The 56,832-nt window shown below is 66.2% G+C and carries 51 protein-coding genes (1 of these 51 only partly in view); 29 read left to right on the top strand and 22 right to left on the bottom strand.

Annotated features, from left to right (window positions below):
- Positions 1-224 carry the end of a response regulator gene (locus V9L21_RS17840; RefSeq protein ID WP_126747108.1) on the top strand. It extends 517 nt beyond the left edge of the window, so only the last 224 of its 741 coding nucleotides appear in the window; its start codon lies off the left edge, out of view; the stop codon is at positions 222-224.
- 87 nt (positions 225-311) lie between these two features.
- Here V9L21_RS17840 and V9L21_RS17835 read toward each other — a convergent pair whose 3' ends face one another.
- The 6 genes from V9L21_RS17835 to V9L21_RS17810 all read right to left on the bottom strand — a co-directional run bounded on the left by V9L21_RS17835 (position 312) and on the right by V9L21_RS17810 (position 5,713).
- A complete protein-coding gene (locus V9L21_RS17835) occupies positions 312-908 on the bottom strand; it encodes a thioredoxin family protein (RefSeq protein ID WP_337314108.1) in 597 nt (198 codons plus the stop codon).
- A gap of 159 nt (positions 909-1,067) precedes the next feature.
- The gene (locus V9L21_RS17830) at positions 1,068-2,075 is read right to left on the bottom strand and encodes a Bug family tripartite tricarboxylate transporter substrate binding protein (protein ID WP_337314106.1); all 1,008 of its coding nucleotides are present in this window, start codon (positions 2,073-2,075) and stop codon (positions 1,068-1,070) included.
- 69 nt (positions 2,076-2,144) lie between these two features.
- A complete protein-coding gene (locus V9L21_RS17825) occupies positions 2,145-3,122 on the bottom strand; it encodes a Bug family tripartite tricarboxylate transporter substrate binding protein (protein ID WP_337314104.1) in 978 nt (325 codons plus the stop codon).
- The gene (pcaF, locus tag V9L21_RS17820; protein ID WP_337314102.1) at positions 3,122-4,327 is read right to left on the bottom strand and encodes a 3-oxoadipyl-CoA thiolase; all 1,206 of its coding nucleotides are present in this window, start codon (positions 4,325-4,327) and stop codon (positions 3,122-3,124) included. The genes V9L21_RS17825 and pcaF overlap by 1 nt, the downstream gene beginning before the upstream one ends.
- A 31-nt stretch (positions 4,328-4,358) precedes the next feature.
- On the bottom strand, positions 4,359-5,015 hold the full coding sequence (locus tag V9L21_RS17815; protein WP_337314100.1) for a 3-oxoacid CoA-transferase subunit B: 657 nt from the start codon (positions 5,013-5,015) through the stop codon (positions 4,359-4,361).
- Positions 5,012-5,713 (bottom strand): 3-oxoacid CoA-transferase subunit A, encoded by a 702-nt coding sequence (locus tag V9L21_RS17810; protein WP_126747114.1) that lies wholly within the window; start codon positions 5,711-5,713, stop codon positions 5,012-5,014. The genes V9L21_RS17815 and V9L21_RS17810 overlap by 4 nt, the downstream gene beginning before the upstream one ends.
- 140 nt (positions 5,714-5,853) lie before the next feature.
- Here V9L21_RS17810 and V9L21_RS17805 point away from each other — a divergent pair, with 140 nt between their 5' ends.
- Positions 5,854-6,657: an IclR family transcriptional regulator domain-containing protein gene (locus V9L21_RS17805; RefSeq protein ID WP_337314096.1), complete on the top strand. Its 804-nt coding sequence runs from the start codon at positions 5,854-5,856 to the stop codon at positions 6,655-6,657.
- A gap of 17 nt (positions 6,658-6,674) precedes the next feature.
- On the opposite strand, the gene V9L21_RS17800 is transcribed toward V9L21_RS17805, so the two are convergent.
- Complete coding sequence (locus tag V9L21_RS17800) at positions 6,675-7,691, bottom strand: Bug family tripartite tricarboxylate transporter substrate binding protein (protein ID WP_337314094.1); 1,017 nt, start codon at positions 7,689-7,691, stop codon at positions 6,675-6,677.
- A 239-nt stretch (positions 7,692-7,930) separates the two neighbouring features.
- On the opposite strand from V9L21_RS17800, the gene V9L21_RS17795 reads away from it, so the two are divergent.
- The 16 genes from V9L21_RS17795 to V9L21_RS17720 all read left to right on the top strand — a co-directional run bounded on the left by V9L21_RS17795 (position 7,931) and on the right by V9L21_RS17720 (position 24,700).
- A complete protein-coding gene (locus V9L21_RS17795) occupies positions 7,931-9,070 on the top strand; it encodes a nuclear transport factor 2 family protein (RefSeq protein WP_337314093.1) in 1,140 nt (379 codons plus the stop codon).
- Positions 9,070-10,503, top strand: coding sequence for a L,D-transpeptidase family protein (locus V9L21_RS17790; RefSeq protein ID WP_337314092.1), 1,434 nt, complete (start codon positions 9,070-9,072; stop codon positions 10,501-10,503). Before V9L21_RS17795 ends, V9L21_RS17790 begins: the two co-directional genes overlap by 1 nt.
- Before the next feature lie 423 nt (positions 10,504-10,926).
- Positions 10,927-11,106, top strand: a complete 180-nt coding sequence (locus V9L21_RS17785) for a Flp family type IVb pilin (RefSeq protein ID WP_337314090.1) — start codon at positions 10,927-10,929, stop codon at positions 11,104-11,106.
- Positions 11,107-11,121: 15 nt separating this feature from the next.
- The gene (locus tag V9L21_RS17780; RefSeq protein ID WP_337314088.1) at positions 11,122-11,622 is read left to right on the top strand and encodes an A24 family peptidase; all 501 of its coding nucleotides are present in this window, start codon (positions 11,122-11,124) and stop codon (positions 11,620-11,622) included.
- A 66-nt stretch (positions 11,623-11,688) separates the two neighbouring features.
- Positions 11,689-12,687: a Flp pilus assembly protein CpaB gene (gene cpaB, locus V9L21_RS17775; protein ID WP_337314086.1), complete on the top strand. Its 999-nt coding sequence runs from the start codon at positions 11,689-11,691 to the stop codon at positions 12,685-12,687.
- 93 nt (positions 12,688-12,780) lie between these two features.
- Positions 12,781-14,103 carry a type II and III secretion system protein family protein gene (locus V9L21_RS17770; protein WP_443305138.1) on the top strand — a complete coding sequence of 441 codons (1,323 nt, stop codon included), beginning with the start codon at positions 12,781-12,783 and terminating at the stop codon, positions 14,101-14,103.
- Between the two features lie 35 nt (positions 14,104-14,138).
- Positions 14,139-15,425 (top strand): AAA family ATPase, encoded by a 1,287-nt coding sequence (locus V9L21_RS17765; RefSeq protein WP_337314083.1) that lies wholly within the window; start codon positions 14,139-14,141, stop codon positions 15,423-15,425.
- Between the two features lie 9 nt (positions 15,426-15,434).
- A complete protein-coding gene (locus V9L21_RS17760) occupies positions 15,435-16,754 on the top strand; it encodes a CpaF family protein (RefSeq protein ID WP_337314081.1) in 1,320 nt (439 codons plus the stop codon).
- Position 16,755: 1 nt separating this feature from the next.
- On the top strand, positions 16,756-17,745 hold the full coding sequence (locus tag V9L21_RS17755; RefSeq protein ID WP_337314243.1) for a type II secretion system F family protein: 990 nt from the start codon (positions 16,756-16,758) through the stop codon (positions 17,743-17,745).
- On the top strand, positions 17,742-18,707 hold the full coding sequence (locus V9L21_RS17750) for a type II secretion system F family protein (protein WP_337314080.1): 966 nt from the start codon (positions 17,742-17,744) through the stop codon (positions 18,705-18,707). Before V9L21_RS17755 ends, V9L21_RS17750 begins: the two co-directional genes overlap by 4 nt.
- Entirely contained in the window at positions 18,704-19,639 is a 936-nt protein-coding gene (locus V9L21_RS17745; protein ID WP_337314078.1) for a hypothetical protein, read from the top strand. The genes V9L21_RS17750 and V9L21_RS17745 overlap by 4 nt, the downstream gene beginning before the upstream one ends.
- Positions 19,636-20,025: a DUF3613 domain-containing protein gene (locus tag V9L21_RS17740; protein WP_337314076.1), complete on the top strand. Its 390-nt coding sequence runs from the start codon at positions 19,636-19,638 to the stop codon at positions 20,023-20,025. Before V9L21_RS17745 ends, V9L21_RS17740 begins: the two co-directional genes overlap by 4 nt.
- 37 nt (positions 20,026-20,062) lie before the next feature.
- On the top strand, positions 20,063-20,548 hold the full coding sequence (locus tag V9L21_RS17735) for a TadE/TadG family type IV pilus assembly protein (protein WP_337314073.1): 486 nt from the start codon (positions 20,063-20,065) through the stop codon (positions 20,546-20,548).
- Positions 20,545-21,036, top strand: coding sequence for a TadE/TadG family type IV pilus assembly protein (locus V9L21_RS17730; protein ID WP_337314071.1), 492 nt, complete (start codon positions 20,545-20,547; stop codon positions 21,034-21,036). Before V9L21_RS17735 ends, V9L21_RS17730 begins: the two co-directional genes overlap by 4 nt.
- A gap of 54 nt (positions 21,037-21,090) precedes the next feature.
- Positions 21,091-23,151, top strand: coding sequence for a TadG family pilus assembly protein (locus V9L21_RS17725; protein WP_337314069.1), 2,061 nt, complete (start codon positions 21,091-21,093; stop codon positions 23,149-23,151).
- 118 nt (positions 23,152-23,269) lie between these two features.
- Entirely contained in the window at positions 23,270-24,700 is a 1,431-nt protein-coding gene (locus V9L21_RS17720; protein WP_337314067.1) for a sigma 54-interacting transcriptional regulator, read from the top strand.
- A 29-nt stretch (positions 24,701-24,729) separates the two neighbouring features.
- On the opposite strand, the gene V9L21_RS17715 is transcribed toward V9L21_RS17720, so the two are convergent.
- The 7 genes from V9L21_RS17715 to V9L21_RS17685 form a co-directional block, all read right to left on the bottom strand.
- Positions 24,730-26,286 (bottom strand): TolC family protein, encoded by a 1,557-nt coding sequence (locus V9L21_RS17715; protein WP_337314065.1) that lies wholly within the window; start codon positions 26,284-26,286, stop codon positions 24,730-24,732.
- Complete coding sequence (locus tag V9L21_RS17710) at positions 26,283-27,599, bottom strand: HlyD family type I secretion periplasmic adaptor subunit (protein WP_337314063.1); 1,317 nt, start codon at positions 27,597-27,599, stop codon at positions 26,283-26,285. The genes V9L21_RS17715 and V9L21_RS17710 overlap by 4 nt, the downstream gene beginning before the upstream one ends.
- 33 nt (positions 27,600-27,632) lie before the next feature.
- Complete coding sequence (locus tag V9L21_RS17705; RefSeq protein ID WP_337314060.1) at positions 27,633-29,477, bottom strand: peptidase domain-containing ABC transporter; 1,845 nt, start codon at positions 29,475-29,477, stop codon at positions 27,633-27,635.
- Between the two features lie 79 nt (positions 29,478-29,556).
- Positions 29,557-29,856, bottom strand: coding sequence for a hypothetical protein (locus tag V9L21_RS17700; RefSeq protein WP_337314058.1), 300 nt, complete (start codon positions 29,854-29,856; stop codon positions 29,557-29,559).
- Positions 29,853-32,930, bottom strand: coding sequence for a glutamate ligase domain-containing protein (locus tag V9L21_RS17695; protein ID WP_443305107.1), 3,078 nt, complete (start codon positions 32,928-32,930; stop codon positions 29,853-29,855). The genes V9L21_RS17700 and V9L21_RS17695 overlap by 4 nt, the downstream gene beginning before the upstream one ends.
- 107 nt (positions 32,931-33,037) lie before the next feature.
- Positions 33,038-33,541 (bottom strand): peptidoglycan-associated lipoprotein Pal, encoded by a 504-nt coding sequence (pal, locus tag V9L21_RS17690; protein ID WP_337314054.1) that lies wholly within the window; start codon positions 33,539-33,541, stop codon positions 33,038-33,040.
- Between the two features lie 81 nt (positions 33,542-33,622).
- Positions 33,623-36,475, bottom strand: coding sequence for a hypothetical protein (locus V9L21_RS17685; RefSeq protein WP_337314052.1), 2,853 nt, complete (start codon positions 36,473-36,475; stop codon positions 33,623-33,625).
- Positions 36,476-36,764: 289 nt separating this feature from the next.
- On the opposite strand from V9L21_RS17685, the gene V9L21_RS17680 reads away from it, so the two are divergent.
- Entirely contained in the window at positions 36,765-37,199 is a 435-nt protein-coding gene (locus V9L21_RS17680) for a DUF1841 family protein (protein ID WP_337314050.1), read from the top strand.
- Here the strand turns inward: V9L21_RS17680 and V9L21_RS17675 are convergent.
- The gene (locus tag V9L21_RS17675) at positions 37,196-38,182 is read right to left on the bottom strand and encodes a LysR substrate-binding domain-containing protein (protein WP_337314048.1); all 987 of its coding nucleotides are present in this window, start codon (positions 38,180-38,182) and stop codon (positions 37,196-37,198) included. The two genes, V9L21_RS17680 and V9L21_RS17675, sit on opposite strands and share 4 nt — an antisense overlap.
- A gap of 108 nt (positions 38,183-38,290) precedes the next feature.
- Between V9L21_RS17675 and pcaH the strand changes: the two genes are divergently transcribed.
- The gene (gene pcaH / locus V9L21_RS17670; RefSeq protein ID WP_126747138.1) at positions 38,291-39,022 is read left to right on the top strand and encodes a protocatechuate 3,4-dioxygenase subunit beta; all 732 of its coding nucleotides are present in this window, start codon (positions 38,291-38,293) and stop codon (positions 39,020-39,022) included.
- Between the two features lie 11 nt (positions 39,023-39,033).
- Positions 39,034-39,645 (top strand): protocatechuate 3,4-dioxygenase subunit alpha, encoded by a 612-nt coding sequence (pcaG, locus tag V9L21_RS17665; RefSeq protein WP_337314046.1) that lies wholly within the window; start codon positions 39,034-39,036, stop codon positions 39,643-39,645.
- Between the two features lie 98 nt (positions 39,646-39,743).
- On the opposite strand, the gene V9L21_RS17660 is transcribed toward pcaG, so the two are convergent.
- Positions 39,744-40,439: a c-type cytochrome gene (locus V9L21_RS17660; RefSeq protein WP_258502355.1), complete on the bottom strand. Its 696-nt coding sequence runs from the start codon at positions 40,437-40,439 to the stop codon at positions 39,744-39,746.
- Between the two features lie 162 nt (positions 40,440-40,601).
- Here V9L21_RS17660 and V9L21_RS17655 point away from each other — a divergent pair, with 162 nt between their 5' ends.
- The 7 genes from V9L21_RS17655 (at position 40,602) to V9L21_RS17625 (ending at position 50,151) form a co-directional block, all read left to right on the top strand.
- A complete protein-coding gene (locus V9L21_RS17655; protein WP_157615886.1) occupies positions 40,602-41,456 on the top strand; it encodes an AAA family ATPase in 855 nt (284 codons plus the stop codon).
- Complete coding sequence (locus V9L21_RS17650) at positions 41,453-41,704, top strand: hypothetical protein (RefSeq protein WP_337314044.1); 252 nt, start codon at positions 41,453-41,455, stop codon at positions 41,702-41,704. Before V9L21_RS17655 ends, V9L21_RS17650 begins: the two co-directional genes overlap by 4 nt.
- Positions 41,705-41,722: 18 nt before the next feature.
- Entirely contained in the window at positions 41,723-42,319 is a 597-nt protein-coding gene (locus tag V9L21_RS17645) for a GNAT family N-acetyltransferase (RefSeq protein WP_337314042.1), read from the top strand.
- A 28-nt stretch (positions 42,320-42,347) separates the two neighbouring features.
- Positions 42,348-43,535, top strand: a complete 1,188-nt coding sequence (locus tag V9L21_RS17640) for a vWA domain-containing protein (protein ID WP_337314040.1) — start codon at positions 42,348-42,350, stop codon at positions 43,533-43,535.
- A gap of 72 nt (positions 43,536-43,607) precedes the next feature.
- The gene (locus V9L21_RS17635) at positions 43,608-45,545 is read left to right on the top strand and encodes an autotransporter assembly complex protein TamA (protein WP_337314038.1); all 1,938 of its coding nucleotides are present in this window, start codon (positions 43,608-43,610) and stop codon (positions 45,543-45,545) included.
- A 14-nt stretch (positions 45,546-45,559) separates the two neighbouring features.
- Positions 45,560-49,768 carry a translocation/assembly module TamB domain-containing protein gene (locus V9L21_RS17630; protein WP_337314036.1) on the top strand — a complete coding sequence of 1,403 codons (4,209 nt, stop codon included), beginning with the start codon at positions 45,560-45,562 and terminating at the stop codon, positions 49,766-49,768.
- A gap of 77 nt (positions 49,769-49,845) precedes the next feature.
- Positions 49,846-50,151 carry a hypothetical protein gene (locus V9L21_RS17625; RefSeq protein ID WP_157615898.1) on the top strand — a complete coding sequence of 102 codons (306 nt, stop codon included), beginning with the start codon at positions 49,846-49,848 and terminating at the stop codon, positions 50,149-50,151.
- On the opposite strand, the gene V9L21_RS17620 is transcribed toward V9L21_RS17625, so the two are convergent.
- Positions 50,148-51,008: a LysR family transcriptional regulator gene (locus tag V9L21_RS17620; protein ID WP_337314034.1), complete on the bottom strand. Its 861-nt coding sequence runs from the start codon at positions 51,006-51,008 to the stop codon at positions 50,148-50,150. The two genes, V9L21_RS17625 and V9L21_RS17620, sit on opposite strands and share 4 nt — an antisense overlap.
- Before the next feature lie 120 nt (positions 51,009-51,128).
- On the opposite strand from V9L21_RS17620, the gene V9L21_RS17615 reads away from it, so the two are divergent.
- Positions 51,129-51,365 (top strand): hypothetical protein, encoded by a 237-nt coding sequence (locus V9L21_RS17615; RefSeq protein WP_337314032.1) that lies wholly within the window; start codon positions 51,129-51,131, stop codon positions 51,363-51,365.
- 21 nt (positions 51,366-51,386) lie between these two features.
- Here V9L21_RS17615 and V9L21_RS17610 read toward each other — a convergent pair whose 3' ends face one another.
- The 5 genes from V9L21_RS17610 to sucD form a co-directional block, all read right to left on the bottom strand.
- Positions 51,387-52,334 (bottom strand): LysR family transcriptional regulator, encoded by a 948-nt coding sequence (locus tag V9L21_RS17610; RefSeq protein WP_337314030.1) that lies wholly within the window; start codon positions 52,332-52,334, stop codon positions 51,387-51,389.
- A 26-nt stretch (positions 52,335-52,360) separates the two neighbouring features.
- The gene (gene pyk, locus V9L21_RS17605; protein ID WP_337314029.1) at positions 52,361-53,776 is read right to left on the bottom strand and encodes a pyruvate kinase; all 1,416 of its coding nucleotides are present in this window, start codon (positions 53,774-53,776) and stop codon (positions 52,361-52,363) included.
- Positions 53,777-53,841: 65 nt separating this feature from the next.
- Complete coding sequence (locus tag V9L21_RS17600; RefSeq protein WP_337314027.1) at positions 53,842-54,855, bottom strand: 2-dehydropantoate 2-reductase; 1,014 nt, start codon at positions 54,853-54,855, stop codon at positions 53,842-53,844.
- A 41-nt stretch (positions 54,856-54,896) separates the two neighbouring features.
- Complete coding sequence (locus tag V9L21_RS17595; protein WP_337314025.1) at positions 54,897-55,685, bottom strand: fumarylacetoacetate hydrolase family protein; 789 nt, start codon at positions 55,683-55,685, stop codon at positions 54,897-54,899.
- Between the two features lie 43 nt (positions 55,686-55,728).
- Entirely contained in the window at positions 55,729-56,628 is a 900-nt protein-coding gene (gene sucD, locus V9L21_RS17590) for a succinate--CoA ligase subunit alpha (RefSeq protein WP_337314023.1), read from the bottom strand.
- Positions 56,629-56,832: the final 204 nt, after the last annotated feature.

The following is a 56,832-nucleotide window of genomic DNA, read 5'->3' as shown; positions in this document are numbered from 1 at the left end:
GGCTGCTGCGCGTTTTTCTGGACCACCCGCAGAAGGTGCTGAGCCGCGACCAGCTGCTGAGCCTGACCCAGGGCCGCGAAGCCGAGCTCTTCGAGCGCTCCATCGACCTGCTGGTGAGCCGGCTGCGGCAGCGGCTGCGCGACGATGCGCGCGAGCCGCGCTACATCAAGACCGTGCGCAGCGAAGGCTACGTCCTCGCTTCGTCTGTCGAGGCGAAAGACTGACCGAGGCAATGCACTGGCAGTTGGTCGGGTTGCGCACCTCGTGCGCCACGCCGCCGGCAAAAAAAAGCAGCGCAAACCAGAGCTTCTTCATTTGACGCTCCCGCCCGGCACCGGGGCAGTGGCCGCAACGCCCGAAGGTTCCGCAAGCAGCGCCTGTATTTTCTTCTCGGTGGCGCCGTAGCTGCCTTCGCCGAAGTGCGAATAGGCGATGCGGCCCTGCTTGTCGATCAGGTACACGGCAGGCCAGTACTGGTTGTTGAAGGCCCGCCAAGTGCCGTAGCTGTTGTCCTGCGCCACCGCGTGCCTGATCTGCAGGCGCTGGATGGCGTCTTTCACGTTCTTGGTCGACTTTTCGAACGCGAACTCGGGCGTGTGCACGCCCACCACGGTCAGGCCCTTGTCCTTGTACTTCTCGTGCCACTCTTTCACGTGCGGCAGGTGGTTGAGGCAGTTGATGCAGGTGTAGGTCCAGAAGTCGACCAGCACCACCTGGCCGCGCAGCGCTTCCAGCTTGAGCGGCGGCGAGTTGAGCCACGTGTCGATGTTCTGGAACTCGGGCGCTGGGCGCGCAAGGCCGGCGGATGCATTGGCGCCGAGCTGCGGCGCGGCAAACGCCAGGGCAGCCACCGATGCGGCGATGGCCGCGGCAATGCCCGAAGCAACGGCAACGCGGGGGAGCTTCATGGTGATTTCCTTGGAGCAATGCGCATGGGCGCGGGTTGTTGACGAGCGGATTGTTTTCCGCCCGCCAGGCCCTCGATGCGTATTGCGTATGCCTATGTATCAAGGCAGAAAATCAACACACTACGTTTCACAAGGCGGAGCCGCCCGCCCTGCGAACGCTCAATCCAGCGAAACGTTCGCCTTGCGGATCACATCGCCGAACCGCTTCGTTTCGCTTGCGACGAACTCGTCGAACTGCGGCCGCGTGGTCGGAAACGGCTCATAGCCGAAGCTCTTGAACTTTTCCTGCACATCGGGTTCGGCCAGGCCCTTTTCGATGTCGCGCTTGATCTTCTCGGTGACTGCAACAGGCAGGCCCTTGGGCACCGCAATGGCGTTCCAGCCGATCACCTCGAAGCCCTTCGGACCGCCCGATTCGGCGACGGTCGGCACGTCGGGGAAGGCGGCTACGCGCGCAGGCGCTGCCGCGGCCAGGAAGCGGAGCTTGTTGGCGCGCTGCAGCGGTCCGGCGGTGGCACTGCTGCCAAGCGCAAAGGCCAGTTCGCCGGTGGCCACCGAGGTGTAGAGCTGCGTGGTTTCCTTGTAGATCACGTGCTCCATCTGCGTGCCGGTGGCCGACTCGAAGAGTTCCGAACCCAGGTGCACGGGGTTGCCAACCGACCATGAGCCGTAGTCGAGCTTGCCCGGGTTGGCCTTGGCGTCTGCAATCAGGTCGCCAATGGTCTTGTACTTGCTGTTGGTGGCAACGGTAAAGAAGAAGTAGGTCTTGAAGAGAGGCAGCAGCGCGTCGAAGTCCTTGCCGGCGTCATAGGGCAGCTTCTTGAACAGCGCGGGGTACGCGGCCAGGTGCACGTTGTCCAGCACGATGATGTCGTGCCCGTCCTTGGCGCCGCGCTTGAATGCGTCGATGGCGATGAAGCCGTTGCCGCCCGGGCGGTTCTCGACCACCACCGGCTGGCCCCATGCGCGCGAGAGCTTGTCGGCCACAAGGCGGGCCACGCCGTCGGGGCCGCCACCGACCGGGAACGGCGTAATGATGCGCACCGGCTTGGTGGGAAATGCGGCTTGCTGCGCGCCGGCGGTCATCGGCAGCAGGCTACCGGCGGTGAGTGCGAGCACGGCGGCTGCGACGGCGCGGCGCGAAACCGGCGAACGGAAAAAGGTCATGCGAGAAGTCTCCGACTAGTTATTGAAGAAAAGAGAAGCGGTCGCGCGTGCGGCGGCGGCCGCGCAGAATCAATCGACCGAAGCGCCCGACGCCTTGACGATGCCGGCCCACAGCGCACTCTCCCTTGCGATGAGTGCGGCGTATTCGGCCGGACCGCCGAGCAACGGCACGGCGCCCTCCACATCGAGGCGCGACTGGAATTCGGCGCCGCCCGCCACCTGGAGCATCTGCGCCGACAGCTCTTTCACGAACGCGTCAGGCGTGCCGCGCGGCGCAAGCACGCCGTAGGTGAGCGTGCTTTCGAAGCCCGCAAGCTCGCGCAGGCCCGACTCGGCCACGGTGGGCACATCGGGCAGCGTGGGCAAGCGCTTGGTGCCGGTCACTGCAATGGCACGCAGCCGGCCGCCTTTCACCAGCGCGAGCGCGGGCGGAATGACGCTGAACATCATCTGAACCTGCCCGCCCGCGAGGTCGGTGAGCGCGGGGTTGGTGCCCTTGTAGGGAATGTGATTGAGCTTGCTGCCCGTGCGCTGCGCGAAGAACTCGCCGGTCAGGTGGCCGCCTGTGCCGCTGCCGCTCGATGCGTAGTCGAGCAGGCCCGGCCGCGCCTTGGCTTCGGCGACGAGGTCAGCCACGCGGCGCACCTTCGACGCAGCAGGCACCACGAGCACCAGCGCGGACGAGGCGAACATCGCGACCGGCAGCAGGTCCTTGCGCGCATCGAACTTCAGGCCCTTGTAGAGGGCGGGATTGATCGACACGGTGCCCGTATGCCCGAGCAGCAGTGTGCTGCCGTCAGGTGCGCTGCGCACCACCTGCTCGGTGCCGAGGTTGCCACCCGCGCCCGGCTTGTTGTCGACGATGACGCCCGACTTGCGCACTTCGCCGAGGCCCTTGGCCATCTGGCGCGCGAACACGTCGTTGCCGCCGCCGGCCGCAAAGGGCACGACGATGCGGATGGGCTTGCTGGCGGCCTGCTGCGCATGCGCGGGCACGCCCGCCGCTGCCAGAAGGCCCAGCAGCAGATCGCGTCGGGCGATGCCCATCAGACGCGTTCCAGGATCACGGCAATGCCTTGCCCCACGCCGATGCACATGGTGCACAGCGCATAGCGCCCGCCGCCCTTGTGCAGCTGGTTGACGGCGGTGGTGGCCAGGCGCGCCCCGCTGGCGCCCAGCGGGTGGCCGAGCGCAATGGCGCCGCCGTTGATGTTGACGCGTGCGTCGTCGTCCTTCAGGCCGAGCAGGCGCAGCACGGCAAGGCCCTGGGCCGCGAAGGCTTCGTTGAGCTCGATCACGTCGATCTGGTCGATCGTGAGGCCGGTGAGCGCCAGCACCTTTTGCGTGGCGGGCGCGGGGCCGATGCCCATGATGCGCGGCGCAACGCCGGCGGTGGCCATGCCGACCACGCGGGCGCGCGGCGTGAGGCCATGCTTCGCGGCGCTGGCTTCGTCAGCCAGCAGCAGCGCGCAGGCGCCGTCATTCACGCCGCTGGCATTGCCGGCGGTTACGGTGCCGTCGGGGCGCACCACGCCCTTGAGCTTGGCGAGCGATTCCATGCTGGTTTCACGCGGATGCTCGTCCTTGTTGACGATGAGCGCATCGCCCTTTTTCTGGGGCACGGTCACGGGCACGATCTCGGCATCGAAGAAGCCGGACTTCTGCGACGCCACGGCGCGCAGTTGCGAGTTGAGCGCCATCAGGTCTTGCGCCTCGCGCTCGATCTTGTAGTCGGTGGCTACGTTCTCAGCCGTTTCGGGCATGGAGTCGACGCCGTACTGCGCCTTCATGAGCTTGTTGACGAAGCGCCAGCCGATGGTGGTGTCGTACACCGCGTTGTTGCGGCTGAAGGCGCTTTCGGCCTTGGGCATGACGAAGGGTGCGCGGCTCATGCTTTCCACGCCGCCTGCAATCATGAGGCCCGCCTCGCCCGCGCGGATGGCGCGCGCCGCGGTGCCCACGGCATCGAGGCCCGAGCCGCACAGGCGGTTGATGGTGGCGCCGCCGAGTTCGATCGGCAGGCCCGCCAGCAGCGCCGACATGCGCGCCACGTTGCGGTTGTCTTCGCCGGCCTGGTTGGCGCAGCCGTAGAGCACGTCGCTCACGGCTTGCCAGTCGACGTTCTTGTTGCGTTCCATCAGCGCCTTGAGCGGCACGGCGCCGAGGTCGTCGGTGCGCACGCTGCTGAGTGAGCCGCCGTAGCGGCCGAACGGGGTGCGAACGGCGTCGCAGATGAAGGCTTGGTTGGTCATGTCTTTTGTCTCAAAGGTGAATGAATCCGCTTCATGCGGCAATGGGAAGGCCCACGAGCTTCTCGAGCTCTTCGCGGCTGAGGCCTTCGACCAGGTCGACGAGCTTCAGGCCCTGGGGGGTGCATTCGAGCGTAGCAAGGTCGGAGTACACGCGCTTCACGCAGCCGATGCCGGTGAGCGGATAGGTGCATTCCTGCACCAGCTTGCTCGTGCCCTGCTTGGTGAGCAGGTCCATCATCACCCAGGTCTGCTTCGCGCCGATGGCCAGGTCCATGGCGCCGCCCACGGCAGGAATGGCGTCTTTCTCACCCGTGTGCCAGTTGGCAAGGTCGCCCGTGGCCGACACCTGGAAGGCGCCGAGCACGCAAATGTCGAGGTGGCCGCCGCGCATCATCGCGAAGCTGTCGGCATGGTGAAAGAACGAGCCGCCCGGCAGCAGCGTGACGGGCTGCTTGCCGGCGTTGATGAGGTCGTAATCTTCTTCGCCGGCCGCAGGCGCGGGGCCCATGCCGAGAATTCCGTTCTCGCTTTGCAGGATGACCTCGCGGCCCTTCGGCAGATGGTTGGCCACCAGCGTGGGCTGGCCGATGCCGAGGTTGACGACGGCGCCGTCGAAGATGTCCTGCGCCACGCGGGCGGCGAGCTGGTCCTTGGTGCGACGTGTGTATGTGGTGTTGCTCATGGTCATGCCGCCTTCTTGAAGCCGCCGGCTTGCGTCGCCACGCGTTCGATGCGCACCACCTGGTGCACGAAGATGCCCGGGGTCACGATGGTCTCGGGGTCGAGCGTGCCGAGTTCGGCAATGTCGTGCACGGTGGCAATGGTCTTCTTGGAAGCCATGGCCATCACGGGGCCGAAGTTGCGCGCGGCCTTGCGGTAGACCAGGTTGCCCCAGCGGTCGCCGCGCTCGGCCTTGATGAGCGCCACGTCGCCGTGAATGGGGTACTCGAGCACATATTGCTTGCCGTCGATCTCGCGCGTTTCGCGGTTGCCCGCGAGTTGCGTGCCGTAGCCCGTGGGGCAGAAGAAAGCGCCAATGCCGGCGCCGGCCGCGCGAATGCGCTCGGCCAGGTTGCCTTGGGGCACCAGTTCGAGCTCGAGCTTGCCGCTGCGGTAGAGCCCGTCGAACACCTGGCTGTCGGCCTGGCGCGGAAAGCTGCAGATGATCTTGCGCACGCGGCCCGCCTTGAGCAGCGCCGCCAGGCCGGTCTCGCCGTTGCCGGCGTTGTTGTTGACGACGGTGAGGTCCTTGGCGCCCTGCTCGACGAGGCCGTCGATGAGTTCGCCGGGAATGCCGGCGGTGCCGAAGCCGCCGATGAGAACCGTGGCGCCGTCCTGGATGCCTTCAAGGGCATCGGCGACCGAGCGCGCGATCTTGTTGATCATGAAGCCTGTCTCCGGGAGTGAAGAAAGAAACCGAACTGCCTGCGATCCGCTCGGGCGACCCGATCGATTCTGCGAACCGCTGATTTGTTCGTCTAAAGAACATTTGTTCGTATAATGAATTCTAAAGAGGATCACCCCGCATGGCAACCCACGCTCTGAAAACCGGTACGCCCAAGACCCCCGAGGCACCCGCCCCCGGCGACAGCTACGTGCAGTCGTTTGCGCGCGGCCTGCAGGTGATTCGCTCGTTCAGCGAAAGCGCCCCCCGGCAGACGCTGAGCGAGGTAGCGGCCGCGAGCGGGCTCACGCGGGCCGGCGCGCGGCGCATTCTGCTCACGCTGCAGACGCTGGGCTATGTGGTGACCGACGGCAAGCTCTTCACGCTCACGCCGCGCATCCTCGACCTGGGTTTTGCATACCTCTCGTCGATGCCGATATGGAACCGCGCCGAACCGGTGATGGAAGCGCTGGTGCAAGAGGTGCAGGAGTCTTGCTCGGCCGCCGTGCTGGATGCGACCGACATCGTCTACGTGATGCGCGTGCCGACCAAGAAGATCATGCACATCAGCCTGGGCGTGGGCTCAAGGTTGCCTGCGTACTGCACTTCACTGGGCAGGCTGCTCCTGGCCGACCTCCAAGACGACGAGGTGCGCGCGCGGCTCGAAGCCTCGAACATCGAGGCCCTCACCAAGCACACGGTGACCGACATCGATGCGCTCATGGCCAAGGTGGCACAGGCGCGCAGGCAGCAGTGGTGCCTTGTGAACCAGGAGCTCGAAGAAGGCCTGATCTCGGTGGCCGCCCCCATCGTCAACCGCCAGGGCCGCATGGTTGCGGCACTGAACATCAGCGGCCAGGCCAACCGCACCAGCGCCAAGGTGATGCAGGAGACCATGCTCCCGGCGCTGGTCGACGCCGCGAAGAAGGTCTCCCAACTGCTTTAGGCGCATCGGAGGGCGTGCTAGCCCTCTGATTGAATGCCCTTCATGATGATCACGCCGCCGAGGCGGGCCGTGTCGGAGCGCATGCGCTTGGCGAGCGCATCGGGCGTGCCCGGCTGCGCTTGCCAGCCGGTCTTCAGCAGCGCCTGGCTCACCTCGGGCGAGCTGGTCACCTCGACCAGCGCCGCATTGAGCTTGGCAACGGCAGCCGGCTTCATGCCTGCGGGCGCAGCCAGCGCGGTCCAGATCTCGAGGTCGGCGCCGCGCACGTCGGCATCGCGAATGGTGGGAAGCTCGTTGGCCAAGGGGCTGCGCTCGGGCGAGGTCACGCCAATGGCTTTGATCTTTCCCGACTTCACATGCGGCAGTGCCAGGCCGGGCGGCAGCAGCGCGAGCTGGATCTCACCTGCCAGCAGGCCGGCAATGACTTGCGGGTTACCGGTGTAGGGCTTGTGCTGCGCGGTAATGGCGGCGCGGCTCTTGATGAGTTCCATGCCCAGATGGCCCACCGTGCCCACGCCCGGCGTGCCGTACTTGCCGCTGCTGCTCAGATTGCGCGTCCACAGCAGCAGCTCGGCCGCGGTCTTGCCGGGCGCGTTGCCCGAAACCACGAGCACCAGCGGCGCGGTGCCGATCATGCCGACCGGCAGGAAGTCTTTCTCGGGATCGAAGCTGAGCTTGGGGTTGAGCAGCTTCGCAATGGTGAGATTGCCGTTGATCAAAGCGCCGATAGTGTGGTCGTCAGTCGCCTTGGCCACCTGGTCGGCCACGAGGTTGCCGCTGGCACCCGGCTTGTTCTCGACCGTGACCGGCTGGCGCAGGATCTTCGACAGCGGCTCGGCGATGGCGCGCGCCGCAAGGTCGGGCGATGCACCGGCGGGAAAGCCCACGAGGATGCGAACAGGCTTGGTGGGCCACGCGTCGCCGCCGGCCGCGCCGGCTGCGGTGCGCTGCTGCGCCAAGGAACCCGGCGCAAAAAGCGACGCGGCAAATGCTGCTGCGCCGCTTTCCAGCAAGCGGCGTTTGGTGATCTTCAAGGTGGCTCCAGAGAGTGAAGGAACTGGGAGATTGCTGACAATCTGCTTACACAACGTTACATGATCGTGCTGTGTTGCGCAAGTCGATGCGTATTCATGGATGTGGGCATGCAATGGCATGTTGACGGATGCGTATTTCGGTGCATTGGCCCTTGGAATTGCCGATGTATCCGTAAGTTAACCGCCCACATACAATCCCTGCCGCATCTCCCTTTCCCTCCTACGAGGCCTCGTCCGCAATGCCCAAGAGCCCCCTCCCGCGCGCCCGTTTCAGCCTTACTCCTGCCGTGCGCGCCCTGCTCCTGGCAACGGCCTGCGGCATGGCACTGCCTGTGATCGCCGCGGCCGAGCACGACGAAGTCGACCGGCTCATGCAGGCCGGCAAGCTCGACGAGGCCATGGGCCGCGCCGACGCCTTCCTGAAGGACAAGCCGAAGGATCCGCAGATGCGTTTTCTCAAGGGCGTGATCCAGCTCGACACCGGCAAGCGCGCCGAAGCCATTGCGGCTTTTACGCAACTCACGCAAGACGCACCCGAGCTGCCCGAGCCCTACAACAACCTGGCGGTGATCTACGCGAGCCAGAACCAGTTCGACAAGGCGCGCAGCGCGCTCGAAAGCGCGATTCGCACCAACCCCAGCTACGCCACGGCGCAAGAAAACCTGGGCGATGTGTACGCGCGGCTGGCCAGCCAGGCCTACAGCAAGGCATTGCAGCTCGACCAGAACAACACGGCGGTGCAACCCAAGCTCGCGGTGATCCGTACCTTGTTCACTCCCGCACCGGCTGGCGGCAAGCCCGCGGCAACCGTAGCGGCCACAGCCGCGCCCGCGCCCGCTCCCGTGGTAAAGGCACCCGTCGCAGCGGCACCGGTGCCCGCGCCCGCACCCGCTCCGGTCGCCAAGGCAGTGCCCCCCGCACCGGCGCCCGCGGTGGTCGCCAAGGCGCCGGAAGCTTCGGCACCGCCAGCTTCGACATCTACGGCTGCATCCGCGGCGGCACCGGCACCCACACCCGCGCCGGCCGCAGCCTCTCCCGCTGCGGCAGCTGAAGTCGAATCGGCCGTGCGCGGATGGGCTTCTGCGTGGGCGGGCCAGGACATGGACCGTTATCTCGCCGCTTACGGGCCCGACTTCAACCCCGGCGGCGGACAAAGCCGCAAGAGCTGGGAAGAAGAGCGCCGCGCGCGCATCGTCGGCAAGTCGAGCATCAGCGTGAACATCGAGAACCTGGTGATCAACGTCAACGGGCAAGTGGCCACCGCCAAGTTCCGGCAGATCTACCGCGCCGACAGCCTCAACATCTCGAGCCGCAAGACGCTGGAGCTGCAGCGCTCCGGCAACCAATGGCAAATTCGCAAGGAAAGCGTCGGCGGATAGTGGCGGACATCGTCCGGCACGCCCGGCCACAGACCTCTCCGCTGCAACGCGGCCGGACAAGGCTTGCCGCACTCCTGGCGGCATCGGCCCTGCTGCTGGCGGCGCCCGGCGCGGCCAGCGCGTCGACGCAGGCCCAATCGGGCAGCAACAAGGCCGGCAGTGCGAAGGCCAAGGCGGCTGGCGCCGGGCGCACGGCAGCACACGGGGCCGGCAAGGCAGCAAAAGCCGGCACCAGGAAGGCCTCCGCGGCGGCAACCAGAACGGCAGCGGCCAAGCCCGCCCCGCGTAAAGCGGCCGCATCTTCATCGGCCGCCATCCAGGAAGCCACCGGCGCCGAAGCCCGCCTGATTGCGGTCTACGAGCTGTTCGGCCGCGGCAAGACCCGGCCCGCGCTCGCAAAAGCACGCGACCTGGTGCGCGACTATCCCAACTTCCAACTCGCCCAGCTCGTCTATGCCGACCTGCTGGCAACGCAAGTGCCCCCAGGGCACGCCTTCTCCGACGCCGGCATTGCGCGGCTGCGCGGCGATCCGGCCATGGCCGACCTGCGCGAAGAATCCCGCCGGCGCCTGCAGGCGCTGCGCGAAAGGCCGCCGGCCGGCACGGTGCCCTCGCAGTTCCTGGCGCTCTCCACGCGCAGCCGCTATGCCATTGCGGTCGACGCCTCGCGCTCGCGGCTTTACCTGCTCGAGAACTCCGACAAGGGACTGCAGCTCGTGGCCGATTACTACGTGTCGGTCGGCAAGTCGGGCATCGACAAGGCCACCGAAGGCGACGCACGCACGCCGCTGGGGGTGTACTACATCACCAGCAGCCTCGACCCCAAGTCGCTGCGCGACTTCTACGGCGCCGGGGCGCTGCCCATCAACTACCCCAACCCATATGACGTGCGGCGCGGCAAGACCGGCGGCGGCATATGGCTGCACGGCACCCCGTCGCAGCAGTTTGCCCGCGCACCGCAGGCCAGCGACGGCTGCGTGGTCATGGCCAACCCCGACCTGAAGCAATTGCTGCGCAAAGTGCAGATCGGCGCCACGCCGGTGATCACGGCGCGCAGCCTGCAATGGATCTCGCCGCCGCAGGCCGAAAAGGAAGCACAGGCGTTCACAAGCACCATCGCGGCCTGGAAAGAGGCGCGGGCCAACGGCAATGAAGCGCAACTGAAGAAATTCTATTTGCCGGATTTCCAGCGCAGCAACAATAAAAAATCCACGGAAGGATTTGCAGCCCTGCACGACGAGGTGGAATACGCCCAAGGCAAGCGCGTCCAGTTCAAGGATGTGTCTTATCTGCATTGGCGCGACGGCGACGACACCATGGTCGCCACCTTCGGCGAGGTGTTCGAAGGCGAAAAGAGCGGGCGTACACGCCGCCAATACTGGCTGCGCCAAGGCAGCGATTGGAAGCTTTTTTACGAAGAAGTACTGGGCTAGGTACCCACTTAGGCCCTCCTGCCGACGGGGTTGTGCCCGAAAAATGTGATTTTTTCCTCAGACGGAACACCAAACTTGGGTGTTACATCTGGCTTCACACCGTCTGCGTTACGTAACACGTAACCCATTTGTTCCCGTAACAAGAATCTTTCGCACGTTCCGCGAGGCCGTAACGCGCGTCCCACATTCATGGGATACGGGCGCTCTTCCACAGAGGGAAGAATGCGACCTCAAGACGCCTGCTCCCCTCTGAAGCAACAACGTCCATGAATGCGGCAGGAGGCTGGCCGCCATCCTGCTTACGCCTTCTTACTAGCACAGGAAAGGCAGTGCCTCACGGGTTCACCTCCTTGATACACCGAGTTACGCTGTATAACATTCACCGTGCCAGTCGCTGTTAACAACTTTTAAAAGGGGTAAATCATGCTCAATTCAATTAATCGTTTTTTGCGTGACGAAGAAGGCGCCACCGCAATTGAATACGGAATCATTGCGGGACTGATTTCGGTTGTGATGATCACGGCCATTACCGGAACCGACGGAATCGGCGCAAATCTGTCGACCATTTGGACAAACATTAAAACAGCCATCGCAGCCGCTTGAGTTACTGCACAAGCAATGAAATCAGCCTTGTTCATCTGGTTGCTACTCATTGCCATCTATGACTTCCGGCAGCGCCGCGTTCCCAACTGGCTTGTGGTTGCAAGCGCCTTCCTCGCTCTTGCGGCACTGGCAACGGGAATGGCTCCCATCGAGCAAGACTGGACTGCCGCCCTGCTCGGCGCAGCCACCGGCTTCGGCTTTCTGCTGCTTTTCTACGCACTCCGAGTCATGGGAGCCGGCGACGTGAAGTTCGCCGGAGCTCTCGGACTCTGGGTGGGCCTTTCGGCTTTGCCGGCCATATGGCTCATCGGCAGCCTGCTCGCCGGTCTTCACGCCGCGCTTTGGCTCGCTCTTCAGCGCTGGCCCGTTTTGCCCCGGCTTTCGCTGGCGCTCTTCGGGCCATCGTCTTCGCCGGAGGGCCAGCCTGCGCCCACCCGGGTTCGATTTATTCCTTATGCGGCCTACCTCGCGCTGGCCGCCGCGGTGTGGATGGTTTGGGGTCGACAGGGTAGCTAGCCGCCCCGTCACCACGAGTTGTTCATCGATGACTCTCGAATGGCCCCCTTCCTTGCCCTGCCGCCCATGATCAATCTCACCAAAATCGTTGCCGCCGTCCTCGTGCTCCTGGCCCTCGCGCTCGGCGGCTATGCATGGCTGCTCAGCCGGCAGCCGCCACCGCCGGTTGCAGTCGCCCCTTCGACGGCCGCCCCGGCCAAGACGGCCCAGGCGCAAACGTTCAGGGTGGTCGTGGCGTCCAAGCCGCTCCCCGCTGGCCGCGCGATACCGGCCGATGCGCTACGCGTCGAACGCCTCACGATCAATCCCGCGGGCGCTTTTCAGGAGACGGCTCAACTCGCGGGCCGGGTGCCCGTGATCGACCTGGGCGAGGGCACGCCGCTGGTCGAAGGCCAACTGGTTTCCGGCCTGGCCCTGCGCGTCGGCGAAGGCGAACGAGCGGTCGCCATCAAGGCCGACGAGGTCATGGGCGTGGGCAACAAGGTACGGCCCGGCGACTTCGTCGATGTCTTCCTCATGCTCAAGTCCGACGGCAAGGACATCGACCGCAGCCAGGCGCGCCTGCTCCTGTCGCGCAAGCGCGTGCTGGCCTACGGCGGCGCCTCCATCGACGGCATGCCCTCCGGAATGGACAAGAACGGCGCAGCCCAGCAGCAGGCCCAGCGCGCCGAGGCAGCCCGCACCGCCGTGCTCGCCGTGCCCGTGGACGACATCAACCGGCTGACGCTCGCCGAGAGCAGCGGCCGCTTGCTTCTGGCGCTGCGCAACCCGACCGACATGTCGGAACCCGACCCGAAGCTTTTTGCCGAACTGCCCACGGCCCTGCAGCCGGTGGCGCAAAAAGCCGGCGACGCCCGCAGGGCCCCGCTCGAAGGCCTGGACCGGGCCCAGGCCGGCATGACCGCCGCCGACTTCGTCACGGGCGGCAAGCCGGGCAACTCGCGAGTGCCAACCGTTGCCGCCGCGGCCGCCACTGCAAATACCCCGGCCCGCACGGGCGCCCCCCGCGGCGGACTGCAGGTCGAGGTCATTCGCGGCGACCGCAGCGAAACCATCAACTACTGATCAGCAACCAGTGGCACGCACATGCAAGCCACCCAGGAAACGAACACCATGACGATCGCCCCCTGTGCGAAAACAACCGGCACGGCGCGCTCCATGCGCCCGACCCTTGCGGTGCTGTGCCTGCTGGCCTCGGGCGTCTGGGCGGTGGCGCCCGCAACCGCGGCCGACGCAGCGGCGGCGCCTGCGCGCGCTGCGCTTCAACTGCGCATCGATGCGGGCACGCAAAAGGAACTGCTGATCGGCAAGGGCATCGAGCGCATGGCCATTGCGGACGAAACCGTGGCGGGCGTTGCACTCACCCGCCAAACGCCCAACTCGCCGGCGGCGCGCCTCATCGTCACCGGCAAGGCGGCCGGCCGCACCACGCTCATGGTCTGGGAAAAGGGCCAGGCCAACGCCATCGTCTATGCGCTCGAAGTACGGCGCCGCACCTCCACGCTCAATGGCTCGCTCAACAGCATGGAAGCGCACCAGGAGGCGCGCGATGCGGCCATGTCGGCCGGTGGAGAAAAGTCGGCGCTGGTCGATCGCTCCGTGGTCAATGTGCGCAGCAACACGGTGCAGGTCGAAGTCAAGATCGTCGAGTTCAACCGCAGCGTGCTCAAGCAGGCCGGCCTCAACATCTTCAGCACGCGCGCCAATTCCAACGGCTTCAGCTTTGGCGTGTTCACGCCGTCGTCGCTGCGTTCGGCCTCGTTCGCCCCCGACGGTTCGCTCAGCGGCGAACACAACAACCCCCTCGCGCAGGCATTCAGCCTGCTGTTCAATTTCGGCAAGGCCGGCATCGGCCTGAACGTGGGTTTTCTCGAGGGCAACGGTATGGCCCGCGTGCTCGCCGAACCCACGCTGGTGGCGCTGTCGGGCCAGAGCGCAAGCTTTCTGGCGGGCGGCGAACTGCCCGTGCCGGCGCCCCAAGGCCTGGGCACCACGAGCATCGAATACAAGCCCTTCGGCATCGGCCTCACCCTCACGCCCACGGTGCTGTCGAACGACCGCATCGTGCTCAAGGTGGCGCCGGAGGCCAGCGACCTGGACTACACCAACTCGCTCAGCATCGGCGGCGTGGCCGTGCCCGCCATCAGCACGCGGCGTGCCGACACCACGGTGGAACTCGGCGACGGCGAGAGCTTCATCATCGGCGGCCTCGTGAGCCGCACCACCACGTCGAACGCCGACAAGGTTCCGCTGCTCGGCGACATCCCGGTGCTCGGAACCTTCTTCAAGCAGAACAAGTACCAGATGAGCGAGAAGGAGCTGGTGATCCTCGTCACGCCGCACCTGGTGAAGCCGATTGCGCGCGGCACCGATCTCGCCCCGTATCTGCCTGGCGGCGCCGAGCAGCGCGACGGCCCCGTGTGGCGCGCCCACCTTCTGGGGCCCGCTTCGGGCACCACTGTTCCGGGCTTCTCACGTTGACTGAAACAAACCCCACAGATCCGGTGGCAGACGCCATGAACGCTCCCCGCGACAGCCTTCCAGAGACCGGTGCGGAGACCTATCTCTTCGCATCGCCCAACAGCGGCCACATCAACTGGCTGACCGACGCACTCGCCCGGCTGGGCACGGTGGTGAACCTTCCCGCCGAGGCCAAGTCGCTGGACGAGCGCATGGCCATGCTCGGCCCCGCCGCGGTGTTTCTCGATTTTTCGGGCGACCACGCCGCGGCGGCAAGCGAGCTTCACCAGCGCCTCAAGCGCGAATGGCCGACGCTGCCGGTGCTGGCCACGGGCGTTTCGGCAGAGCCCGCTTCCATGCTGGCTGCGCTGCGCGCCGGCGTGGACGACTTCGTGGACATGGCCGCGCCGCCGACGGATGCGGTCAACACGCTGCGCAAGCTGCTCGATCGCCAGAGCAGCCTGCCGGGCCGCACGCGCGGACGCACGCTGGCGCTGCTGGGCGCCCGTGCCGGCATTGGCGTGACCACGCTCGCGGCCAGCCTGTCGCTCGTGCTCAAGGACCAGCTGTGCCAGGCCGGCGCCCTGCCCCAGGCCGGCCGCAACACGCGCGGCGGTGTCGCATTGCTCGACCTCGGGCTTCCGGCGCGCGACGGACTGCTTTATCTCGACACGCAAAGCGGTTTCAGCTTTGTCGACGGCGTGCGCAACCTGCGCCGCCTCGACCAGACGCTGCTGCAAACCGCACTGGCCCACCACGCGAGCGGCGTGGCCGTGCTGCCTCTGCCTGCGAGCCTTGCGCAGGTGCGCGAGATCTCGCATGCGGATTCGGTGGCGCTGATCAAGCGGCTCGGCGACTTCTTCGATTTCCAGATCGCCGATCTCGGGGGCTTTTCGACCCTCGACTTCGTCGCGCAGACGGTGAAGGCGGCGCCGCGCAGCTGGGTCGTGTGCGACCAGAGCATAGGCGCCATCGTTTCCACGGCGACCATGCTCAAGGAACTGCGCACGCGCGGCGTGGAGACCGAGCGGCTGTCGCTGGTGGTCAACAAGTTCGACGGCCATGTGGGCCTGTCTGCCAAGGACGTTGCCGAGCGGCTCGAACTGCCGCTGCACCATGTGGTGCCGGCGCGCAGCACGCAACTGCTGGCGGCGGCAAGCCGCGGCGAAATGCTGGTGCGCACCGCGCGCAGCGACGCCTACTCGCAAGCGGTGGCCGAGCTCGCGCGCGGCCTGCACCAGGAACTCGTGTCCGGCACAGGCCAGCCGCCGGCCAGGGAATCCAGATGGGCCGCGCGAATACCGCGACTTGCCGGTTTCTGGAAAAGCTCTAGTGAAGGTTGAACCGCCCTTATGTCCAACGATCTCGAATTCGCCGACGATGACCAGGCGTTCATCAACTCCCAGCAGTTCCAGGACATCAAGAGCTGGACGCACGACCATCTGCTGAGCCGCATCGAAGAGCTCGGCGCGGAGTTCGGCCGCTGGTCGCGCGCATCCATCCAGCAGTTCGTCGAACTCGAGGTCGACAGCTTCGTGCGGCTGCGCCGTGTGCCGATCAACGACCGCGAGATGCAGCTCATCTCCGACGCGCTGACCAAGGAGCTTGCGGGCTTTGGGCCGCTGGAAGACCTGCTCAACGATTCGGCGGTGGAAGACATCCTGATCAACGGCTACCAGAACGTGTACGTGTCGCGCCACGGCATGCTCGAGCGCGAGACGGTGCGCTTTGCCGATGCGGAGCACGTGATGCGCATCGTGCGCCGCATTCTCGCGCCGCTCGGCCGGCGGCTGGACGAATCCAACCCGATGGTCGACGCACGCCTGCCGGACGGCGGACGCATCAACGTGATCATCGAGCCGCTCGCGATCGACGGACTCTCGGTTTCGATCCGCAAGTTCCGCAAGGAACCGCTCACGCCGGCCGACATGGTGAAGCTCGGCACCTTCGACGCGGGCATGGCGCAGCTGCTGGAGATTGCCGTTCGCGCACGCTGCAACATTCTTGTGAGCGGCGGCACCAGTTCGGGCAAGACCTCGCTGCTCAATGCGCTGGCCACCTTCATTCCGCCGCGCGAGCGCGTCATCACCATCGAAGACACGGCGGAGCTTTCGCTTGGCACCAGCCATGTGGTGCGCCTTGAAAGCCGCCCGGGCGGATTCGACGGCACCGGCGTGGTGTCCATTCGCGACCTGCTGCGCAACAGCCTGCGCATGCGGCCAGACCGCATCATCGTGGGCGAGGTGCGCGGCGCCGAAGTGATCGAGATGATGCAGGCAATGAACACGGGGCACGAAGGCTCGATGGGCACCATTCACGCCAGCTCGCCGCGCGAATGCCTGTACCGCCTTGAAATGCTCGCGGGCTTTGCGGGCTACCAGGGCAGCGAAGTGAGCCTGCGCCGGCAGATTGCCAACGCCATCGATTTCATCGTGCAGATCGGCCGCCTTTCGAACGGGCAGCGCCGCATCCTCTCGCTGAGCGAAGTCACGGGTGTCAACGACAACGTGGTGGCCATGCAGGAGCTCTACCGCTACGAGCCCATCACGTCGCCCGACGGCGAGGAGCGCGACCGCTGGATATCGCTGGGCATTGCGCCGCATTCGCCCAAGATCACGCGCTTCAGGCAATCACTGACGCGCGGGCAGCAGGGAGACAACAACCGTGCGTGAAATGCTGCTCGCGGTGGCCTGCCTCGCGCTGCTGTTCGCAGCCGCGGGGCTGCTGCTGTGGCAATGGGCCAAGGGCCGCCAGGCACGCCAGGCCGCCGCGCGGCACCTGAACCAGCAGATCCAGGCCAGCACGGCCGCCGGCTCACCGGCGCCGATGCCCATCCCTCTGCGGGACCCGGCCAACGACAACCTCATGGCGGGCGTGACCTCGGACCCATGGCTCAACGCCGACGCAGGCACCCCGGCCGCCGCACCCGCCGGGTTGCTCGAAAAGGCCCTTCCCGAGTGGCTGATAGGCGTGGTCGCCCCCCGCATGGCCGCATTGGGGCTGGCCGTCATCGTGGCGGCGGCCGCACTCGCCGGCCTGCTTGCCGGCTGGGTGTCGGGCTTGAGCACGCTCGCGCTCCTGGTTCTTCTTGCAGCCTTCGCGGTCTGGCTGCGGCTGCAGAAATTCCGCCGCAAGCTCGTGAGCCAGCTGCCCGGGTACATCGACGCGATGGTGCGGCTGATCACCATCGGCAACTCCACGCAGGCGGCCTTCCAGCTTGCGATTGCCACCACCGAGGCGCCGCTGCGCGGCCAGCTGGAGCGCTCGGCATCGCTGGTGCGCGCGGGCATGGACCTGGACCGCGCCCTGCACCAGACGGCCAGCAATGTGCGCATCGAGGAAATGTTCCTGCTGGCGTCCATCCTCGGCCTGGGTGTGCGCTACGGCGGGCGCTCCGACCTGCTGCTGGAGCGCGTGGGCAACTTCATGCGCGATCGCGAGCAAGCCGAGCATGAGCTGCTCGCCCTGTCGTCCGAAACCCGGCTTTCCGCCTGGATTCTCGGGTTGCTGCCTGTGAGCGTGGGCGCCTTCTTCATCCTCACCAATCCCGCCTACTTCATGGGGATGTGGAACGACGGAACCGGCCGCATCATGGTTCTCTCGGCCGCGGGCTTTCAGCTGTTCGGTGCGGCACTTCTCTACCGGCTGGCGAAACTCACATGACCTTCACCACCAACCAGCTGGCGATTCTCAGCCTGGCGCTGCTGGCCCTGGGCCTGATGGCCGGTGCCGGCGCGCTGATCGCGGCAGAGTTGCGGCGCTCGCGCAGCGGCAAGGTCATCGGCCGCGCCATCCAACAGGTCACCACGGCGCCGGGCGGATCCGGGGGGTCCGCCGGTGCGGCCGACGTGTTCAACGCCTCGGCAAAGACGGACATCGAGTTGCCGTTTCATTGGCTCGATTCGCGCATCGGCCGCGCACTCGTGGCAAACGAGGACCGCAACCTCATCGATCAATGCGGCTTTTCCTCTAAGCGGGCGCAATTGGTTTTTCTGGTGACCCGCATCTTCTTCACGTTCCTTCTTCCCTTTGCCGTCTACGTGCTGTGGAGCGCCGGCCGTCCGCAGCGCACCGTCACCATCGTGCTGGCGGCCGCGTTCGTCATCGGCTTCATGGCTCCCAAGTGGGTGCTCGGCCGCATCGCCGCCAAGCGCCGCGAGCGGGTGAACCAGGAGCTGCCGCTGTTCATCGACCTGCTTCGCCTGCTGCAAGGCGTCGGACTGAGCCTGGACCAGAGCCTGCAGATCATGGCCAGCGACTTCTCGCACGTGCTGCGCGTGCTCGGCTACGAACTGACCTTTGCCAACAACCAGTACAGCCGCGGCCGCAGCCGCGAACATTCGCTGCAGCGCCTTGCAACCTTGCACAAGAACGAGAACCTTCGCGGGCTCGTGTCCTTGCTGGTGCAGGTCGACAAGCACGGCGGCGCCGTGCAGGAGCCGCTGCGCGTCTTCAGCGACCGGCTGCGCGAACACCGGCGTTCCGAAATGAAGGAACGCATCGGAAAGATCACCGTGAAGATGACCGCCGTGATGGTGACCACGTTGCTTCCGGCGCTCGTCATCGTCACCGCGGGCCCGGCCTTTCTTGCCATCTTCCGTTCACTGGGAGTCGCCGCCAAATGAAGCCACTCGACCTTTGCGCAAGCCCGCGTCCTGCTTGCCGCTTGCTGGCCTTTGCCTGCGCAGCAGCCGCGGCCCTTGCAGTTACCGGCTGCGCCGGCCTCAAGGACCAGTACGCCGCCAGCACCGACGCGCATCAGCGCATGGCCGCCGAAGCCGCGGCGGACACCAAGGCCGGCGCCGCCGTGGACACGCAGGCCACCTACCTCAAGCTCGTCGAGCAGATGCAGAAGGAAGACCTGTGGTTTGCATCGCTCGCGCACATCGACGCCTTGGAGCAGCGTTGGGGCGTATCGCCTGAATCCACACGCGCGCGCGCCGAAGCACTGCGCCAAACCGGGCAGGCCGCAGCCGCCGAAGCCGCCTACAAGCGCCTGCTGTCCACGCCGCTGGCGAGCGCGGGCTACCGCGGGCTGGGCCTCCTGGCGGGCATGCGCGGCAACTATGCCGAGGCGGTCCAGCTGCTTGCGCAAGCGCAGCGCCGCACCCCGACCGATGCACTGCTGCTGAGCGATCTCGGCTACGCGCACCTGGGCGCCGGCCAGATCGAGGAAGCGCGGCTACCGCTGATGCAAGCCCTGCAGTTGCGCCCCGACAGCACCCAGGCGCAAGCCAATCTCGCGCTCTACTTGGAAGTGACCAACCAGCCCGACCGGGCGGCAGCGCTGATGGATGCCCACCGCATGCCCCAACCGACACGCTTGGCCGTGCGCGAAGCGGCACTGCAGATGCGCACATCGGGCAAGTTGCCCGCACCCGTTGCTGCTGCCGCAGCGGCGGGAACTCGCGCCGAACCTGTTGTGGCCCCCCTTGCGCTCAAAGCGTCCCGATGGACAGGTGCGGGCGGCATGAGAACCGCGAGCCAGACCAACCCTTCGGCCTCTGCACCTGAAGCGCCGCTTTCACTGAACTCGACCTCGCGAGGTACACCATGAACCACCAGCTTGCCGAGCGGATCGCGTTGACGGCCGCATTCTTCTTCATGGCAACCGCCGCTGCAGCGCAAGCCGTGCCGCCGGCGCCGCAGCCCGCGGAGGCGCAGAGAGCGCAGGAGGCGCGGGAGGTCGAAGCTGAAGCCGAGGCTGAAGAGTTCGAATCGCCGCCACCGCTGCTCATGGGCGATGCAACCCAGAGCCTGCTCGCCTGGCAACGCAGCGGAGAAATCGCCTCGCGCACACCCCGGCCCATTGCCGGCAGCGTGGCCAGCCGCAGCTATGAGCGCTACATCAAGAGCTTCGAGCATCCGATCCCCGAGCACCTTGGCTCTACGGTGACCAAGTCGAAGGGCGGCGGTGGCGCCTCCTCTTCCGGAGGCCGGTAGGCAAAACGCCGACCTTCGCCGCGCACTGGGAACCACCATGGAAACACGCAACCACGCAAAGCCCGGACACGCCCAACACGGCGTGTATGCGATCGAATTTGCGTTCGTGTTCCTGATCATCTTTGCGCTGCTGTACGCGGTGATCTGCTATGGCTTCTTGTTGACGATGCGCATGAGCCTGCAGAACGCGGCGGAAGACGGTGCCCGTGCGGGGCTGCGTTATCAGAGCAGCCTGGACGCCAGAAAAACCAAAGCCAACGACATTGCCGTAGAGCGCAGCGACTGGCTGCCTGCCGGCCTGAAAGCGAACCGGAATGTCGAGGCAAGAATCTGCCTGGCTGGAACGGACGACTGCTCGCAGGCGGCGCCCCCTTGCGGCCCGGAATGGAACAACCGGTGCCAGGTGGTTGTAACCGTTGCTGTCAGCGGCATAGACACGCTGTTTCCCGCGTTCCCGAGCTTTGCGGTCCCCGCCCGGATTGCAGGCCAGGCCAGCATGCTGCTCGACGGGAGGTCGTTGTGAAGTCCGGCCGGCTCAAGCTCGAACGGGCCGTGGCTCGCCGTCAGCGAGGCGTTGCCGCCATCGAGTTTGCGCTCGTCTTCGGTGTTCTGTTCCTCGGCATCTATGGGCTCGTGACTTTCTGCGGCGTTTTGTATGTGCAGCAGGTCATCTCTCGCGCGGCCGAAGACGGCGCGAGAGCCGCTCAGTCTTTCCGCAGCGACACGCCGGCCGCAGAACTGCAGACGAATGTTCGAACAGCGGTGTACCGGTCGCTGGCACTCTCGACGATTACCCCCGCTTCCGCAGGTAGCGCGCCTTCTTCAAAAGAGACTTGGCTTCGCGCGAAGATGGACATCCCTCCTGAAGTGGATCTGTCAGCTGGAGAAGTAGCAGTAAGGGTGAGCTATCCGTACCGCGCCAACCCGCTTTTGCCCCCCATTCCTCTCACCGGGAATTGGATGCCTGACCGCCTGGTTGGTAAGGCTACGGCTACCCGATCCTCTTCGTAGCGGCACACGATGTATCCATTCACTCGAAGGATCCGGCGCCGGCAAAATGGATCAGTGGCGATCAATGCGACGATCGCGATGAGTCTCCTTCTTATCACGCTGATTGGCACTGAGCTCGGTTATCTGTTTTTCATGAAGCGTGAATTTCAGAAATCGGCAGATCTTGCTGCCCTGGCGGGAGCACAAGCGATAGTTCCTGCAAGCTGCACAGAAGCAAAGAGCGCCGCGATTGCCAATGGATCGCAGAACCTTCCAAATGGATTTCAGCTGACCGCGGCAGACATCACGTGTGGACACTGGGATCCGGATCCGTCTAAGCCCCCCGTACACCGGCATTTCTCTGCTGACGTTCAGCCGTTCAATGCCGTCCTCGTATCCATACAAAGAACACCGAGTCTTTTGTTACCAAGGATTCCCGGAAACGAACCCCGGCAGCTTGCAGTCGAAGCTGTAGCAGCAAAAGCCGATGCTTCAGCAGCATTCTCCGTTGGATCAAGACTACTGCGAGTTGACGGCGACTCGACCTTAGGCGCGCTATTGAAGGCAATCGGTCTCAACGTCGACAACACAATCGTTTTGGGTTACGAAGGTTTAGCAAGTGTCAAAGTGACGCCCGGTGGATTGCTATGCGAACTCGGCGCTTGCGCATCCGCAGACGTCACGGTAGCAGGCCTCAACTCGCTTCTGGATACCAACCTGACACTAGGCCAACTCCTCGACGCCATCGTAAGAGCCGGCAACCGCGACGACTTGGTAGATACAAATCTCCTGTTGATATCGGCCATCAAGGCCAAGCTCGGCGTCACCGGTCTCAACGACGTCAGGCTGGGATCACTCACGAATGCGCCGAGCCTTTTCGCGAGCATCACCACGCCGGATGCAAGCTCGGCGCTCGCGACTGAGATCAATGCACTAGATCTGATTCAGTCTGCCGTCGGCGTTGCGACAGGCGGTCGCGCTGTCGATGTTCCTGGTTCGAATATTTCTCTTCTGGGGCTGGTCAAAGTGACAGCCAAAGCTGGATTGGTAGAGCCTCCGTCTTTTGCTATCGGAGTCAAAGGAATCAGTGCTTACACCGCTCAGGTTCGTACGTTCATTCATGTACGGAGTGACGGAGTACTCAGTTCTCTACTGAGCATCAACTTGCCCATTGCACTTGATCTCGTCGCAGCCAAGGGAACGCTGATAGATCTGTGTACGCCCGAACTGTTGTCCGTTTCTGGTAAGCAGCGTGCGGAGATAGCTGTGGATGGCGCTATTCTCAAAGGATGCATTGGGAAGATATCGAACAGCACCGGTTCGCAAGATTGCTCCCTTCCGTCAAGCGACCCGAGATACCAAGCGTGCTTCGATAATTTGCTCTTCTCCAAGAAGGACGCATGCGAGCAGAATCTTTCCAATCTCGAATTGGTCAATATTCTGGGTCTTCTAAAAACCACGAACAGCGCGCAAATCAACACTTTGCCAATTCAGCAGCCGACCACAGTAAAACTGGAAGAGGGGCAAACAGAAACTGTCGGGAACAGCCTAGATGTGGGTACGTCGGTGTCGAATCTGGTTTCCCAGCTGACAAATCTACTATTTGGTGGCTCGCCTCCGGCCACGCCACCTAGTTCGTCAGATATAACAAACTTGGCGACTCAAATATGGAACGATAGCGGCAAGCCAGTTGCCGACGGAGGTGCTGGTTGCACGGCTAACACCACGGCTTGCAGAGCTGCGCGGTTAGACAACGCCCGAGAGCGGATTGCCGAGGCTGCAGAACAAAGTGGCCTCCTCAGCGGCTTGCTGAACGGTATCGGAGACCTGCTCGGTGCTATCGGTGGACTTGTGGGCGGGGACGGCTGCAGCTTCACCGGACTTCTGGGATCTACGTCCAACCAGGGCTGCATAGACCTCCTAAAGAGCACTCTCAGCAAGAACAGCAGTTCTAGCGTTGGTGGTACGGTTTCGAACGCGTTGGCAGTGGCAACCGGCCTGCTCGAGCCAGTACTCGATGCCTTGGGCAGTACCGTTCTGACTCCTTTGTTGCGGGACTTTCTCGGTATCCACCTGGGTGAGGTCGACGTGAAACTGCACTCGCTCCAGTGCAACAACGCCAAGTTAGTGTATTGATCAACCGATGACGACCTTGGACTCCACTTTGCATTCATGTCCGTCTGGCAGCACCGGATCGACTCGGCCGAATCCGGGCTTTTCGCAGCGCCTTCATTAGAAGATCTTTGGTTTCCACATGAGTTCTCCCCCCAACTTCGACGAACTCGACCTCTTTGTCTGGGAAGGCAAGGCCGACATCCTCGACCGTATCGCGCGGTGCATGGCGAGCTTCGACGTGGAGGTGATCCGTGCCGACGGCATGCCGGTGCCGCAGCAGGAGCGCGGCACTGCCCTTCGGCCGTCGGTTGCCATCATCAGCGTCACGGTCATCGACAGCGGGGCGCTGGCGCATGCGACCGAGTTGCTGCAGGGCATGCCGGTGATCTGGGTGGCGGCGGCGTCGCGCGAGCGTGATTCGCGCACTTACCCGCCGGAGTACCTGCATGTTCTGCCGTACGACTTCACCTGTGCCGAGTTGCGCACCATGGTGGCAAAGCTGGTGCGGCAGCTGCGCGCGCGCGACGTAGCGCCGCAGGCGCCCGACGTGCTGGTGGCGCATTCAGACGCGATGAAATCGCTGCTTGCCGAAGTAGGTGTCTTTGCCGACTGCAACCACAGCGTGCTGGTGCGCGGCGAAACGGGTGTGGGCAAGGAGCGCATTGCGCAGCAGTTGCACCTGGGGCACCAGCACTACAGCAAGGGCGCGTTCGTGGCGGTGAACTGCGGCGCCATTCCCGACGGCCTGTTCGAATCGCTTTTCTTCGGCCACACCAAGGGCTCGTTCACCGGCGCGGTGCATGCGCATCGCGGCTATTTCGAACAGGCGACAGGCGGCACGCTGTTTCTCGACGAGATCGGCGACCTGCCCAAGTACCAGCAGGTCAAGCTGCTGCGCGTGCTCGAAGACAACGCGGTCACGCGGCTGGGTGCCACGGCGCCGGTCCGGGTCGACTTTCGGCTGGTGGCCGCCACCAACCGCAACCTGCGCGAGATGGTGGCCAATGGCGAGTTCCGCGCCGACCTGTTCTACCGGCTCGCGGTGATCGAGCTGCATGTGCCCAGCCTCGAAGAGCGCGGCGAGATCGACAAGATCGCGATCTTCAAGGCGCTGCTTGCCAATGTGCTGGGCGACGAGCTCGAGGCCTTGGGCGAAACGCCGCACTGGCTGAGCGATGCGGTGGCGGAAACGTACTTTCCCGGCAATGTGCGGCAGCTGCGCAACCTCGCCGAGCGGGTGGGCGTGATTGCGCGGCAGCTGCATGCATGGGACCAGAACCTGATCCAGCGCGCCATTGCGCTCACGCGCGGCACGCCGACACCCACGCCAGGCTCAGCCGAAAGAAACGGCCACAACGGCAGCGCCAGCGGCGTGGCGCTCGACGCCAACGGCGACCGCAAGGGATGGAACGGCAGCGAGCGCAACCGCATCATCGCGGCGCTGGAGATCAACGACTGGAAGCGCCAGGACACCGCGCAGCATCTGGGCATCAGCCGCAAGGTGCTGTGGGAAAAGATGCGCAAGTATCAAATTTTGGACGGAGAGCCGGGCATCCCCGAGGACGCCTGAGCCCCTCGCCCCTCGCCCCTCGCCCCTCATCAGCGCTCCGCCAGGCGGGCGGTCCGTCGCAGCGGCGGGTTCGCCGCAGCCGCTGTGGCGCCGCGGTCGACAACAGGTTCGCTGGCACAGCTTGAGTTGCTCGAGATGCACAGCGCGGTGAGCAGGCCATCGTCGCTCAGGGCCGGCCGGCTCGGCGGGCCGAAGATGCGGTCGATCCACGCGTTGCCGGCTTCGGGCTCGATGCGCAGTTCGCCGGTGGTGCGCGCCAGGCGCAGCTCCGAAATGCGCAGGTCGAACACGGCATCGACATAGTCGAACAGCAGGTTGTAGTAGTCGAGCTGCGCGTCGAGCACGGCGGGCAAGGTCTCGCGGCCGAACTCCATCAGTCGGCGCCGGCCGCGAAAGGCCTGGCCCGATGTGCTCACCGCTTCCATCAACTGGCGCTCGCGCTCGCGGCCAGACACTGTGCGAGCCCATGAGGCCGACGTGAGCTCCAGCAGATTGAGCTTCACTCCTTCGAGCTTGGCTTCCTGGTTGGCAACCTCGGCCAGCGCGGACTTCAGGCGCAACTGGCGGTCGAAGCCGTTGCCGAAGTTCCAGTTGAGCTCGAAGGCCGCGCGTGTCGGGTCTTGCGGCGACACGCCGCGCGGGTCCTTGCTCTTGACCAGCACCGCGTCCACCGTCGGGTAGATGCTGGCCTCCTGCTGGTCGACAAGCGCCTGGGCCCGTGCGACGCGGCCCTTGGCCTCGGCAATTTCGGTGCTGCGCTCCTCGGCGCGGCGCAGGGCTTCTTCATGCGAGGCGATGCGCCACAACGCGGGCGCCGCGAGCACGGGCAGCGAATCGGTATTGGGCGTGAACTTGAAGTAGGTGTTGAACTTGGCCACCGCCTCGTCGCGCTGCGCCTGAAAATCGGATTCGCGCGCGGCCACGCTGGCGCGGCGCGCGGCCGCCATGTTCAGGTCGTTCTCGCCCGCGGCACCGAGTGCAACGCGCCGGGCCTCGGCCTTCGACAACTCGGCCACCACTTCGGTGGACTTGCGCGCGATCTGCTTCTTCAGGTCGAAGCGCTGCACCTGCAGATAAGCAGTCAGCGCATCGAGCACCACCTTCTGCGACGTGGTCACCACCGCCTCGTCGTCGGCCTGGTTGCCGGCTTCGGCCGCGCGTACCGCGGCGCTCATGGCACCGCCGTCGATCAGGCTCACGCGCGCCTCGGCGGTCAGCACGGTGTAGTTCTCGGTCTTGGCGTTGGCCGCGCCGCTGTTGTAGTTGCCCGAGGCGGTGCCCATCTTGAAGCGCGGAAAGCGCGCCTTCTTGGCAGCGTCCACGCTGAAGCTGCTGGTGTTGGCGGCCGCCTGCGCGGTCTGCACTTCAGGGTATTCCTGCGACAGCGCGACCAGCGCCTGCTTCACGCGCTGGGCATAGCTTGCGGCGCCGATCGACGGAGTAGAAAGGCGGCGCGCCGGCACCAGCTGCGCAGGCGCATCTTGCGCGATGGCGGCGCCCGGCGGCAGCGCGAAGCTTGCGCAAAGCGCTGCACAGAGAGCGCCGCGGCCCATGCGGCGCGGGCTTGACGATTTGCTGCTCCTCATGGTTCGCGAAACGCTTCGCGCCGCAGCTTGAGCACGGGACGAAGGATGTACCAGATGAACGGATCGGTTCCCACTTTCAGGTCGACCTCGGACTCCATGCCGGCGGTAACGCGGTTGTCCTGGTGCCCCACATAGGCCTGCCCGGTGCTCACCAGGATGCGGTAGTAAGGCGCCGCGTTGGCCACGGCCGGATCGCGGTCGGCATCGGCAGCGACCAGCGTGACCTTGCCGTCGATGGCGCCGTAGCGCAGGTAGTCGTAGGCAGTGATCTTCACGCGCGCGGCCTGCCCCACTTCGACAAAGCCGCGGTCGTTCGGATTCAGGCGCGCCTCGATCATGACCTCGTCCTTGTCGGGCACCACTTCCATGATGGCCTCGCCGGGCTTGATGACCCAGCCCGGACTGGCGCTGCGCAGGCCCTTGACGATGCCGTCGGCGGGCGCCTTGACGATGGTGCGGGAGCGCTGGGTGCGCGCGCGCGCAAGGTCTTCGCTCAGGCTTGCGAACTGGCGCTCCACGGTGGCCAGCTCGTCGGAGGCGCGGCGGCGAAAGCGCCCTTCGGCCTCGGCCATCTTGGCCTGTGCCTCGGCAATGGCCGCACTGGCGGAAATGGCGCCCTGGCGTGCCACCGCGAGTTCGCTTCGCACGCCTTCTACCAGCCTGCGCTTTTCGAGCACCTCGACCTGCCCGACCAGTTTTTCGGCCAGCAGCTGCTCCGAAATTTCGAGCTCCTTCTGCATCAGCGCCAAGCGGTCGTTCAGGCCCTTGACCTTGGCCTGCTGTTCGAGCTCCTTGCTGCGCGCCTGTTCGAGCCCCGACACCGCGCCGGCCATTACGCCGCGCTGCTCGAGCGCGCGTGCTTCATACGCGCCGGTTTCGCCGTCGAGCACGCTCTCGTCGATGTCGGCCGCAAAACTCTCGCGCTTGAGCGGCTTGCCGCGGCTCTCGGCGATGAGGCGGATGCGGGTGGCTTGGGTGGCCGCATAACGCGCGGTGAGCTCCTCGAAATTGAGGCCGCTGCCGCCCAGGTCGATCTCGACAAGCGACTGGCCCTGCTTCACGCGGTCGCCTTCCTTCACCAGCACGTTGCTGACAATGCCGCCTTCCAGATGCTGGATCGACTTGACGCGGTCCGAGGGGATCACGCGGCCGGGCGCCACCACCACCGTCTCCATCGGAAAGCCCAGGCCGACGACGGCCAGCACGGCCACCACGCCGCCGATCACCCACTGTCGGCGCCGGCCCTCGGGCGATGCATGCGCCGCGCGCTTTTGCTCTTCGTCCTGGAGTATCTGCGGCAGATCTGATTTCAAGTCGCGGTCCCTGTTTGTTCTTGATCGCCTGGCTCAGGCCATGGAGCGGTTCGCCGCGGCGGCGCCCTGCGAGTGCGCATCGGCGTCGCCGTCTCCCGCGGCCGGATCGCTCAGCGTCACCAGCGCCTTCTTCACGCCGAATAGCTTCGGCACCATCACGGCGGCCGTTCCCTGTTCGACATTGCCCTGCCCCGTGACGTGATAGACCACCGTGGCCGCCGACACGATGCGCAGCGAATGCGTGACCACCACCACGGTGCGCACCTTGGCCACCGCGAGCAGCGTGGCGAGCAGCGTGCGTTCGCTCTGAAAATCGAGGTCGTTGCTCGGCTCGTCGAGCACCAGCACAGAGGGCTTGCGCAGGAAGCTCATGGCCAGCGCCAGCTTGCGCCGCTCGCCCACCGAAAAGCCCGTGCCGCCTTCGCCCACCACGGTGCGGTAGCCGTCGGGCAGCTTCGAGATGAAGTCGTGTGCGCCCGAGAGCTTGCACGCCGCCACCACCTGCTCGTCGCTCTGCCCCGGCGCCGTGCGGCGCATGGTGTCGATCAGCGGCCCGCCAAACCAGTACACCTCTTGCGAGAGATAGCTGATCCAGCGCGAGAGCTCTTCGCGGCCGAACTGCGAAAGGTCGTACTCGCCGATGCTGATGACCCCGCGCGTGGGCGTGTACAGGCCCGAGAGCAGCTTGACCAGCGTCGACTTGCCGGCGCCGTTGCGTCCGACGATCACATGCAGGCCGCCGGGCCCGATGTCGAGATCGACGTTTTCGAGCACCGGCTTCTGCGCGGCTTCGGTGAAGCTGAAGCTCACGTCCTTGAACGTCACGCGGCCCAGCGGCTGCGGCAGCGTCATGCCGCTCGGCGGCTTTTCGACCGGCTCGGAAAGCACCTTCTCGAGCCGCTTGGCCGCCTCCTTGGCCGCGGCCAGCGAACGCCAGCTCGAGACCAGCCCCGCCACCGGCTGCAGCGCCTTGAGGGCCAACATGTTCGAGGCGACCAGGCCGCCCACCGTCATCCACTGCTCCATGACCGAGACAGCGCCCACCGTCACCACAATGACCGAGAAGACCGTCAACAGCACCGTGGTGCCGTCGCGCGCGGATTCGATCTGGCCGTTCTTGCTGAAGCTCTCGCTCAGCCAGGCGTTGTAGGTCTGGCGCCACATCTCGATGGTGGGGCCGTCGTTCGACTGCGTCTTGAGCGTTTCGCGCGCATTGCAGATCTCGGAGGTCATGCGGTCGAGGCCGCGCCCGCGCTGCACTTCTTCCACCCGGCCGGTGCGCACTTCATCGGCCCACCACCAGGCCAGGAAGGCCATGACACCCAGGAACAATGCGACCACCGGCAACACCGGCAAGGCGACGATGCCGATCACCACCAGCGCGAAGATCGCCATCGGCAGATCGAAGATCGATTGCGCAAGGCCGCCGCTGACCGTGCCGCGCACCGAGGCCACATCGCGAAAGAACTGGTGCCAGATGGAGGCCGGCCGCGCTTCGAGTGCGCGCAATGGGCGGTTCAGCATCGAATTGAGCAGCGCACCCGACACGCCGTGATCGATGATGGCACCCGCGTTGCGCAACAAGCGCGAGCGCCGCGCGCGCAGCCAGAACTCGAGGCACAGGAAAAACAAGATGCCGCTCACCAGCGCGGCCAATGTGGAGATGCCGCCGCGCGAGAGCACGCGGTCATACACCTGAAGCAGGAAGATCGACGGCAGCAAGCCGAAGAGGCTGATGGGCAGCGAGCGCCAGGCCGCGCTCTTGACCAGCGGGTAGGCGTCACGAAATGCCTTGTTCAGCGCACCTGCATACGGACTCGCGCCCGGCGCTTCGGGCACATCGGCAACCAGCTGGCTGGGCAAGAGAAACTTGATCATGGGAAATAGCCGATCCGTCGGGCAGTGACGCCTCGATGATTATCAACTGTTACCCTGCTGTTACAAGCAAAATCTACCCTTACACGCCGCGGCATCGCGGCGCTCGCGCAGCCTCCTGGGTTGCCTTTCCGTCGAGGGCAGCGACAGGCTTCAGCATGCCTTCGGCCGCCACGCAGCCAGCGTGTTTTCTGCCTACCGGACGAGCGTCGTCCATGGGGAGTCCCTTGGCCAGCACCAGTGCGATGTTGGCGCACAGCAACATGCAAACAAGCCAGGCGCCAAGCAACTGCAGCCAGCCGAGCCACCAGCGGCGTGCGGGCGCCGCAGCCTCTGCTGGATAGCGTTGGACGGGCAGTGGCAGATACGCGCTGGATTTCATGGCAGTGCTTTCAAAACCCGGGCCAGCCGGGACAGGCCGACGCCTGCGGAACTCTTGGCCAACACCCAGTCGCCCGGCTGCACCAGGCCTCCGAGTGCGGTCGACAAATCGGAGACATCGACGAACCAGTGCGACCGGACCTTGGTGCGGATGCGCGCATGCAGCGCCCGCATGAGCGGGCCGCACAGCAGCACGCGGTCGGGTTGCGATGCGAGCAGCTCGGGCTCCAGGTCGAGGTGATGCCGCTGCGCGGCGGGGCCGAGCTCCTGCATGTCGCCGAGGATCGCCACGCGGCGCGCCGGCTCGCAGGGCGCCTGCGACAGCAGCTCGAGCGCGGCGCGCATCGAGCTCGGGTTGGCGTCGTAGGTCTCGTCGATCAGCTTGAAGCTGCCGCCGCCTATGTGAATGGTGTGCAGCGCACCGCGTCCGCCCGGCGGCTCGAAATGCGCAAAGGGCTCCACCGCGGCGGCCAGCTTCAGGCGCATGGCCTGCAATGCCGCAAGCACGGCCACGGCGCTTGCGCCCATGTGGCGCCCGGGTGCGTTGAGACGCAACTGGAGCGGTTCGCCGAGCACCTGGGCCTGGACCTCGCCGTGATCGAAGGCGAGCAGCCGCACGTCGGCGTCCTTGTGCTCTCCGTAGGTCACGATCTGCAGCTGCTGCGCCATCGCGGCCTCCGCGAAGGTCGCGAATTCGGGAATGTCGCGATTCAAAACGGCGCTGTCGCCAGGCGCCATGCCCTGGAAGACGCGGCTGTCCAGGCGCGCCGCGGCCTCCGACGGGCCACGCGTTTTTTGCGAAGCCGCCGAAAGCCCCGTGACCACCGCCAGCATCGGGCGCACCAGCTGCGCCGAGGCCAGCATGTGCGGCGAGCCCATCTCGAGCACCCAGTAGGCGGCGTGCCGCGGCATGCAGGTGAGGTTCCAGGCAATGCCCGAAGGCAGGCTCACATTGCCCTCAGGCCGGGCCACTTCACCCCACACGGCCAGCGCATCGGAGAGCATCGCGGCCACGGTGCTGCTGCCGGCGCCGCTGCCCAGCACGCCGCAGACGCGCCCGCCGAACTCGGTACGCGCATGCGCGCCCAGCGCCAGCACCGCCTGCAGCACGTCGGGCACCTGGAGCACGGGCACGCGCTTGTCGAGGTGCGGCGCGGCATCGGTACACAGCACCGCGGCGGCCGGCTGCAAGACGCCCTTGAGCGCCACCGCGGCCAGCGACGTCTTCGAAGGGCGCACCTGGTGCTCGAACACCACGCGCCCCTTGCGCAGAAAAGAGCGCTGCGTCACGCCGGTGGCGCGCCAGCCCTCCTCCGGCCGCACGACCCATTCGCCACCGGTGACGCGCGCCATCTCGGTCGCGCTCCACGCGGCGCCGTCGTCCCTTGCACTGCCGGCGGCGGCACCAGGCACTGCGCGACGCTCGAGCAGGTAGCGGTGGTAGGCCGCCAAGCCCGACACGTACTGCGCCACGTCGTCCACGCGCACGCGGAAGGCGTGGTGCCGGGTGAAGAACGACCCGACGACGGTGGACGGCCTCCGGAAGTACATCGCGATCTCGGGCCAGAAGAAGCCGTTGAGCAGGTAGTGGGCGCGGTACTCGAGCGCACGGTGGAATTTTTCGGTGTCCAGCTCTTCGAGCAGGTGCCGCATTGCGGGCATGCCTTCGAGCCGCTGCAGCATCTGTTGTGCGGCAAGCATGAGCTCGAGCAGCGTCGGAAACGTGGTCTTGCGATCGAGCACGAAGTCCAGGTAGCCCGCCACGTTCTGCAGGCCGAAGCGAAAGTACTTTTCCTGCGGGCTCCAGCGCGTGAGCTCGTTGACGCAGCAGCTCAGCCCATGGTCGTGCGCCTGCCAGTGCTGGCTTGCAATGAAATGCTCGAACGCCTTCTCGACCGCTGCGAGCCACCGCGCATCGCGCGTGAGGCCGTACAGGCGCATGAGGCCCAAGGCCGCCTCGCCGTCGTAGTAGATGGCGCGCGAGGCCTGCTTTACCGTCAGGTCGACGGCATGCAGCACGTGGTTGAAGCGGCCGGTGTCGGTGTCCTGCATCGCCACGATGCCCAGCGCCAGCTTTTCGAGCAGCGGCAGCCAGTGGCGCGTATCGGTCGCCTCGCAGTACTTTGCCAACGCGAGCACGCAGGCAGCATTGCCGCTCAGCTTGATCTCTTCACCGGCTTCGACGAGAAACGCGGCTTCGCTGCCGTCCGCGAGCCTGTAGCCGCGTATGAACCAGTTCGAGAGATGGTCCAGCCCGCGGTCGATGGCGGCCCGCAGCTTGTCGTCGCCCGCGAGTTCCCACGCCTCGATCATGGCGTGGAGCACCCTCGGGTGGCGCGTGAGGTCGTCGGTCGGAATGCGGCGGTCGAAGCACGGAAAGTAGCCGTAGGCGAACCGCCCGTCGGCCTGGACCTGCCGCGCGAGATAGGACGCGCCGGTGCGCACGAGATCGAGCACCGACTGCGGAGTGAGCGCGGGCGCCTGGCGCCGCCCTGCATCGAGCCCCGTTCCCACCAGCTTGTGCACCACGCAGTCGGGCTGGCAGAAAACACCCACCGTGGCCAGCAGGTAGACCGGCCGGTCCGCCGGCAGGTCGAGCAGGAGCGTGCGTGCAAAGCGCGCCTGGCCGTAGCTCTCGAAGTTGCGCATGTTCACCACCGCATGCGCAATGGTCGAGTCGGCATAGAGCATGGCGTTGGCATTGAGCTCCTGCTCGGTGAATGCCGTCTCGAAGTTCTTGTCGAATGCCAGGCCGAGCCGGAAGTAGTTGCGCTTGACGGCCGCGAGCTGGGCCTTGAACTGGGCCCAGTCGATGGGGCTAGCGCCCTCGACCCAGTCGATGCGCAGCCAGGGTGACACGATGCCGTTTTCGCGCACCCAGCGCGCGATGGTCACGGCGCCTTCGCGCCATGCGGTCTCGAACTCGGCCGCGCGCGCATGCACCACGTGCGCGCGCTGCGACCCGTCGCTGACCGAGAAGAAGAGCGTGAACGCAGGATACGGCGCCGGCAGCGCCGCGCACACCGAGACCAGGCGCTCGTGGCAGGCGTGGAGCTGGTCGGAGAAGGACATCATTCGGCCTCGATCGAATACGGGAGACCGATCGCGCCCGTCATGTGCTCTCGCTTTTTTGACGCAGCGGACCGGAAGCTCCCCTCGAAGGCATCGCAGATCTCCGGATTTCAGCGGTAGCTGAATTCGGCTCGGCGATTGAGCTGATAGCCCTCCTCGGTGGTTTCAGGGGACGCGGGCTTTTCGATGCCCCAACTGACGGCCTCGATGCGCTCCGCCGGCACGCCGAGTTGGGTGAGCGCGCGCTGCACGGATTCGGCCCGGCGCTGGCCCAGCGCAAGGTTGTATTCGCGGCCGCCGCGCGAGTCGGTATGGCCTTCGATCATTACCTTGCTGCCAGGCCGGCTCCGCAGGAAGTTCGCATGCGCCTCCACCACGCTGCGGTACTGCGCCTTGATGTCGTATTTGTCGAAGTCGAAATACACGATCTTCGCTGCGGCCGGGCTCTCCTGCACTGGCGGAGCGGGCGGAGGCGGCTCTACCTTGGCCACCGGGGTGGCCTTGTTCGAGTAGTAGTACGTCGCGTCTTCGCGTCCGCTCTTGGGGCCTGTTCCGCAGGCGGCAAGGCTTGCCCCCAGTGCGACGACGGCCAGTATCCGGGAAGTGTTTTTCATGTTCGGTCCTTTTCGCGCGGGGCAGGCCGGTAAGGCCTGCCCCTTGCTTTGTTTTTCTTCTCCTACTGCTGCCCTTGTTCCTTAGCCCAGCAAGCCGTGCAGGATGTTCGTGACCGGAGTCAGAACGCTGCCGGTGCCGGCTGCCTGATCGACCAGGCTCGTGATCGGGGTCACGACATCGGTGACGATCGGTGCGGCTTGTTCCACGGCGTCCACCAGGCCGGCGACCGTCTCGACCACCGGCGCGAGCGTCGGGGCCGTGCCGGCCAGGATGTCGGTAACCGGCTCGGCCACCTCGGACACCGCGGCGACCACCGGCTCTAGCGTCTCGCCCACGGAGCCTGCGGCGTCGAGCACCGGGTCCAGGATGTTGGCAACCGGGTTGGTGTCGCCCAGCACGCCGCCAAGCAGGCCGCCGTTGCCGAGCAAGCTGCCGACAAGGCCCTCATCGCCCACGAGACCGCCGAGAAGGTCGCCACCGAGGACGTCGCCTCCCAGAAGATCGCCACCGAACAGGCCGCCGACGACGCCGTCTTCGCCGAGCACACCGCCCAGCAAGTCACCGCCGAGGAGGTCACCGCCGACCAGTCCGCCGACGATGCCGTCTTCGCCGAGCACACCACCCAGCAGGTCACCGCCGAGGAGGTCGCCGCCGAGGAGGTCGCCGCCGAGCAGGCCGCCCACGATGCCGTCTTCACCGAGCACACCGCCCAGCAGGTCGCCACCGAGGAGGTCGCCGCCAACCAGGCCGCCCACGAGGCCGTCTTCGCCGAGCACGCCGCCCAGCAGGTCACCACCGAGGAGGTCACCGCCAACCAGGCCGCCCACGATGCCGTCTTCACCGAGCACACCGCCCAGCAGGTCACCACCGAGGAGGTCACCGCCGACCAGACCGCCCACGATGCCGTCTTCGCCGAGCACGCCGCCCAGCAGGTCACCACCGAGGAGGTCACCGCCGAGCAGGCCGCCGACAAGGCCGTCTTCGCCGAGTACGCCGCCCAGAAGGCCTTCATCGCCCAGCACGCCATCGAGCGCACCGCCGAGCAGTGCATCTTCGCCGCCGAGCAAGCCACCCAGAGGGCTGTCTGCCAGCAAGCCGCCGACCACGCCGCTATCGCCAAGCAGGTTGTCCACCACTCCGTCCTGGCCCAGCAAGCCGCCGGTGAGGCCTTCGCTGCCCAGCAGGCTGGCGAGGGCTCCGTCGCCTCCCAGCAGGCCGCCGACCAGGCCGTCACCGCCGACCAGCCCGCCAAGCGCGCCATCGCCTCCGAGCAAGCCGCCCAACAGGCCCTCTTCACCCAACGGGCCACCAAGCAGGCCACCCAGGACGCCTTCGTCGCCCAGGAGCCCGCCAACCAGGCCATCGCCGCTCATCACGCCGCCAAGCAGGCCACCGACGACACCGTCTTCAGCAAGCAATCCGCCCAAGGCGCCGTCTTCTGCCAGCAGGCCGCCCACGAGGCCCTCTTCGCTCACCAGGCCCGCCACCAGGCTGTCGTCGCCGAGCAGGCCTTCGACCACGTTCCCGACCACGCCGCCATCGCCGACGAGATCGTCGATGACGCCGTCCAGGCCGAGCGCGGTGGTCGCGCCGATCAGGATGCCGTTGTCGCCCAGGAGGTTGTCCAGGCCGTTCTGAAGTGCGTCGGTCACATGGTCGACCTGGCCGACCAGCGAGTCGGTGGCGCCTTCGCCGAGCAGGCCGTCGAGCACGGGGCTGACCACACCGTTGACGCTGTCGAGCACGGTCTCGGCGACATCGTCCACGGGGTCGAACTGGTTCGGATCGTCCCGCGTGAATTCGGAGCCGAACACCGGCGCAACGAGGTCGTCGATCAGGTCGGTCGTGCCGTCGAGGACGCCGGAGACGGGGTCGAGGGAATCGCCCAGACCGAGGTTGCCGTCCGTTGAGTCGACCACGCCGCCCAGGAGGTTGTCGCCCGGGTTCAGGAGGGCGTCGCCGTCTGCATCTGCATCTGCATCTGCATCTGCATCTGCATCTGCATCGGCGTCGGCGTCGGCGTCGGCGTCCGCATCGGCATCCGCATCGGCATCCGCATCCGCATCGGCGTCCGCATCGGCATCGGCATCGGCATCGGCGTCTGCATCGGCGTCAGCGTCCGCGTCGGCATCCGCATCGGCATCGGCATCGGCATCGGCGTCGGCATCGGCGTCGGCATCGGCGTCGGCATCCGCGTCAGCGTCGGCATCGGCATCCGCATCCGCATCGGCATCGGCATCGGCGTCAGCGTCAGCGTCGGCATCCGCATCGCCGTCCGCATCGGCATCCGCGTCAGCATCGGCATCCGCATCGGCATCCGTCTCACCGCCGCCGACGAAGAACGGAATCGTTCCACCGTCGCCGCCGCCGCCACCGCCGAGTGCGGCACCCAGGCCTGCGGCGCCCAGTGCGCCCAGCGCGAATTCGCCCAGGCCGAGGCCGCCGCCTGCGGCAACCTTCTTTGTTACGGCCAGCGCGGCCGCATCGGCATCGCTGTCAGGCGGGGTCACCTGCAGGTCGCCCGAGGCGACGTCCACGTTCACTTGTTCGAGGCCGCCGGGCAGCTTGGTCGAGCCGATGGTGGCGTCGGTGCCGCCGGTGAAGACGCCGGCCAGCGGTGCCTTGTTGGTGGCCGAGCCGGGGAACAGCACGTTGGCCTGGCCGCCTTCGGGAACGATCACGCGGTCGCCCGCCATCAATGTCTGGTTGCCCTCCACCGGAATGCGGACGCCTTCGCGCATCACGGTGACGCCCGGCGTAGCATTGGACAATGTGCCGATGCCGGCAGGCGCCGCGGTTGCGGCGGGCGCCATCGAGCTGGCTGCGGCGGGAGCGCCGAGCGGCATGCTGGTGGCTTGGGCGATGACCACGGGAGCCACGCCACTGGCGGCGGGTCCTTCGGTCGAAACGGTCGATGCTTGGGGTGCGTTCATGGTTGGCCTCTGTGACAAAAGATGCATGTACAGGGGCAACTGGCGTGCCAAATCGTTAACAGATGTTCGCCGCCGCATCACAAACGATGCAAGTCTTTGATTTACATGAGTATTTTTTTAATTTCCGGGTCAAGAGGTCCGGTCAGAAACAGCCCTCGCGGGGGTGTTTTGCCCGTTCGTTACGTAACGATGTAACGTCGTGCTACCGGAACATCGGGCACGTTCAGAGCCCGTCCACACGCGGATTTCTCCCTCTCCCTTCTTCTCTTTTTCGGTCCCCCATATAGATATGTTCAATCCCTCCCAGGAAGACGTGCGCCGCTTCTTCTGCGACGTGTATGCGAAGCACCGGCAAGGCTTGCCGATGGAAGCCCTCGAGACGATTGCCGCGGGATGGATCGACGCGCACCCCGAATACCACGAGGACCTGGCCGATGCCGACGCGGCGGTCGCGCGCGTTTACGACGGCGCGAACGGCCGCGAGAACCCGTTCCTGCACCTGTCGATGCATCTTTCGATCAGCGAGCAATGCTCAATCGACCAGCCGCGCGGAATCCGCCAGGCTGTCGAGCTGCTGGCCGCGCGCCGAGGCTCGCTGCTAGACGCACATCACGAGGCCATGGAGTGCCTCGGCCAGATGATGTGGGAGAGCCAGCGCGCCGGCCGCCCACCTGACGGCGATGGCTACGTCGGCTGCGTGCAGCGCCGGGCAACGAAGGACTAGCCGGCCTTTCGGGAAGGCAGCGCTCCCTGCTGCTTCGCGCCCTCGCGCAGCAGGGCGGCCATGGCGCCGCGCAGGGCGGAAGGCTCGGCCTCGCTGCGCAGCAGCAGGCCCACGGGCTCGTCGGTGCCCGCGGTTTCTATGCGCAGCCTGATCAGGCGCGCGTCGGCCAGTTCCCCGCGCGCAGCGCCCAGAGGGGTGATCCACACCGCATCGGAAACCGCCAGCAGGCCGCGCGCCACCGCAACGTCGAGCGTCTGCAGCGCATTGGCGGGCAACGCCAGGCCGCGCGCGGACAGGAAGCTTTCGGTGTTGTGGCGCGGGATCGTGCCCTCGCCGTACACCACGAGCGGATAGCCGAGCACCGCCTGCACCGACACCGCCCGGGCGGGCCGCACCGCGAGCGGATGGCCGGCGCGCACGGCAAACACCAGCGGCTCGGTGTAGAGCAGCTCGAAGCTGAGCCCGCCCATCAAGCGTGGGTCGCTCATGCGGCCGACCACCAGGTCGAGCTCGCCGGCGCGCAGTTCATCGAGCAACACCGGGTTGGCCGCAGTCTTCACCACCACCTGCACCGCGGGCCAGCGCTCGCGAAAGCGCGCGAGCGCCATGGGCAGCAGGGCCGGCGCCACGCTCGGCAGCGCGCCGATACGCAGCCGCTCGACGCGCTCGCCCGAGGCGGGCGCCACGGCCTCGGCGCTGGCGTCGAGCGCCTCGAGCACGCGCAGGGCATGGGCCAGCAGTTGCTCGCCGGCCGGTGCGAGCCCCTGAACGCCGCGCCGGCCAGCCTTGCTGCGCTCGACCAAGCGCGTGCCTACGATGGATTCAAGTTCGGAGAGCGTCTTGGAAACCGCCGGCTGGCTCAATGAAAGGCGCTCCGCGGCGCGCGCCAGATGGCGCTCCTGCGCCACCGCGACAAGGCAGCGCAGGTGGCGCAACTGCACGTTGCGCACAAAATCCTGGCGAAGGTCGGCGGTGTTTTTCAATTACCGTTGGTTATTCAGAACGAATCAATCTTCAATTTACATCATCGGACGGGACTTCTAAAGTCCGGGTTCCGGATTCGATCCGTCCCCACGACAGGAGACAACGACATGTTGACCAACACAAAGGCCAAGACCCCCTCGGCCATCCTCACGCCGCGCGACTGGGAAGCCCATCCCTCCTACGTCTACCCCGGCTACAAGTCCACCGTGAAGCGCGGCCCGCAAAAGCCGCTGGTGCCGCTGAAGGCCTCGCTGGGCGAGCTGCAGCAGCCGGTCTATGGCCACGACAGCATCGGCGAGTTCGACCATGACCTGACGCGCAACGCGCGCAAGAACGGCGAGCCGCTGGGCGAACGCATGATCCTGACCGGCCAGGTGCTCGACGAGCGCCGCCGCCCGGTTGCCAACACGCTGGTGGAGCTCTGGCAGGCCAATGCCTCGGGCCGCTACGTGCACAAGGTCGACCAGCACGACGCGCCGCTCGACCCCAACTTTCTGGGCGCGGGCCGCTGCCTGACGGACAGCGAAGGCCGCTACCGCTTTCTCACCATCAAGCCCGGCGCCTACCCGTGGGGCAACCATCCGAACGCCTGGCGTCCGCAGCACATCCACCTGTCGCTGTTCGGCCAGAGCTTTGCGAGCCGCCTGGTCACGCAGATGTACTTTCCCGGCGACCCGCTGCTGCAGTACGACCCGATGATCACCGGCACGCCCGAGCGCTACCGCAACCGCCTCATCGCCGATTTCAGTCTCGACATCACCGAAGAGGGCTACGCGCTGGGCTACCAGTTCGACATCGTGCTGCGCGGCGCCGACGAAACGCCGTTCGAGAACCGCTGAAAGGATTTCCCATGCCATTGATGACCGCCCAGGAAGCCGACTTCGGCCAGACCCCCTCCCAGACGGTGGGCCCCTACTTCGCCTACGGCCTTACCGCCACGCAATACGGCTACGACTTCAACCAGCCTTTCGACGCCGTCGTGGCGCTGGACAATGCCGCGGGCGAGCGCATTCGCCTCGAAGGCCGAGTGCTCGACGGCGACGGCAACCCGATCGGCGACGCGCTGGTCGAAATCAGCCAGGCGGACGGCGAAGGCCGCTACCCGCTAACCCCGGCAGAGGCCCGCGAAATGGGCTTTCGCGCCTTCGGACGCGCGGGCACGGGCACCGATCCGCAGAGCCGCTTCGTGTTCCACACGGTAAAGCCGGGCGCTGAAACGCCGGGCGAAGCCCCGCACATCAACGTGATCGTGCTGATGCGCGGCCTGCTGCTGCATGCGTTCACGCGCGTGTATTTCAGCGACGAGGCTGAGGCGAACGCAAAAGACGCAGTGCTGGCCAGCGTGCCGGCCGAGCGCCGCCACACGCTGGTTGCCGAGCGCGTGGAGCGCGGCGGCGCGGTGAGCTACCGCATCGACATCCGCATGCAGGGCGCCGACGAAACGGTGTTCTTCGACGTCTGACCGCGGGGAAACCCGCAGGCGCAAAAAAGCCCGCTCGAAGCGGGCTTTTTCTCGTGCACGGCAGGCAACTCTGCGTTGTGCCGCAGGGCCTTGGCTGGTTACTCGCCGCCGCTGCGGTGCAGGCGCGATTCAGGCACCGTCTTGAGCTCGCCCGGCAGTGTGCTGATGTAGTTGGCAAGCGTCTTGAGTTCGGCGTTGGTGAACTTCTTGGGCTCGACCTGCTGCGCCATGACCGCGTTCGAACGGCCCAGGTGCAGGTTGTTCTTGACGCGGTACGACTTGAGCGCCACGAAGAGGTAGTCGGCATGCTGACCGGCCAGCTTGGGCACCGTGCCGTCGTTCGGCGTGTTGAAGTTGGCGCCGTGGCACTTGGTGCAGCTGTTGTCCTTGTCGCGCGACACCAGGGCCTGGATGTTCTCAGGCATGGGCTTGGCCGTTGCGGCCGGGGGCGCATCGCCTTCCTTCAGGCCCAGCTGGCTGTAGTAGGCGGCAATGTCGGCAATGTCCTGCTCGCTCAGGCTGTCGGCAATGGCGCGCATGGTGGGGTGCTTGCGGTCGCCGCCCTTGTAGGCGGTGAGCGCGGCAGAGATGTAGCTGGCGCTCTGGCCGGCAATCATCGGTACCTTGTGGATCTCCGGAAAGCTGGCCTGGTAGCCAATGATGCCGTGGCAGCCCACGCACATTGCCACCTTCTTGGAACCGTCCTGGGCCTTGCCCGTGACTTGCTGGGCTTGCGCCGAGACCGTCACGCAAGCGACAGCGAAGGCAAACATCGTGGTCAACAACTTGTTCATTTTGCGCGCACAATCTCGTGGAGATACAGTTTTTCGAATCAACATTCGATTATATGCAAGGGTCTTCCAAGACCCCCGGCAAGCCGCCCAAGAGGTTGCGCGAAGCGAATCGAGTGTGTTCTTTTCTCCACCCTGCCTCCTCCACTTGCTTCCCGTTCACTCATGAAATTCAAGGGCTCAGACAATTACGTTGCCACCCAGGACTTGATGCTGGCCGTCAATGCCGCCATCACCCTCAAGCGTCCGCTGCTCGTCAAGGGCGAGCCCGGCACCGGCAAGACCATGCTGGCAGAGGAAGTGGCCGAGTCGCTCGGGCTGCCGCTCCTGCAGTGGCACATCAAGTCGACCACCAAGGCGCAGCAGGGCCTGTATGAATACGACGCGGTGAGCCGCCTGCGCGACTCGCAGCTCAAGGACGTGGACGGCGGCGAGCGCGTCAAGGACATCCAGAACTACATCGTCAAGGGCGTGCTCTGGCAGGCCTTCACGGCCGACCAGCCGGTGGCGCTTCTCATCGACGAGATCGACAAGGCCGACATCGAGTTTCCGAACGACCTGCTGCGCGAGATCGACCGCATGGAGTTCTACTGCTACGAAACGCGCGAACTCATCCGCGCCAAGCACCGGCCGGTGGTGTTCATCACCTCCAACAACGAGAAGGAGCTGCCCGACGCCTTTTTGCGCCGCTGCTTCTTCCACTACATCAAGTTCCCCGACGCCGAGACGATGAAGCACATCGTCGCGGTGCACTTCCCCGGCCTGAAGCAAGAGCTGCTCACGGCTGCGATGAAGACCTTCTACGACGTGCGCAACCTGCCGGGCCTGAAGAAGAAGCCCTCCACGTCGGAGCTGCTCGACTGGCTCAAGCTGCTGGTGGCCGAGGATATTCCGCTCGAAGCCCTGCAAAGCAAGGACGACAAGGTTGCGGTGCCACCACTGGTGGGCGCGCTGCTCAAGAACGAACAGGACGTGACGCTGTTCGAAAAGCTCGTCTTCATGCAGCGGAACAACCGATGAGCGAATCGCCACGGCCGCATCCCACGGGCCAGCTGCTCAAGCTGGGCGTGGCCCAGGCGGTGCTGTTCGTCATCGGTGCGCTGCTCGGCCGGTGGGTCGGGCTGCTGCTGGGCCTCGATGCCTTCGGCCCCGGCGGCTACGGCAACAAGGAGATCTTCGGCATCCTGCTGATCGGCCTGGGCGGCGGCGGCGGGGTGCAGATCGCACGCGCCTGGTATGTGCGCAAATACGGCAATCCGAGAAGCTGAAACTCAGGGGTGTGTGAGATGGCGTTTGTCGAACCTGTCACGCTGAAGGCCCGCGACATCGCGCTGGTGCCACTGTCGCTCGACCACGAAGAAGGCCTGCGCGCCGCGGCCGCCGACGGCGAGCTCTGGAAGCTGCGCATCACCTCCGTGCCCGAGCCGCACGAAACCCGCGCCTACATCGAAGCCGCCCTGCAGGGGCGCGAAGCCGGCCACCGCTTTGCCTTTGCCGTGACCGAGGCCGAAACCGGCACCGTGCTCGGCAGCACCAGCTTTCACGACATCCTGCCGGGCGTGAAGCGGGTTGAGATCGGCTACACCTGGTACGCCAAACGCTGCCAGCGCACGCACGTCAACACCACCTGCAAGCTGCTCATGCTGACGCATGCCTTCGATACCCTCGGCTGCAACGTGGTGGGCTGGCGCACCGACAATTTCAACTTCGCTTCGCAGCAGGCCATCGAGCGGCTCGGCGCCAAGAAAGACGGCGTGATTCGCGGACATGCCATGCGCCGCGACGGCACGATCCGCGACACGGTCATGTACAGCCTGCGCTCGGGCGAATGGCCCGAGGTGAAGGCCCAGTTGCTCTACCTGCTCGACAAGCCGCGAAGCTGAACGAAGTTCAAGGAAAGAAAAGCCCGCCATGCTGATCGATTTCTTCTACACGCTGCGCTCGGCCAAGCTGCCGGTGTCGGTCAAGGAGTACCTCACGCTGCTCGAGGCGCTGCAGGCCGACGTGGTGGGGCCCAACTCCGACGGCGCCTTTGGCCTGGACGACTTCTACTATCTCTCGCGCACCGCGCTCGTCAAGGACGAGAAGCACTACGACAAGTTCGACCGCGCCTTTGCCGCCTACTTCAAGGGCGTGGAAATGCTGGCCGACTTCACCAAGGAAGTGCCGCTCGACTGGCTGCGCAAGACGCTGGAGCGGGAATTCACCGCCGAGGAAAAAGCCAAGATCGAGAGGATGGGCTGGGACGAGCTCATGGAAACGCTCAAGAAGCGCTTCGAAGAGCAGAAGGAGCGCCACGAGGGCGGCAACAAGTGGATCGGCACCGGCGGCACCTCGCCCTTCGGCCACGGCGGCTACAACCCGCAGGGCATTCGCATCGGTGGCGCGGGCAAGAACAAGAGCGCCGTGAAGGTGTGGGACCAGCGCGCCTACAAGGACTACGACGACAGCCAGGAACTGGGCACGCGCAACATCAAGGTGGCGCTGCGGCGCCTGCGCAAGTTTGCGCGCGAAGGCCATGACGAAGAGCTGGACCTGGACGACACCATCCACTCCACCGCGGCCAATGCGGGCTACCTCGACATAAAGATGCGGCCGGAGCGCCACAACAACGTGAAGGTGCTGCTGCTGATGGACGTGGGCGGCACCATGGACGAGCACATCCAGCGGGTGGAAGAGCTGTTCTCGGCCGTGAAGACCGAGTTCAAGCACCTGGAGTTCTACTACTTCCACAACTGCGTGTACGACTTCATGTGGAAGAACAACAAGCGCCGCTTCTCCGAGAAGTTCGCAACCTGGGACATCCTGCGCAAGTACAACAAGGACTACAAGCTCATCTTCGTCGGTGACGCGACCATGAGCCCGTACGAAATCCTGCAGCCCGGCGGCAGCGTCGAATACAACAACGAGGAAGCCGGCGCCGAATGGATCCAGCGGCTGACGCATGCGTTTCCGAAGTTCGCCTGGATCAACCCCGAGCCGCAGGGCGTGTGGCAATACCGCCAGAGCATCGCGGTAATGCAGCAGCTCATGTCCAACCGCATGTACCCGCTCACGCTGCGGGGCCTCGAAGAAGCAATGCGAATGCTTTCGAAGTAAGCCGGCGTGGGTGGGGCGGACCTGTTTCCGGATGCTTCCGGAGCCCGCTCGCCTTGCTGTCAAAATCCGCCCATGTTCAGGGTGGTCCCAGTCTTTGCGCCGGCATGGTTGCCGGCTTTGCTTTTTTGCGGCGTCCTGCTTTTGCAGGGGTGCAGCCTGCTGCCCAAGAAAGACGCGACCAAGGACGCCCCCTCCCCCGTGCTGGTGCGCAACGGCGACACCGCGGCTACAGCCGCTGATGAAGGCACCAAGGAAGGCGAGAAGCGCGGCCGGCGCGATGCCTTCACCGTGGATGTTCGCGGGCCCGCCGCGGTGCGCGAATACCTCTCGCTGCACCTGGACATCCAGCGCTACCGCACGCTCGACGACCTGGGCGCCACCGAGATCTCGCGGCTCATGGTGGCGGCGGAAGCCAATGCCCGCGAACTGCTCGGCACGCTGGGCTACTTCACGCCCACGCTGACACTGGAACTCAACGAAACGCCGGCCAGCACCAAGGCCCCGCGCGAAATCGTCATTACCGTGGAGCCCGGCGAGCTCACCCGCGTGAGCACGGTGCAGATCGGCTACGGTGGCCAGATTGCCAGCGACCCCACCGCCGAGGCGCAGCGCGATTCGATCCGCACCGCCTGGGCGCTGCGGGCCGGCCAGCCCTTCACGCAGCAGGGCTGGGACAACGCCAAGAACACCGCGTTGCGCAGCCTCACCGCCAAGCGCTTTCCCACCGGCAGCATCGAGATGAGCCGCGCCGAGGTCGATGCCGACCGGCAGGAGGTGCGGCTCAGCGTCACCTACCAATCGGGGCCAGCCTACCGCTTCGGCCCACTCGTGCTGCGCGGCGTCGAGCGCTACGACGCCGACGGCGCGCGGCGCATCGCGCAGCTCCCCACCGGCACCGACTACGACCAGCAGAAGCTGCTCGATGCCCAGCAGCGCCTGGCCAGCAGCGGTTATTACGACTCGGTGTTCCTCACGCTCGACACGGAAAGCGGCACGCCGCTGGCCGCCCCCGTAATCGCGCAGCTGCGCGAAGCCCCCATGCAGAAGGTGGTGCTGGGCGCCGGCTTCACCACCGACAACGGCCCGCGGCTGTCGATCGACCACATTCACAACCGCTTGCCGCTGCTCGGCTGGCGCGCCGTGTCGCGCCTGTCGGTCGACCGGGACATCAAGTCGCTGGGCACGGAGTGGAACGGCATTCCCGACGACACCGGCTGGCGCTGGTTTGCAGGCGCCGAACTCAAGAGCGAAACCTCCGGCAGCTATGTGGTCGACAGCGGCCGCGTGCGCAGCGGGCGCAACAAGTCGAGCGGCCACATCGACCGCAGCTACTTCCTGCAGTACGACTACGCGCAGAACCGCGGCACCAACGCGCCGCCCTCCGCCTCCGCCGTGACGGCCAACTGGGGCTGGACCGGCCGCTACTTCGACGACAACGCCGCGCCCACGCGCGGCTACGGCCTGGCACTCGAGCTTGCCGCGGGCTACACGCTGACGGGCGAACAAGTGCCTTTCACGCGCACCTATGCGCGCTGGCTGGGCGTGCTGCCGCTGGGCTTTGGAAACGGACAGGACCCTGCCACGCTCGCGCGCCGCAGCCGGCTCCAGCTGCGCGCCGAAGCCGGCGCTGTGTCGGCCAAGGAAAGCGCGCAGATCCCCTCCACGCTGATGTTCCTGACCGGCGGCGACACCACGGTGCGCGGCTACAGCTACCGCCAGATCGGCACCGTGCGCAGCGACGGCCAGATCGTGGCGGGCCGCTACCTGGGCGTGATGAGCCTCGAATGGCAGCGGCCCTTCGTCTACAACGACAAGCTCACCGAGTGGGAAAGCACCGTCTTCGTCGATGCGGGTGCGGTGGCCGACAAGCCCGGAGAGCTCAAGCCCAAGGTTGGCGTGGGCGTGGGTGCGCGCTGGCGCAGCCCGGTGGGGCCGGTGCAGGCAGACCTTGCCTATGGCGTGGACACGAAGAAGTTCCGCCTTCACTTCCGCCTGGGCTTCACCTTTTGACCCAGCACGCACGAATGCAGACAGACGCCGAACCCCAGCCCGACAAGGCAGCGCCGCGCGCAAAGCGCTCGCGCACGCGGCGGGTGCTGCGCGCGCTGGGCTGGACTGCCGCGGGCCTGCTCGCGCTGGTGCTCGTACTCGGCGCGGGCACGTGGTGGTGGCTGGGCTCCAACCAGTCGCTGGCGTTCGCGCTTGCCAAGGCCGCGCGTTACCTGCCCGCCGGCCAGACGCTCGAAAGCCGCAACGTCACGGGCTCGCTGCGCACGGGCGGGCGCATCGGCTGGCTGCGCTGGCAAAGCGAGAAGCTGGCGGTCGAGGTGCACGAGGCGGACATCGGCTGGCAACTCGCGCCGCTGTTCAAGCGCAAGCTGCAGTTGGGCGAAGTGCATGCTGCGCGGCTCCTCATCGAAAAGCGCGGCCCGCCGAGCGACACGCCCACCGAGCCGCTCGAGCAGCTTGCGCTGCCCATCGAGGTCGACGTGCCGTTTCGCATCGACCAGCTGCAGTGGAGCAGCCCGCCCGCGCTCCAGGCCAACCAGCTCGCAGGCAGCTACCGCTACACCGGCGCCGAGCATCAGCTAGAGGTCAAGGGCGTCGACATCGCCGAAGGCCACTACAGCGCGCGCGTGAAGCTGCAGGGGCTCGCGCCCATGGCGCTGGACGCCACGCTGAACGGCCGCGTGAAGGCACCGCTGGCCGAAGGACGCAGCATCAACGTGCTGGCCGAAGCCGCCATCAAGGGCACCCTTGCCGGCACCGATGCGCGACTGCAGGTCGCCGCCGAGCTGAAGCCGGCCGAGCCCGCCGCGGAAGACCCGATGGAAGCGAAGCTGCAGGCCAACATCGCGCCCTGGCTGCCGCAGCCCGTCATCGACGCCAAGGCCGACCTGCGCAACGTGGATGCGGCCGCCCTGTGGCCCGGCGCGCCGCGCACACGCCTGACCGGCACGGTCGAGCTGCAGCCCGACGCAGCCGCCGGCGCATCGGCCTGGCAAGCCTCGGCCAGCATCCGCAATGCGGTGCCGGGGCCCTGGGACAAGGGCGCGCTGCCGCTCGAGCAGGTGGAGGCGCGCGTCGGCTTCGACGGCACCAACTGGACGATTCCCGAAGCCGTGGTGCGCGCGGGCGGCGGCCGCATTCAAGCAGAGGGCCGCTGGAGCCCTGCGCCTGCGCCATGGCAAGTGCGCGCCACGGTTCGCGGTGTGCGCGCAGGCCTGCTGCACAGCGAGCTGTCGGGCGCGCCCATCAGCGGCACGGCTACCGCGCAGCAGCGCGAAGACACCATCGGCTTCGACCTGGCACTGCGGGCTGAAGGCGGCGCCGGCAGCAAGGCGATGCCCGGCTTCGGCCTGGACCGCGCGCTTGCGCAGGGCCAATGGAAGAACCAGGTGCTCGACCTGCGCACGCTGCGCCTGGAGGCCGAAGGCGCCAGCATCGCAGGCAAGCTGCAGGTGCGCGTGGCCGAGCAGGCCGCGAGCGGCAAGCTCGACCTGACGCTTCCGGGCGGCGGTGCGCAGCTCGAAGGCCGCATCGCACCGTCGCAGGGCGGCGGCGACATCAAGTCACGCATCGACGATGCCGACGCGGTGCAGCGCTGGATCGAAGGCCTGCCCGAAATGGCGAACGTGTTCGCCGGCAAGACGGCCAAGGGCTCCGCGCAGCTGAACGCCAGCTGGCAGGGCGGCTGGCAGACCATTCAGCGACGGCTCGAGAACCCCGGTGCGCCGGCCCAGCGCGGCGCTGCGGAACCGAGCATCAAGGCCACGCTCGGCGTGCCGCGCTTCGATCTGCGCATGCCGGCGGCCAACGCAAACGCAAACGCAAACGCAAACGCAAATGCTAATGCCAATGCCAATGCCAATGCCAATGCCAATGCCAATGCCAATGCCAATGCCAATGCCAATGCCAATGCGGCAGCCACCACGGTTCAATTGAACGACGTGCGCGCCACCCTCGACGGCAGCCTGGCGCAGGCCACGCTCGCGCTGCAGGGCGAGGCCACCACCGGCACGCAAAAACTCACGCTCGACGCCCGCGCGAGCGGCGGCCTGGCGGGCCCCAACCATTGGCGCGCGGCCCTTGCCAGCCTGCGGCTGCAGGCCCAGGACAGCGCGCGGGTCAATACCGCGGGCACCGCCGCCGCACCGTGGACCGTGGAACTCGGCCGCGAAGTCACCGCCACCATCAGGACGAGCGGGAGCGGCAACACCAGCCGGCTCGACCTGGAAGCCTCCGCGGCCGACGCCACGCTGCGCGGGCCGGCGCCCGGCACCGTTCGCATCGAATGGCAGCCGCTGCGTTTCACCCGGAGCGGCGCGGCGCCCAACCAGGCTTTTCGCGTGCAGTCGAAGGGCAAGCTGCAGGGCCTGCCGATGGCCTGGGCCGAGGCTTTCGGCGCCAGCACCACCTTCAATGAACTGGGCGTGAGCGGCGACCTGATGTTCGACGGCGACTGGGACATCGATGCCGGCGACACGCTGCGCGCGCACGCGCGGCTTGCGCGCCAGAGCGGCGACATCCGCGTGCAGGCCGGCGAAGCGGCCTTGGTCACGCGCATCACGAGCCGCGGCACCGGCACGGCGAGCGAGCGCACGATGAACTCTGCCACCGCCGGCGCGGAGGCACCCAGCACGCCCGCCGGCCTGCGCCAGGCCGAGTTGCGGCTCGATGCGCAAGGCCAGGCCGTGCGCGCCACCCTGGCGTGGGACAGCGAGCGCGCCGGAAAGATCAATGCCGAGCTGAACACGCGCATGCAGCAGCGCGCGGACGGCTGGCAATGGGCACCCGATGCACCGCTGGCCGGCAACGTGAAGGCCACGCTGCCCAACCTGGGCGTGTGGTCAATGCTCGCGCCGCCCGGCTGGCGCGTGGCCGGCACACTGGACGCGGACGCCGTTCTGGCGGGCAACCGCGCGGCACCGCGCTGGAACGGCACGCTCGGCGCCGACAAGCTCGCGCTGCGCGCGCCGGTCGAAGGGCTGGACCTGCGCGACGGCCGCCTGCGCGCCACGCTCACGGGCGAGCGCATCGAACTCACCGAGTTCACGCTCAAGGGCGGCGCCGGCAGCACCGCGCGCATTGCAGGCCAGAGCGGCAACCGCAGCACGGCGGCCAGCGAAGCCGGCACCGATGGCGGCTCGCTCACCGCGCGCGGCGACATCGGCTGGGGGGCGGCGGGCACATCGGGTGGTGCATCGGGCGCGTCAGGCACGGGCATCCGCATGGCGATGCAGGCCGACCTGCGCGCGCTGCGCGTGCTGGTGCGCACCGACCGGCAAGTCACGCTCTCGGGCAACCTGCAGGCGCGGCTCGACAACGGCCAGTTCAACGTGCGCGGCAAGCTCAAGACCGACCGCGCCGTGATCATCCTGCCCGACGAGACCGCACCCAGCCTGGGCTCCGACGTGGTCGTGCGTTCCGCCGCCAAGGACCGCGAGGCGGCCGAACAGGCCCAGCGCGATGCCGCGCGCAATGAGGCGCAGGCTGCCAAGCCGCAGACCGCGAAGCCGCCCGACATCGTGGTGAACTTCGACCTGGGCGACGACTTCGCGGTGCAGGGCCGCGGCATCACGACGCGGCTCGAAGGCGACCTCGAGATTCGAAGCAACCGGCTCAATGCGCCACCGCGCATCACCGGCGAGGTAAGAACCGTCAAGGGCCAGTACCGCGCCTACGGGCAGCAGCTCGACGTGGAAACAGGCCTCGCACGCTTCAACGGCCCGTTCGACAATCCGTCGCTCGACATCCTGGCCATCCGGCCCAACATCTCGCAGCGTGCCGGCGTGCAGATCACGGGCACCGCGCAGTCACCGCGCGTCAAGCTCTATTCCGAGCCCGCCCTGTCCGATGCGGAAACCCTTTCGTGGGTGGTGCTGGGCCGTGCATCAGCCACCAGCGGCGGCGAATCGGCGTTGCTGCAGCAGGCGGCGCTCGCGCTCATCGGCCATGTCAGCAAGAGCGGCAGCGGCGGCAGCCTGGCGAGCCGCTTCGGCCTGGACGAACTCGGCTTCAAGGGGCCGGGCAACGGCGGCGACCTGCGCGAGTCGGCGGTGACGCTCGGCAAGCGGCTCTCGAAGGATTTCTACCTCACCTACGAGCGCAGCGTGGGCGGCACCTTCGGCACCCTTTTCATCTTCTACGACCTGACGCAGCGGCTCACCTTGCGCGGGCAGGCCGGCCAGACGAGCGGACTCGACCTGATCTACACGCTGAAGTACGACTGAGGTCCGGGTCTGCCGCCTTGACCGCGGCAATCGCCAGGGATAAGAATCATCTGCGCCCTCCAATACAAGGAACGACGATGCACGATGATGGAGACAAGGGCGAGTGTTCCCGGCTGGACCGTCAGAAGTACGACCCCCCTGGGTACTCGCGAACCACGTTCTTGCGCAACGCACTCCGCTGCGTGATTGCCGCCATTGCGGCGGGCGCCGCGGTGGCGTCCATTCCCTACTGGGGCGGCGATGACTTTCCGCTGATGGGCCTGATCGTCTACGTGGCCGGCATGGTGTTCATCGCAATGCCGCTGTGCCTTTACTACGAGTCGCTGCTCCAGTCGCACGAAGAGCGCGTGGCGCATGCTAGGCACACGCTGACGCCCACCTAGTCTGCATTGGCAGGTTTGGTCTTCACCACCTGCCTGAGGCCCGCCAGCGCGGGATCGACGATGGCCGCCTCCGCACCTACCGCATACACCGCATAGGCGGGGTAAAGAAACTCCGGCGTGTTGGGCACGCGACGCAGCCGGCCCGATTCGAGATGGCTGCGCACCACGTCGTGCCTGAAGTAGCCCGTGCCGCCAGCGGCCAGCAAATACTCGCGGCCGAGCGGCCCCAGCCCCGCCATCACCGCCGCATTCGAGAGCTCCGGAAACGCGAGGCCGTGCTGCGCCGCGAACTCCGGGCCCCAGTCCACGTACACATAGTCCGCGGGCTTGGGCACGCGCGGGCGTTGCGCAGTGGTGACCATGACGAGCTTTTCTTCGATGAGCAGCTCCACGCGCAGGCCGGGCCGCTGCTGCGGTGCATAGGCAATGGCAATGTCGAGCACGCCGGCCGCCACCTTGTCGAGCAGGTCGTGCGGAAAGCCGACTTCCGTGCGAATGGCCAGCTGCGGCGCGGCGGTGCGCATCCACAGCAGCCACTGCAGCAGCAGCGGGTCCCACAGGCTGATCTCGCAGCCGATGGCGAGCACCGCGCGGCTGCCGCTGGGCACCGCGACCTGGTGGCGCGCACGCTCCCACACCTGCACCAGCGTGGTGGCATGCGGCAAGAACTGCTCGCCTGCCGCGGTGAGCACCGCGCCGGCCTTGTTGCGCACGAAGAGCGGACGGCCCAGCAATTCTTCGAGCGTGCGCACGCGCGCGCTCACCGAGGTCTGCGTCACGTGCAGCCGCTCGGCGGCTCGCTGGAAGCTGCGCGTGTCCACGATCGCGAGAAAGGTCCGGGCCAGGTTGATGTCCATCTCGGCGCCTCCAGTTTCAATGCATTATTTTTGCATTCAAATGGCAATTAATATCGTTTTACTTGATGCGAACGCAGCCGGAAGATCGGGGCATCCAAAAAGCAACCAAGGAGCTTCCGAATGCCGACTCTTCGCCAACCGTTCCATGCCGCTTCTTCCGAGAGCTTTGTCGATGCGTTCAAGGCGCTTGTCGACGAAGCGCTGATGCTCGCCGAGGCCCTGCTGAGCCCGAACAAGATCATCAGCGAGGTGGAGCAGATGCGTTCGCTGCAGGTTGCTGCGGACAACATCGAAGCCACCGATCCGGCGCAAGCCGAGGTGCTGCGCTCGCGCGCCTCGCGCATCGGCCTGCGCTGAGCCACTGGCGCCCGCGCGGCGTCAAGACTGCGGCGCGCCCTGCGAGGCCGACTCGAACGGCACGATCTGCGAAATGAGCGTCGGGCCGTCGGCGAGCAGAAAGTCCTTGAAGGCTTGCGCCACCGGCGGCAGGCGCTTGGCGCGCCGATGCACCACGTACCAGTTCAGCATCAGCGGAAAGCCCTGCACGTCGAGCACGCGCAGGCTGCCCGCGCGGGTTTCCTGGCTGATGGTGTGGGCCGAGACAAAGCTCACGCCCATGCCCGCGATCACCGCCTGCTTGATGGTTTCGGTGCTGCGTATTTCCATGGCAACGTTGATGCCGCTCAGGTCGCCGCCAAAGCCCTCTTCCATTGAATGCCAGGTGTCCGAGGCCTTCTCGCGCACCACAAAGGGCTCGCGCATCAGCCGGTCCAGCGGGATTCTTGGTACGCCCACCAGCGGATGGTTGGGCGCCGCAACAATCACGTAGGGATGCGGCGCGAACGGCTGGTTGACGGTGTCCAGGTCGGTCGGGGGCCTCACCATGATCGCCAGGTCGGTCAGGTTCTCCGCAATGTGGGTCATGAGCCCTTCGCGGTTGTGCACCGTGAAGTTGAGCGTCACGCCGCGGTGCCGGCTCGCAAACTCCACCAGCAGGCGCGGAAAGAAATAGTCGCCTGCGCTGATCACGCCCACGTTGAGCTTGCCACCCGAGACGCCGTTGAACTGCAGCATTGCGTTCTCTGCCGCCTCGAACTGCTGGATGATGGCGCGGCTGATCTGCAGCAGCTCGGTGCCCGCGGGGGTGAGATAGATCTTCTTGCCGAACTGCTCGAACAGCGCGTTTCCCGCATGCTCTTCGAGCTTTCGCACCTGCGTGGAAACGGCCGGTTGCGTGAGGTGCAGTTCTTCCGCGGCGCGCGAAAAGCTCAGCAGGCGCGCCACCGCTTCGAAGACCTTCAACTGGCGCAGGGTCGCGTGCTTCATTCAAAAAAGAACGTCGGACGAAACGCCTACGGTATTCGCGCGACGTGCAGCAGGTTCGTCGTTCCCGAAAGTCCGAACGGAAGGCCGGCCACTACCACCACGTCGCTGCCCGTGCTTGCAAACCCTTCGGCGCACGCCACGCGGCAGGCGCACTCGATCATCTCGGCCACGTCGTGCACGTCGTCGACCAGCACCGCATGCGTGCCCCACACCATGGCCATGCGCCGGGCAGTGGCAATGTCTGGCGTCAGGCCAAGAATGGGAACGGCGGGCCGCTCGCGCGCGGCACGCAGGCTGGTAAAGCCTGACGATGTGTAGGTGACGGTGGCGGCAGGCGCCAGCAGCGCGGCCACCTGGCGCATCGACGCGCACACCGCATCGGCCGTGGTCGAGAGCGATGCCTCGTGCGTGGCGTCGATGCCGATGCGGTAGGACGCATCGGCTTCCACGCGCGAGATGATGCGGTCCATCATGGCCACGGCCTCGAGCGGGTATTTGCCGGAGGCGGATTCGGCGGAGAGCATCACCGCGTCCACACCGTCGTAGACCGCGGTTGCAACGTCGGACACCTCGGCGCGCGTGGGCACCGGCGCGGCAATCATCGACTCGAGCATTTGCGTGGCCACCACCACGGGCTTGCCGCGCTTGCGGCAGGCACGCACGATGAGGCGCTGCAGCTCGGGCACGCGCTCGGGCGGCAGCTCCACGCCCAGGTCGCCGCGCGCCACCATCACGCCGTCGCACAGGTCCACGATGGCGTCGAGGTGGTCGATGGCCGCGGGCTTCTCGAGCTTGGCCATGATCCATGCGCGGTTGCCGATAATGGCGCGCGCCTCTTCGATGTCTTCGGGGCGTTGCACGAACGAAAGCGCCACCCAGTCCACGCCCATTGCCAGGCCGCAGGCCAGGTCGTCCAGGTCCTTGGGCGTGAGCGGCGAAATCGGCAGCACCACGCTCGGCACGTTCACTCCCTTGCGGTCCGAGATCGGCCCGCCGACGAGCACCGTGGTCTCGGCAAAGTCGGCGCCGTAGCTGTCCACGCGCAGCCGCAGCTTGCCGTCGTCGAGCAGCAGCTCGGTGCCGACCTGCAGCGCCGCAAAAATCTCGGGGTGCAGCAGCGGCGCGCGTCCTGCGTGGCCGCTGGTCTTGTCCATGTCGAGCCGGAAGCGCGCGCCCGCGTCGAGCTGCGCGCGTCCGCCTTCGAACGTGCCCAGCCGCAGCTTCGGCCCTTGCAGGTCGAGCAGCACGCCGATGGGCCGGCCGAACTCTTTCTCGAGCCGGCGGATGGTGTCGAGCCGCCGCGCATGGTCGTGCTGCGTGCCGTGGCTGAAGTTGAGCCGAAACACATCCACCCCGCGTTCGAACAAGGCACGAATGGCCGGCTCGTCGGTGGTGGCAGGGCCCAGCGTGGCCACGATCTTCGCGCTGCGTGTACGTCGCATCTTCCGTTCCATTTCATTGACTACAGCGCACACATGCTGCGCAAAATCGCCCAGCCCGAGTGGTGCTAGCCGGCCATCTCTTGAAGGCAAACCCGGCCGCGCTGCTCTTCCATCGTACGCGCCAGCAGCTTGACGAGCGCATACACGGTGTCGATGTGCGGCGTGGGGGTTTCGGTAAGCCGGGCCAGCTCGACCACGGCGCCCACCAGCGCATCGATCTCGGGCGCGCGCCCTGCCTCGACGTCCTGCAGCATCGATGTCTTGTGCTTGCCCACCTTCTCGGCACCGGCAATGCGCTTGTCGAGCGTCACGCGAAACTCGATGCCAAGCTTGTGGGCCACGGCCTGCGCCTCCTGCATCATTGCAGCCGCCAGCTCGCGCGACGGCGGGTACTGGCAGATGTCGACCAGCGTGGAGTGCGAGAGGCTGCTGATCGGATTGAAGGTCAGGTTGCCCCAGAGCTTGAGCCAGATTTCAGAGCGGATGTTGTCGAGCACCGGCGCCTTGAAACCGGCCGCGGTGAGGCAGGCCGAAACGCGGCTGACGCGCTCGCTCGAAGAGCCGTCGAGCTCGCCGACGGGAAAGCGGTCGCCCTCGATGTGCTTCACCACGCCCGGCGCGATGAGCTCCGACGCGGGATACACCACGCAGCCGATGACGCGCTCGGCCGGAATCTTTGCGGCCACCATGCCTGAGGGGTCGACACTGCGCACCGGGGTGCCTGCCAATGCCCCGCCATGGTTGTGGAAGTACCAGAAGGGAATGCCGTTCTGCATGGTGACCACGACGGTCTCGGGCCCGAAGAGCTTGGGCACATCGTTCGCCACGGCCTCGACCTGGTGCGCCTTCATCGCCAGGATGACGATGTCCTGCGGACCCGCCTGGTCGTAGCGGTCGGCCGCCTTTGCATTGAGCGCCACCTGCTCGGTGCCATCGGCCCCGATGAGCTTGAAGCCGTTGGTGGCAATGGCGTCGAGATTCTTTCCGCGCACGATGAACGTCACGTCCTCGCCGGCCAGGGCGAGCTTTGCGCCCACCAGGCCGCCGATGGCGCCCGCTCCGATGACTGCTATCTTCATGTCGATCCCCAAGTTGTTGATTCTTTGCGCGCGGGCAGGCTTCAGCCGAAACGGTTGCCGAGCCTGCCGATGCCGCCGATCTCTACCTCGACAAGGCTGCCGGGCTTCATCGAACCGACGCCGATGGAAGTGCCGCACAGGATCACGTCGCCGGGGTACAGCGTCATGTCGAGGGAGATCAGGCTCACGAGTTGCTGGACCGAAAAGCGCATGTCGCTGATCGGGTAGTTCTGGCGCACCTCGCCGTTGAGCAGCGTGGTCACGGTCAGCGTTGCGGGGTCGAGGCCGGTGGCGACCACCGGGCCCATCGGGCAGAAGGTGTCGAAGCCCTTGGCGCGCACCCACTGCGCGAAGGAAGCATCGCGGTTCAGTATGTCGGCCACCGTCACGTCGTTAGCGCAGGTGTAGCCGAACACATGGCCGAGCGCTTCGGCCTCTGGCACGGCGGTGCAGGTCTTGCCGATGACGATGCCGAGCTCGCCCTCGAACACGACCTTGCCGTCGCACAAGGGCTTGCGAATGTCCGCGCCAGGCGAGAGATAGGAGTTGGGCGATTTCAGCAGGTAGAGCGGTTCGGCCGGCACCGGCAGTTGCAGCTTTTCGCCGAGCGCGTGAAAGTTGTTCCACAGCGCGATGACCTTGGTGGGCTCGGTGGGCGTGAGAAGCCGCACGCCGGAAAGCACGAACACGCGGCCGGTGGGCTCGGGGCGCTCGAACATGTTGCCGCGGTGCTCGTGAACGGTGTCGCCTTCGAGCGTGCCGAAGCCGGTTTCACCGCCGTGCTCGAAACGGACCCATCGCTGCTGTTGTTGCTGTGCTTGCTGCTGCATGTCGTGCCTTCCTTGGTTTCTGTTGGAATGGGTTTTTCAGGACTCAGTCGAAAGGCAGGTAGTCGGGGACCACGAGCGACGCGAGCAGCTTGCCCATCTCGGCGGGGTTGTCGGTCACGTGAATGCCGCACTCCTTCATGACCGCGAGCTTTTCCTGCGCGGTTCCCTTGCCACCGGAGACGATGGCGCCCGCATGGCCCATGCGCTTGCCGGGCGGTGCGCTGGCACCGGCAATGAAGCCGACCACGGGCTTCTGCATGTGGTCCTTGATCCAGCGCGCGCAGATCTCTTCGTCGTTGCCGCCGATTTCGCCGACCATGATCACCGCGTCGGTGCGGGGATCGTCGTTGAACATCTTGAGCACATCGATGTGCCGCAGCCCACCAACCGGGTCGCCGCCGATGCCGACCACGGTCGACTGCCCGATGCCGAAGCTTGCAAGCTGGCTCGCGGCCTCGTAGGTAAGCGTGCCCGAGCGGGACACGACACCGATGCGGCCCTTCTGGTGAATGTGGCCGGGCATGATCCCGATCTTGATTTCGTCGGGCGTGATGAGGCCGGGACAATTGGGGCCGAGCAGCAAGGTCTTGCTACCCTCCATGCGGTGCCGCGTGCGGATCATGTCGCGCACCGGAATGCCTTCGGTAATGCACACGACAAGCTCGAGCCCGGCATCGACAGCCTCGTCGATGGCAGCGGCGGCGAAGGGCGGCGGCACGTAGATGACGGAAACGGTGGCGCCGGTTTCGGCCTTGGCTTCTTTCACGGTGCCGAACACGGGAATGCCGTCGAAGGTCTTGCCTGCCTTGTTGGGGTTCACGCCGGCGACAAAGCATTTCTGGCCGTTGCCGTAGTCGCGGCACATGGCGGTGTGGAACTGTCCTGTCTTTCCGGTGATGCCCTGGGTGATCACGCGGGTGTGCTTGTTGATCAGGATCGACATGTCTCAGCTCTCCGTCTCTTGTTCTTGGCGCAGCTGTTCTTGGCGCAGCTGTTCTTGGCGCAGCTGTTCTTGGCGCAGCTGTTCTTGGCGCTGCTGGTCAGGGCGCTGCTGGTCAGGGCGCTGCTGGTCAGGGCGCGTGCAAAGGCCACCGGGTACTCCCCTCCGCGAATGTCCCCCGCCTTCGGCTCCTCCTTTATTTCGCTG

Origin of the sequence: Variovorax sp. CCNWLW235, assembly GCF_037204085.1 — a bacterium.
Taxonomy (GTDB): domain Bacteria; phylum Pseudomonadota; class Gammaproteobacteria; order Burkholderiales; family Burkholderiaceae_C; genus Variovorax.
Note: the sequence above shows the minus strand (reverse complement) of the source record. Positions and strands in the feature narration are given on the sequence as shown.

Excerpts from the sequence above, each read along its gene's own strand:
- V9L21_RS17835 (WP_337314108.1), bottom strand. The coding sequence starts at position 908 with ATGAAGCTCCCCCGCGTTGCCGTTGCTTCGGGCATTGCCGCGGCCATC.
- V9L21_RS17830 (WP_337314106.1), bottom strand. The coding sequence starts at position 2,075 with ATGACCTTTTTCCGTTCGCCGGTTTCGCGCCGCGCCGTCGCAGCCGCC.
- V9L21_RS17825 (WP_337314104.1), bottom strand. The coding sequence starts at position 3,122 with ATGGGCATCGCCCGACGCGATCTGCTGCTGGGCCTTCTGGCAGCGGCG.
- pcaF (WP_337314102.1), bottom strand. The coding sequence starts at position 4,327 with ATGACCAACCAAGCCTTCATCTGCGACGCCGTTCGCACCCCGTTCGGC.
- V9L21_RS17815 (WP_337314100.1), bottom strand. The coding sequence starts at position 5,015 with ATGACCATGAGCAACACCACATACACACGTCGCACCAAGGACCAGCTC.
- V9L21_RS17810 (WP_126747114.1), bottom strand. The coding sequence starts at position 5,713 with ATGATCAACAAGATCGCGCGCTCGGTCGCCGATGCCCTTGAAGGCATC.
- V9L21_RS17805 (WP_337314096.1), top strand. The coding sequence starts at position 5,854 with ATGGCAACCCACGCTCTGAAAACCGGTACGCCCAAGACCCCCGAGGCA.
- V9L21_RS17795 (WP_337314093.1), top strand. The coding sequence starts at position 7,931 with ATGCCCAAGAGCCCCCTCCCGCGCGCCCGTTTCAGCCTTACTCCTGCC.
- V9L21_RS17785 (WP_337314090.1), top strand. The coding sequence starts at position 10,927 with ATGCTCAATTCAATTAATCGTTTTTTGCGTGACGAAGAAGGCGCCACC.
- V9L21_RS17780 (WP_337314088.1), top strand. The coding sequence starts at position 11,122 with ATGAAATCAGCCTTGTTCATCTGGTTGCTACTCATTGCCATCTATGAC.
- cpaB (WP_337314086.1), top strand. The coding sequence starts at position 11,689 with ATGATCAATCTCACCAAAATCGTTGCCGCCGTCCTCGTGCTCCTGGCC.
- V9L21_RS17770 (WP_443305138.1), top strand. The coding sequence starts at position 12,781 with ATGCGCCCGACCCTTGCGGTGCTGTGCCTGCTGGCCTCGGGCGTCTGG.
- V9L21_RS17765 (WP_337314083.1), top strand. The coding sequence starts at position 14,139 with ATGAACGCTCCCCGCGACAGCCTTCCAGAGACCGGTGCGGAGACCTAT.
- V9L21_RS17760 (WP_337314081.1), top strand. The coding sequence starts at position 15,435 with ATGTCCAACGATCTCGAATTCGCCGACGATGACCAGGCGTTCATCAAC.
- V9L21_RS17755 (WP_337314243.1), top strand. The coding sequence starts at position 16,756 with ATGCTGCTCGCGGTGGCCTGCCTCGCGCTGCTGTTCGCAGCCGCGGGG.
- V9L21_RS17750 (WP_337314080.1), top strand. The coding sequence starts at position 17,742 with ATGACCTTCACCACCAACCAGCTGGCGATTCTCAGCCTGGCGCTGCTG.
- V9L21_RS17745 (WP_337314078.1), top strand. The coding sequence starts at position 18,704 with ATGAAGCCACTCGACCTTTGCGCAAGCCCGCGTCCTGCTTGCCGCTTG.
- V9L21_RS17740 (WP_337314076.1), top strand. The coding sequence starts at position 19,636 with ATGAACCACCAGCTTGCCGAGCGGATCGCGTTGACGGCCGCATTCTTC.
- V9L21_RS17735 (WP_337314073.1), top strand. The coding sequence starts at position 20,063 with ATGGAAACACGCAACCACGCAAAGCCCGGACACGCCCAACACGGCGTG.
- V9L21_RS17720 (WP_337314067.1), top strand. The coding sequence starts at position 23,270 with ATGAGTTCTCCCCCCAACTTCGACGAACTCGACCTCTTTGTCTGGGAA.
- V9L21_RS17715 (WP_337314065.1), bottom strand. The coding sequence starts at position 26,286 with ATGAGGAGCAGCAAATCGTCAAGCCCGCGCCGCATGGGCCGCGGCGCT.
- V9L21_RS17705 (WP_337314060.1), bottom strand. The coding sequence starts at position 29,477 with ATGATCAAGTTTCTCTTGCCCAGCCAGCTGGTTGCCGATGTGCCCGAA.
- V9L21_RS17700 (WP_337314058.1), bottom strand. The coding sequence starts at position 29,856 with ATGAAATCCAGCGCGTATCTGCCACTGCCCGTCCAACGCTATCCAGCA.
- V9L21_RS17695 (WP_443305107.1), bottom strand. The coding sequence starts at position 32,930 with ATGATGTCCTTCTCCGACCAGCTCCACGCCTGCCACGAGCGCCTGGTC.
- pal (WP_337314054.1), bottom strand. The coding sequence starts at position 33,541 with ATGAAAAACACTTCCCGGATACTGGCCGTCGTCGCACTGGGGGCAAGC.
- V9L21_RS17685 (WP_337314052.1), bottom strand. The coding sequence starts at position 36,475 with ATGAACGCACCCCAAGCATCGACCGTTTCGACCGAAGGACCCGCCGCC.
- V9L21_RS17680 (WP_337314050.1), top strand. The coding sequence starts at position 36,765 with ATGTTCAATCCCTCCCAGGAAGACGTGCGCCGCTTCTTCTGCGACGTG.
- pcaH (WP_126747138.1), top strand. The coding sequence starts at position 38,291 with ATGTTGACCAACACAAAGGCCAAGACCCCCTCGGCCATCCTCACGCCG.
- pcaG (WP_337314046.1), top strand. The coding sequence starts at position 39,034 with ATGCCATTGATGACCGCCCAGGAAGCCGACTTCGGCCAGACCCCCTCC.
- V9L21_RS17660 (WP_258502355.1), bottom strand. The coding sequence starts at position 40,439 with ATGAACAAGTTGTTGACCACGATGTTTGCCTTCGCTGTCGCTTGCGTG.
- V9L21_RS17655 (WP_157615886.1), top strand. The coding sequence starts at position 40,602 with ATGAAATTCAAGGGCTCAGACAATTACGTTGCCACCCAGGACTTGATG.
- V9L21_RS17650 (WP_337314044.1), top strand. The coding sequence starts at position 41,453 with ATGAGCGAATCGCCACGGCCGCATCCCACGGGCCAGCTGCTCAAGCTG.
- V9L21_RS17645 (WP_337314042.1), top strand. The coding sequence starts at position 41,723 with ATGGCGTTTGTCGAACCTGTCACGCTGAAGGCCCGCGACATCGCGCTG.
- V9L21_RS17640 (WP_337314040.1), top strand. The coding sequence starts at position 42,348 with ATGCTGATCGATTTCTTCTACACGCTGCGCTCGGCCAAGCTGCCGGTG.
- V9L21_RS17635 (WP_337314038.1), top strand. The coding sequence starts at position 43,608 with ATGTTCAGGGTGGTCCCAGTCTTTGCGCCGGCATGGTTGCCGGCTTTG.
- V9L21_RS17630 (WP_337314036.1), top strand. The coding sequence starts at position 45,560 with ATGCAGACAGACGCCGAACCCCAGCCCGACAAGGCAGCGCCGCGCGCA.
- V9L21_RS17625 (WP_157615898.1), top strand. The coding sequence starts at position 49,846 with ATGCACGATGATGGAGACAAGGGCGAGTGTTCCCGGCTGGACCGTCAG.
- V9L21_RS17620 (WP_337314034.1), bottom strand. The coding sequence starts at position 51,008 with ATGGACATCAACCTGGCCCGGACCTTTCTCGCGATCGTGGACACGCGC.
- V9L21_RS17615 (WP_337314032.1), top strand. The coding sequence starts at position 51,129 with ATGCCGACTCTTCGCCAACCGTTCCATGCCGCTTCTTCCGAGAGCTTT.
- V9L21_RS17610 (WP_337314030.1), bottom strand. The coding sequence starts at position 52,334 with ATGAAGCACGCGACCCTGCGCCAGTTGAAGGTCTTCGAAGCGGTGGCG.
- pyk (WP_337314029.1), bottom strand. The coding sequence starts at position 53,776 with ATGCGACGTACACGCAGCGCGAAGATCGTGGCCACGCTGGGCCCTGCC.
- V9L21_RS17600 (WP_337314027.1), bottom strand. The coding sequence starts at position 54,855 with ATGAAGATAGCAGTCATCGGAGCGGGCGCCATCGGCGGCCTGGTGGGC.
- V9L21_RS17595 (WP_337314025.1), bottom strand. The coding sequence starts at position 55,685 with ATGCAGCAGCAAGCACAGCAACAACAGCAGCGATGGGTCCGTTTCGAG.
- sucD (WP_337314023.1), bottom strand. The coding sequence starts at position 56,628 with ATGTCGATCCTGATCAACAAGCACACCCGCGTGATCACCCAGGGCATC.